This is a genomic window from Paraconexibacter sp., assembly GCF_059438195.1.
In genome coordinates this window covers 1-56,462 of sequence record NZ_JBLKKY010000024.1, presented here as the reverse complement: position 1 = coordinate 56,462, position 56,462 = coordinate 1, and the positions used below count along the sequence as shown (strand labels likewise).

At 73.8% G+C, this 56,462-nt stretch carries 46 protein-coding genes and 1 pseudogene; 21 read left to right on the top strand and 26 right to left on the bottom strand.

All coding sequences use genetic code 11. From position 1 onward, the window contains the following. The 3 genes and pseudogenes from ACME2J_RS10450 to ACME2J_RS10440 all read left to right on the top strand — a co-directional run. Window positions 1-785: pseudogene (locus ACME2J_RS10450) on the top strand (hypothetical protein); the annotation flags it as partial. Between the two features lie 82 nt (window positions 786-867). Then, a complete protein-coding gene (locus tag ACME2J_RS10445) occupies window positions 868-1,749 on the top strand; it encodes an SDR family oxidoreductase (RefSeq protein WP_495544850.1) in 882 nt (293 codons plus the stop codon). Window positions 1,750-1,832: 83 nt separating this feature from the next. Continuing rightward, window positions 1,833-3,614 carry a potassium/proton antiporter gene (locus tag ACME2J_RS10440; protein ID WP_495544849.1) on the top strand — a complete coding sequence of 594 codons (1,782 nt, stop codon included), beginning with the start codon at window positions 1,833-1,835 and terminating at the stop codon, window positions 3,612-3,614. Window positions 3,615-3,629: 15 nt separating this feature from the next. Here ACME2J_RS10440 and ACME2J_RS10435 read toward each other — a convergent pair whose 3' ends face one another. From ACME2J_RS10435 to ACME2J_RS10420, 4 genes are read right to left on the bottom strand one after another with little or no spacing between them, the layout of a single operon-like run. Further along, on the bottom strand, window positions 3,630-4,529 hold the full coding sequence (locus ACME2J_RS10435) for a haloalkane dehalogenase (protein WP_495544848.1): 900 nt from the start codon (window positions 4,527-4,529) through the stop codon (window positions 3,630-3,632). Continuing rightward, a complete protein-coding gene (locus ACME2J_RS10430; protein ID WP_495544847.1) occupies window positions 4,526-4,867 on the bottom strand; it encodes a CrcB family protein in 342 nt (113 codons plus the stop codon). Before ACME2J_RS10430 ends, ACME2J_RS10435 begins: the two co-directional genes overlap by 4 nt. After that, a complete protein-coding gene (locus ACME2J_RS10425; RefSeq protein ID WP_495544846.1) occupies window positions 4,864-5,292 on the bottom strand; it encodes a fluoride efflux transporter FluC in 429 nt (142 codons plus the stop codon). Before ACME2J_RS10425 ends, ACME2J_RS10430 begins: the two co-directional genes overlap by 4 nt. Window positions 5,293-5,308: 16 nt before the next feature. Beyond that, entirely contained in the window at window positions 5,309-5,836 is a 528-nt protein-coding gene (locus tag ACME2J_RS10420; RefSeq protein ID WP_495544845.1) for an inorganic diphosphatase, read from the bottom strand. 115 nt (window positions 5,837-5,951) lie between these two features. Between ACME2J_RS10420 and ACME2J_RS10415 the strand changes: the two genes are divergently transcribed. The 3 genes from ACME2J_RS10415 (at window position 5,952) to ACME2J_RS10405 (ending at window position 12,302) form a co-directional block, all read left to right on the top strand. Further along, window positions 5,952-9,014, top strand: coding sequence for a beta strand repeat-containing protein (locus tag ACME2J_RS10415; protein WP_495544844.1), 3,063 nt, complete (start codon window positions 5,952-5,954; stop codon window positions 9,012-9,014). Window positions 9,015-9,102: 88 nt separating this feature from the next. After that, a complete protein-coding gene (gene tkt, locus ACME2J_RS10410; protein WP_495544843.1) occupies window positions 9,103-11,121 on the top strand; it encodes a transketolase in 2,019 nt (672 codons plus the stop codon). 278 nt (window positions 11,122-11,399) lie between these two features. After that, complete coding sequence (locus tag ACME2J_RS10405; protein WP_495544842.1) at window positions 11,400-12,302, top strand: hypothetical protein; 903 nt, start codon at window positions 11,400-11,402, stop codon at window positions 12,300-12,302. A gap of 40 nt (window positions 12,303-12,342) precedes the next feature. On the opposite strand, the gene ACME2J_RS10400 is transcribed toward ACME2J_RS10405, so the two are convergent. Both ACME2J_RS10400 and ACME2J_RS10395 read right to left on the bottom strand, forming a co-directional pair. After that, window positions 12,343-13,860: an acetyl-CoA acetyltransferase gene (locus tag ACME2J_RS10400; protein WP_495544841.1), complete on the bottom strand. Its 1,518-nt coding sequence runs from the start codon at window positions 13,858-13,860 to the stop codon at window positions 12,343-12,345. A gap of 78 nt (window positions 13,861-13,938) precedes the next feature. Next, window positions 13,939-15,387, bottom strand: a complete 1,449-nt coding sequence (locus tag ACME2J_RS10395) for a DUF5715 family protein (RefSeq protein WP_495544840.1) — start codon at window positions 15,385-15,387, stop codon at window positions 13,939-13,941. A 20-nt stretch (window positions 15,388-15,407) separates the two neighbouring features. Between ACME2J_RS10395 and ACME2J_RS10390 the strand changes: the two genes are divergently transcribed. The 3 genes from ACME2J_RS10390 to ACME2J_RS10380 all read left to right on the top strand — a co-directional run bounded on the left by ACME2J_RS10390 (window position 15,408) and on the right by ACME2J_RS10380 (window position 18,724). Continuing rightward, the gene (locus ACME2J_RS10390) at window positions 15,408-15,827 is read left to right on the top strand and encodes a GNAT family N-acetyltransferase (RefSeq protein ID WP_495544839.1); all 420 of its coding nucleotides are present in this window, start codon (window positions 15,408-15,410) and stop codon (window positions 15,825-15,827) included. An 11-nt stretch (window positions 15,828-15,838) separates the two neighbouring features. Then, window positions 15,839-16,726 (top strand): alpha/beta fold hydrolase, encoded by an 888-nt coding sequence (locus ACME2J_RS10385; RefSeq protein ID WP_495544838.1) that lies wholly within the window; start codon window positions 15,839-15,841, stop codon window positions 16,724-16,726. A 72-nt stretch (window positions 16,727-16,798) separates the two neighbouring features. Beyond that, window positions 16,799-18,724: an acyl-CoA dehydrogenase family protein gene (locus tag ACME2J_RS10380; protein WP_495544837.1), complete on the top strand. Its 1,926-nt coding sequence runs from the start codon at window positions 16,799-16,801 to the stop codon at window positions 18,722-18,724. Window positions 18,725-18,757: 33 nt separating this feature from the next. Here the strand turns inward: ACME2J_RS10380 and ACME2J_RS10375 are convergent, their stop codons facing one another. Both ACME2J_RS10375 and ACME2J_RS10370 read right to left on the bottom strand, forming a co-directional pair. Continuing rightward, window positions 18,758-19,504 carry a hypothetical protein gene (locus ACME2J_RS10375; protein ID WP_495544836.1) on the bottom strand — a complete coding sequence of 249 codons (747 nt, stop codon included), beginning with the start codon at window positions 19,502-19,504 and terminating at the stop codon, window positions 18,758-18,760. 170 nt (window positions 19,505-19,674) lie between these two features. Then, window positions 19,675-19,878: a hypothetical protein gene (locus ACME2J_RS10370; RefSeq protein ID WP_495544835.1), complete on the bottom strand. Its 204-nt coding sequence runs from the start codon at window positions 19,876-19,878 to the stop codon at window positions 19,675-19,677. Window positions 19,879-20,091: 213 nt separating this feature from the next. Between ACME2J_RS10370 and ACME2J_RS10365 the strand changes: the two genes are divergently transcribed. The 5 genes from ACME2J_RS10365 to ACME2J_RS10345 all read left to right on the top strand — a co-directional run bounded on the left by ACME2J_RS10365 (window position 20,092) and on the right by ACME2J_RS10345 (window position 23,941). Continuing rightward, the gene (locus ACME2J_RS10365) at window positions 20,092-21,105 is read left to right on the top strand and encodes a phosphotriesterase family protein (protein ID WP_495544834.1); all 1,014 of its coding nucleotides are present in this window, start codon (window positions 20,092-20,094) and stop codon (window positions 21,103-21,105) included. A 242-nt stretch (window positions 21,106-21,347) separates the two neighbouring features. Next, window positions 21,348-21,767 carry a hypothetical protein gene (locus ACME2J_RS10360; RefSeq protein ID WP_495544833.1) on the top strand — a complete coding sequence of 140 codons (420 nt, stop codon included), beginning with the start codon at window positions 21,348-21,350 and terminating at the stop codon, window positions 21,765-21,767. A gap of 109 nt (window positions 21,768-21,876) precedes the next feature. Beyond that, window positions 21,877-22,302, top strand: a complete 426-nt coding sequence (locus ACME2J_RS10355; protein ID WP_495544832.1) for a hypothetical protein — start codon at window positions 21,877-21,879, stop codon at window positions 22,300-22,302. Between the two features lie 47 nt (window positions 22,303-22,349). Then, complete coding sequence (locus ACME2J_RS10350; RefSeq protein ID WP_495544831.1) at window positions 22,350-22,832, top strand: NUDIX hydrolase; 483 nt, start codon at window positions 22,350-22,352, stop codon at window positions 22,830-22,832. A 5-nt stretch (window positions 22,833-22,837) separates the two neighbouring features. Continuing rightward, window positions 22,838-23,941 carry an acetate/propionate family kinase gene (locus ACME2J_RS10345; protein ID WP_495544830.1) on the top strand — a complete coding sequence of 368 codons (1,104 nt, stop codon included), beginning with the start codon at window positions 22,838-22,840 and terminating at the stop codon, window positions 23,939-23,941. 10 nt (window positions 23,942-23,951) lie between these two features. Here ACME2J_RS10345 and ACME2J_RS10340 read toward each other — a convergent pair whose 3' ends face one another. Next, entirely contained in the window at window positions 23,952-26,321 is a 2,370-nt protein-coding gene (locus tag ACME2J_RS10340; protein ID WP_495544829.1) for a phosphoketolase family protein, read from the bottom strand. A gap of 95 nt (window positions 26,322-26,416) precedes the next feature. Between ACME2J_RS10340 and ACME2J_RS10335 the strand changes: the two genes are divergently transcribed. Beyond that, window positions 26,417-29,581, top strand: a complete 3,165-nt coding sequence (locus ACME2J_RS10335) for an HAD-IA family hydrolase (RefSeq protein ID WP_495544828.1) — start codon at window positions 26,417-26,419, stop codon at window positions 29,579-29,581. Window positions 29,582-29,626: 45 nt separating this feature from the next. Here the strand turns inward: ACME2J_RS10335 and ACME2J_RS10330 are convergent, their stop codons facing one another. From ACME2J_RS10330 to ACME2J_RS10300, 7 genes are all read right to left on the bottom strand, one after another. Next, window positions 29,627-29,815, bottom strand: coding sequence for a hypothetical protein (locus ACME2J_RS10330; RefSeq protein ID WP_495544851.1), 189 nt, complete (start codon window positions 29,813-29,815; stop codon window positions 29,627-29,629). Window positions 29,816-29,912: 97 nt separating this feature from the next. Further along, complete coding sequence (locus tag ACME2J_RS10325) at window positions 29,913-30,785, bottom strand: polysaccharide pyruvyl transferase family protein (protein ID WP_495544827.1); 873 nt, start codon at window positions 30,783-30,785, stop codon at window positions 29,913-29,915. Continuing rightward, window positions 30,782-32,005, bottom strand: coding sequence for a glycosyltransferase family 1 protein (locus tag ACME2J_RS10320; protein ID WP_495544826.1), 1,224 nt, complete (start codon window positions 32,003-32,005; stop codon window positions 30,782-30,784). Before ACME2J_RS10320 ends, ACME2J_RS10325 begins: the two co-directional genes overlap by 4 nt. Further along, window positions 32,002-32,853 (bottom strand): phosphotransferase, encoded by an 852-nt coding sequence (locus ACME2J_RS10315; RefSeq protein WP_495544825.1) that lies wholly within the window; start codon window positions 32,851-32,853, stop codon window positions 32,002-32,004. The genes ACME2J_RS10320 and ACME2J_RS10315 overlap by 4 nt, the downstream gene beginning before the upstream one ends. Window positions 32,854-32,947: 94 nt before the next feature. Further along, entirely contained in the window at window positions 32,948-34,687 is a 1,740-nt protein-coding gene (locus ACME2J_RS10310; RefSeq protein ID WP_495544824.1) for an ABC transporter ATP-binding protein, read from the bottom strand. Then, on the bottom strand, window positions 34,680-37,880 hold the full coding sequence (locus ACME2J_RS10305) for a glycosyltransferase (protein WP_495544823.1): 3,201 nt from the start codon (window positions 37,878-37,880) through the stop codon (window positions 34,680-34,682). Before ACME2J_RS10305 ends, ACME2J_RS10310 begins: the two co-directional genes overlap by 8 nt. Before the next feature lie 117 nt (window positions 37,881-37,997). Continuing rightward, window positions 37,998-38,642, bottom strand: a complete 645-nt coding sequence (locus tag ACME2J_RS10300) for an endonuclease (RefSeq protein WP_495544822.1) — start codon at window positions 38,640-38,642, stop codon at window positions 37,998-38,000. A 66-nt stretch (window positions 38,643-38,708) separates the two neighbouring features. Between ACME2J_RS10300 and ligD (ACME2J_RS10295) the strand changes: the two genes are divergently transcribed. From ligD (ACME2J_RS10295) to ACME2J_RS10285, 3 genes are read left to right on the top strand one after another with little or no spacing between them, the layout of a single operon-like run. Continuing rightward, complete coding sequence (ligD, locus tag ACME2J_RS10295; protein ID WP_495544821.1) at window positions 38,709-39,731, top strand: non-homologous end-joining DNA ligase; 1,023 nt, start codon at window positions 38,709-38,711, stop codon at window positions 39,729-39,731. Then, a complete protein-coding gene (ligD, locus tag ACME2J_RS10290) occupies window positions 39,728-40,660 on the top strand; it encodes a non-homologous end-joining DNA ligase (protein ID WP_495544820.1) in 933 nt (310 codons plus the stop codon). Before ligD (ACME2J_RS10295) ends, ligD (ACME2J_RS10290) begins: the two co-directional genes overlap by 4 nt. Before the next feature lie 12 nt (window positions 40,661-40,672). Then, a complete protein-coding gene (locus tag ACME2J_RS10285; protein ID WP_495544819.1) occupies window positions 40,673-41,581 on the top strand; it encodes a P1 family peptidase in 909 nt (302 codons plus the stop codon). Between the two features lie 29 nt (window positions 41,582-41,610). Here ACME2J_RS10285 and ACME2J_RS10280 read toward each other — a convergent pair whose 3' ends face one another. From ACME2J_RS10280 to ACME2J_RS10240, 9 genes are all read right to left on the bottom strand, one after another. Next, entirely contained in the window at window positions 41,611-42,897 is a 1,287-nt protein-coding gene (locus ACME2J_RS10280; protein WP_495544818.1) for a cytochrome P450, read from the bottom strand. A gap of 107 nt (window positions 42,898-43,004) precedes the next feature. Continuing rightward, a complete protein-coding gene (locus ACME2J_RS10275; protein WP_495544817.1) occupies window positions 43,005-44,078 on the bottom strand; it encodes an ABC transporter permease in 1,074 nt (357 codons plus the stop codon). Then, entirely contained in the window at window positions 44,075-45,640 is a 1,566-nt protein-coding gene (locus tag ACME2J_RS10270) for a sugar ABC transporter ATP-binding protein (protein WP_495544816.1), read from the bottom strand. Before ACME2J_RS10270 ends, ACME2J_RS10275 begins: the two co-directional genes overlap by 4 nt. Further along, a complete protein-coding gene (locus ACME2J_RS10265; protein ID WP_495544815.1) occupies window positions 45,640-46,833 on the bottom strand; it encodes a sugar ABC transporter substrate-binding protein in 1,194 nt (397 codons plus the stop codon). Before ACME2J_RS10265 ends, ACME2J_RS10270 begins: the two co-directional genes overlap by 1 nt. A 338-nt stretch (window positions 46,834-47,171) precedes the next feature. Beyond that, complete coding sequence (locus tag ACME2J_RS10260; protein WP_495544814.1) at window positions 47,172-47,783, bottom strand: hypothetical protein; 612 nt, start codon at window positions 47,781-47,783, stop codon at window positions 47,172-47,174. After that, entirely contained in the window at window positions 47,780-48,274 is a 495-nt protein-coding gene (locus ACME2J_RS10255; RefSeq protein ID WP_495544813.1) for a hypothetical protein, read from the bottom strand. Before ACME2J_RS10255 ends, ACME2J_RS10260 begins: the two co-directional genes overlap by 4 nt. Window positions 48,275-48,391: 117 nt before the next feature. Next, a complete protein-coding gene (locus ACME2J_RS10250) occupies window positions 48,392-48,757 on the bottom strand; it encodes a DsrE family protein (protein ID WP_495544812.1) in 366 nt (121 codons plus the stop codon). 5 nt (window positions 48,758-48,762) lie between these two features. Next, window positions 48,763-49,542: a methyltransferase domain-containing protein gene (locus ACME2J_RS10245; protein ID WP_495544811.1), complete on the bottom strand. Its 780-nt coding sequence runs from the start codon at window positions 49,540-49,542 to the stop codon at window positions 48,763-48,765. A 71-nt stretch (window positions 49,543-49,613) separates the two neighbouring features. After that, window positions 49,614-50,279: an ArsR/SmtB family transcription factor gene (locus ACME2J_RS10240; protein WP_495544810.1), complete on the bottom strand. Its 666-nt coding sequence runs from the start codon at window positions 50,277-50,279 to the stop codon at window positions 49,614-49,616. A gap of 55 nt (window positions 50,280-50,334) precedes the next feature. Between ACME2J_RS10240 and ACME2J_RS10235 the strand changes: the two genes are divergently transcribed. Both ACME2J_RS10235 and ACME2J_RS10230 read left to right on the top strand, forming a co-directional pair. Next, on the top strand, window positions 50,335-51,099 hold the full coding sequence (locus ACME2J_RS10235) for an MBL fold metallo-hydrolase (RefSeq protein ID WP_495544809.1): 765 nt from the start codon (window positions 50,335-50,337) through the stop codon (window positions 51,097-51,099). Then, entirely contained in the window at window positions 51,096-52,367 is a 1,272-nt protein-coding gene (locus ACME2J_RS10230; protein WP_495544808.1) for an MFS transporter, read from the top strand. Before ACME2J_RS10235 ends, ACME2J_RS10230 begins: the two co-directional genes overlap by 4 nt. Window positions 52,368-52,377: 10 nt before the next feature. Here the strand turns inward: ACME2J_RS10230 and ppsA are convergent, their stop codons facing one another. Further along, window positions 52,378-54,780, bottom strand: a complete 2,403-nt coding sequence (gene ppsA / locus ACME2J_RS10225) for a phosphoenolpyruvate synthase (protein WP_495544807.1) — start codon at window positions 54,778-54,780, stop codon at window positions 52,378-52,380. A gap of 260 nt (window positions 54,781-55,040) precedes the next feature. On the opposite strand from ppsA, the gene ACME2J_RS10220 reads away from it, so the two are divergent. Next, a partial coding sequence (locus ACME2J_RS10220) for a vWA domain-containing protein (RefSeq protein ID WP_495544806.1) occupies window positions 55,041-56,462 on the top strand: 1,422 nt, incomplete at its 3' end.

Below are 56,462 nucleotides of genomic sequence, written 5' to 3'. Positions count from 1 at the left end.
ACTGTCTGGGCTGCCTGGCCTGCGTGCCCGCCTGCCCCTCCGGGGTCGCCTACGCGCCGACGGCGGGTGCCGGCCGGGCGCAGGCCCGCACCGGGCCCTCGGTCGCCGCGGCCCGGACCGAGCCCGTGCTCGCTCCCGCGGCCCTCACCGGCACCCCGTCGCTCACGCTCGCCTTCGCGTCGTTCGAGGCCGCCCCGGACGTCGAGGCGCGCGGTCGCGATCGCGGTCGCGACGGCGCGGGCGCACGGGGCGAGGACGAGGCCGGCGAGAAGGCCCGCGAGGCGGGCGAGGCTCGCGGCAAGGGCGAAGGTCGCAGGAACGGCAAGGGCTCCGGAAAGGGCCGCAAGAGCGGCGAGAAGAGCCGTGGCCGCAAGGGCGGCAAGGCCGGACGGCGCGCACGCGGCGCGTCCGGCGAGCGTCGCGGCGGCACGGGTCGCGGCGGCGGCGGCGCTCAGTCGCCGCGCGCCCCCGTGGCGGTCGCCGCCTCCGCCGGCGGCGGGCCCGCGCCCGCCGGGCGCGGCCGGGGTGCCGGCGGGTCGTCCGGCGGCGGGCACGCGAAGAAGAGCGCGTCGTCGCCGAAGCGCGGCGGGCCGAAGCCCCGCGCGAGCACTCGCGCCACCCCGCCCGGCGGGCAGGCCACTGATCGCCGCGGTGGCGGCAAGCGCGACAAGTCGCGGGGCGATGCGCCCGGGAAGGCCGCGCCCGGCGGCAAGGGCGAGGGCGGCAAGGGTGGCCACGAGAAGGGCGGCGGCGACGGGAACGGCAAGGGCGGCGACCGCCGGTAGCGATCCGGGCGGCGGGCGGCGGGCCCACAGGCGCTAATGTGACGCCCCCGTCATCTTTCCCCGCTCAGGAGGAGTCCGTCCCATGGCCAAGCAGCCCCGCTCCCTCGCCGGCAAGGTCGTCGCGATCACTGGGGGCGCCCGCGGGATCGGCAAGGAGACCGCACGTCACCTCGTCCGCGAGGGGGCGAAGGTGTCCATCGGCGATCTCGACCACGACCTCGCGAAGCAGACGGCGGAGGAGCTCGGCCCGAACGTCGTCGCCTTCCCGCTCAACGTCACCGACCGCGCGTCGTTCAAGGCCTACCTCGACGGCACGGAGGAGGAGCTCGGACCGATCGACGTCCTCGTCAACAACGCCGGGATCATGCAGCTCGGTCGCTTCCTCGAGGAGGACGACGCGACGACCCAGCGCCAGATCGACATCAACGTCAACGGCGTGCTCTGGGGCATGAAGGAGGTCCTCCCGCGGTTCCTCGACCGCGGGACCGGCCACCTCGTCAACATCGCGTCGAGCGCCGGCAAGGGCGGCTTCCCGGGCGGCGCGACCTACTGCGGGACGAAGCACTTCGTCGTCGGCGCGAGCGAGGCGGTCCGCGCCGAGCTGAAGGACACTCCGATCGAGGTCTCGTGCGTCATGCCGGTGGTCGTGAAGACCGAGCTCGCGACCGGGCTCCAGCCGACCCGCGGCGTGAAGCACATCGAGGCCGGCGACGTGGCCGAGGCGATCGTCGACGCGCTCAAGTTCCCGCGCTTCGACGTCTTCGTGCCGAAGTCCGTCGGCGCGATCACCGCGGCGATGGGCGTCCTCCCGCGCCGTGGCCGCGAGGCGATCGCCTCCGCGCTCAAGGCCGACCGCGTCCTCCTCGAGGCGGACGCGAACACGCGTCGCGCCTACGAGCTGCGCGCGTCACGCTCGGAGCCGGGTCTCGAGCCCGGCGACGAGGCGAAGCAGCTCACCGAGTAGCGCCGCCACGCCCGTCGCGGCTCGTTGTCGGCACCGGGGCCGCCTACTAGGGTGGTTCCGGTGCCGGCGGCCACGACGCGACGATGAGCGACGGTCAGCTCCTCCTCGCGGGCGGCGCCCTCCTCGCCCTCGGCCTCCTCGCCTCGCTCCTCGCGGGCCGGCTCCGCATCCCCGGCCTCGTCCTCTTCCTCGCGCTGGGGATGATGCTCGGGTCCGACGGGGTCGGGGAGGTCGACTTCTCCGACTACGAGCTGGCGAAGACCGTCGGCATCATCGCGCTCACCCTCATCCTCTTCGAGGGTGGGCTCGCCGCCGGGTGGCCGGAGATCCGCCCCGTCCTGGGGCCGTCGATCTCGCTCGCGATCGTCGGGACGGCGACGACCGCGCTCGTCACGGGCCTCGCGGCCGCGTGGTTCCTCGGGCTCTCGCTGGAGGAGGGCCTCCTCCTCGGCGCGATCCTCTCCTCGACGGACGGCGCGGCGATCTTCGCCCTCCTGCGCGGGTCGACGCTGCGCCGCCGGCTCGCGCGGTCGCTCGAAGGCGAGGCGGGATTCAACGACCCGGTGGCCGTCCTGCTCGTGCTCGGCTTCGTCGAGGTCATCAGGGACCCCGGCCACGGGCCGATCGACTTCCTCGCGGACTTCGTCGTCGAGCTCGGGATCGGCGCGGTCGCCGGACTCCTCGTCGGATGGCTCGCCGTCGAGGCGTTCCGCCGTGCGCAGCTCGCGAGCGCGGGGCTCTTCCCGGTGGCGTCGCTCGCCGCGGCGGGGGTCGCCTACGGCGGCGCCGACGTCCTCCACGGCTCCGGCTTCCTCGCGGCGTACCTCGCCGGTCTCGCGCTCGGCGGGGCGTCGATCCCGGCCAAGCAGACGATCACCGCGTTCCACGAGGGGCTCGCGTGGGTCGCGCAGCTCGGCATGTTCTTCACGCTCGGCCTGCTCGTCTTCCCCTCGCGGCTCGGCGACGTGTGGCTGGAGGGCCTCGCGATCGCCCTCGTCCTCGTCGTCGTCGCCCGGCCCCTCGCGGCGTTCGTCGCGACGTCGTTCCAGGGCTTCTCCGGCCGCGAGCGCGTCGCGCTCGGCTGGGCGGGCCTGCGCGGCGCGGTGCCGGTCGTCCTCGCGACCTTCCCGGTCATCGAGGGCGTCCCGCGCAGCGAGGAGTTCTTCACGATCGTCTTCTTCGCGGTCGTCGCCTCGACGCTCCTCCAGGGAGCGACGTTCGAGACGGCGGCGAAGCGGCTCGGCGTGACGACGAACGAGCCGGCGCTCCCGCGCGTCCTGCAGGAGGCGGGGACGATCCGGCGGCTCGGGGCCGAGGTCGTCGAGTACGTCGTGCACTCGGACGACGCGGTCGTCGGCGTGAAGGTCCGCGATCTCGGCCTCCCGCGCGAGGCGCTCGTCAACGTCATCGTCCGCGGCGACGAGGCGATCCCGCCGCGCGGCGCGAACACGATCGAGGCGGGGGACAGCGTCCATCTCTTCGTGCGCTCCACGGTCTCGAACGAGATCCGCGATCTGCTCGAGCGCTGGCGGACCGGTCCGATCGGCCCGAAGCCGCGGCCGCGCCGGGCGCCGCGGGCCTACGCGTCGCCGTTCACGGTCGGGCCGTGGGACGCCGCGGACGGCGACCCCTCCGACCCGAAGACGGTCGCGGGCCGCGAGGTCGTCGACCGGCTGCGCCTCCGGCGCGACCGCCCCGGCGCCCTCGTCCTGCTCGACGACGGCGTCCTCGCCGTCACCGGGGAGACGGTCGCCCTCGGCCGCCGGGACCTCCTCGCCGGCTACGCCCGCCGCCGGCTCGCGCGGGCGACCGCCGACTCGGACCGCGCCTGGTGGGCGGAGGTCATCGGCGCCGTCGCCCGCTGACGGCCGGGCGGCCCCTCAGCGGCCCTCGCGCAGCCACTCCGCGATCCGGGCGCCGACGACCGGGCCGCGGTCCTCCTGCAGGAAGTGGGAGGCGCCCTCGATGACCTCCGGGGGCGGGGCGTGGATGATCTCCGCGAAGCGCTCGCCGTTCTTCAGCGGGAGGATCGGGTCGCCGTCCGCCCAGAGGAGGAGCCGGGGGCGCGTGTCGGACGGGTCGCCGAGAGCGTTGAGGACGCGCTGGCCGGCCTCGGCGCCCTCGCCGTCGGGCGTGAGCGGGATCATGAGCGGGAACGCGCGCGCCCCCGCCTTCGCCGCCGGCTCCGGGAACGGGGCGTCGTAGGCGGCGAGGACCTCGTCGGCGACCGGCTGGGCGCAGGCGCCCTTCACGAGCATCGAGATCGGGAGGTCCTCGGTGCGCTCGACGAACGCGCGGAAGTTCTCCCACGCCTCGCTCATCCGCTGCTTGCCGGTGAAGAGCCCGGTGTCGAGGACGACGATCCGCGAGAAGCGCTCCGGCATCTCGACGGCGAGACGGAGCCCGACCGGCCCGCCCCAGTCGTGGACGACGATCGTCGCGTCGCGCAGGTCGAGGTGCGTCATGAGCTCGCTCATGACCGCGACGTGGCGGTCGTAGGTGTACCAGGCGATGTCGGTCGGCTTGTCGGAGCGGCCGAAGCCCGCCATGTCGGGCAGGATGCAGCGGAAGCCCGCCTCCTCCACGGGCGGGTAGGTCGTCCGCCAGAGGAACGACCAGGTCGGCTCGCCGTGCAGGAAGACGACCGGCGTCCCGTCGCGAGGACCTTCGTCGACGTAGGCGATGCGCAGGCCCTCGCCGGTCTCGAAGTAGTGCGGCGGGGCGTCGAAGTCGGGGATGCCGGCGAAGCGCTCGTCGGGGGTGCGGACGATCTCGGTCATGCGAGCGACCCTATCGCCCACCCTGCGGCGAGAGCCGCCGCTCCTGTCGCGGTGGCGAGCGCGACGAGGCGGGCGGCCGGCGCGAGGTCGTGGTGGCGCGCGATGCGGTCGGCCTCGACCATCCAGGTCGAGAAGGTCGTGAACGAGCCGAGCGCCGCGGTGCCCCCGTAGAGGAGGACGTCGTCGCCGGCTCCCGCGCCGACGAGGAGGCCGAGCACCGCCGAGCCGGCGACGTTGACGGCGAGCGTCGCGCGGGCCCCGCCCCCGAGCCGACGCGTCGCGAGGACGCGGGCGAGCGCGCCCGCGGCGGAGAGCACGGCGATCGCGACGGCGGTCACGCCGGCCCCGCGGGCGTCCGGCCGCCCGCCGCGGCGAATCCGGTCCGCGCGGCGACGAGGCCGGCGGCGAGGGTCACCGCGAGGTAGGAGAGGCCGATGACGACGTCGCCGTCGCGGACGAGACGCACGACCTCGAGCTGGAGCGTCGAGAACGTCGTCAGGGCGCCGCAGAGGCCCGGGCCGAGGAACGCGCCCGCCCGGATGCCGAGCCGGCGCCGGGGGTGCGCGGGGTCCGCGTGGAGGAGCCGCGCGGCGACCGCCCCGAGGAGGAGCGCCCCGGCGACGTTGGCGAGGAGGGTCCCCCAGGGCCACGCGCCGTCATCGGCGCCGGCGCCGAGGCCCTCGGCGAGGCCCCACCTCGCGAGCCCGCCGAGCGCGCCGCCGCAGGCGACGGCGAGGAGCGCGGCGCGATGCTCGGATCGCATCGCCGCCGCGCGCGGGTCAGGCCGCCGCGTCCTTCTCGACGCTGCGGACGGGGCGCTGCAGCTCCTTCCAGCGCTCGCTCGCCTCTTCGATCGTCGTGATCGCGGCCTCGCGCGAGTGCCACCCGTCGACCATGACGTGCTTGCCCTCGGGCTGCTTGTAGATCGCGAAGAAGTGCGCGATCTCGTCCCGCAGCGGCTGGGGGAGGTCGTCGAGCGAGTTCATGTGGTTCCAGTTCGGATCCTCCAGCGGGACGCAGAGGACCTTGTCGTCGACGCCCTTGTCGTCGCGCATGCGGAAGAGCGCGATGACCTTGACGGGGATGACGCAGCCGGGGAACGTCGGCTCCGAGACGCACACCATCGCGTCGAGCGGGTCGCCGTCCTCGCCCATCGTGTCCGGGATGAAGCCGTAGTCGGTGGGGTAGACGACGCTCGAGAAGAGGAAGCGATCGAGCTTGATCGCCCCGAGCTCCTCGTCCCACTCGTACTTGTTCCGGCTCCCCTTCGGAATCTCGACGAGGCAGTGCAGTCGGTCGGGTGACATTGCCGAAAGGGTAGGGAGAAGGACGCGCAGGCGGCGGGTCGGGGCACGCGGCGGCCCCCTTCCGACGGGGGATCGATCACCCGGCGTGACCGCGGCCCGCTGATAGGTTCGCTCCGTGTTCCGGGGGATCGAAGGTCCGGGGCCGCGCGCCCGCGGATGGATCGGCGGCCTCGCGACGGCCGCCCTGCTCGCGTTCGCGCCGTCGGCGGGTGCCGCGACGTTCACGGTGACGACCAATGCCGACAGCGGGGCGGGATCGCTGCGGCAGGCGATCGACGACGCGAACGGCGCTCTCGGTGCCGACACGATCAACTTCAACGCCGGCATGGAGATCGCGCCCGCGACCGCCCTGCCGCAGATCACCGAGCAGGTGACGATCGCGGGGACCGCCGACGCGTGCGCCGACGCGGCCCTCGGCGTGGAGATCGACGGCGGAGGCGGGGCCTTCGCCGGCTTCGACATCGGACGCGATGCGACCGGCACGCGCATCTGCCGCCTGTCGATCGTCGGCTTCGCGGGGAACGGGATCGTCACCGCCGCGGACGACACGCTCATCACCGGCAACCTCATCGGCGTCGACGGGTCGGGGTCGGCGGACGCGAACGCCACCGGCGTCTACGTGCAGGACACGCTCGACGGGGTGGACGGCGTCACGATCGGCGGGACCGGCGTCGCCGGGAACGTCATCTCCGCGAACACGAACGCCGGCGTCGCCTTCCGCGGGGTCGGGAGCGGCCACCGCGTCATCGGGAACCGCATCGGCACCGACACGTCCGGCACCGCCTCCCTCGGGGCCCAGGCGTGGGGCGTCGACGTCGCCGACGGCATCGACGTCACGGTCGGCGGGACGGCCGACGCCGAGGGCAACCTCATCTCCGGCAACGGCAGCGCCGGCGTCTACATCGCCGAGGGCCGCGTCGAGGGCAACCTCATCGGGACGAACGCCGCCGGGACCGGCGCCGTCCCGAACGGGACGTCCGGGGTGTACGCCCGCGGGGACGGCGTCGTCGTCGGCGGCACGACGAGTCGCGCCGGCAACACGATCAGCGGCAACGGCTCCTACGGCGTCTTCGTCACCGAGCCGGCGACGATCCAGGGCAACCGCATCGGGACGGACGCGTCGGGGACGGCGGCGCTCGCGTCGCCCCAGGACCGCGGCATCTACCTCCTCTCGAACGCCGGCGGCTCGCTCATCGGCGGATCGGCGGCCGGCGCGGTGAACGTCATCTCGGGCAACGCCGACGAGGGCGTGTACGTCTCGGGGGTCGACGGCGTCGTCGTGCAGGGCAACCTCATCGGCACGGACGCGACCGGGACGTCCGCGGTCCCCAACGACACCGGCGTCGAGACGACGGGTGCGAACACCCTCGTCGGCGGTGCGGGCGCGGGCGAGGGCAACCTCATCGCCGGGAACACGAACGCGTCGGACATCGGCAACGGCGTCTACGACCTCGGCACCGGCACGACGATCCAGGGCAACCAGATCGGGCTCGCCGCGGACGACACGGCGCTGGCCAACGACCGCGGCATCCGGCTCGGATCCATCTCCGACCGCGCGCAGATCGGCGGGACGACGGCCGGGGCGGGGAACGTCATCAGCGGCAACGACATGAGCCAGACGACGAGCGCGGGGATCCTGGCGGGGCAGAACAGCGCGAACGCGACGATCCAGGGCAACGTCATCGGGCTCGCGCCCGACGGCGTCACCCCGCGGCCGAACGACAGCGGGATCCGCGTCGACAAGTCGATCGGCATCACGATCGGCGGCGGCTCCGCCGGTGCCGGCAACGTCATCGCGGGCAACTCGCGGGTGGGCCTCACGATCTCAGGCGGGACGACCGAGAACCCCGTCGTCCAGGGGAACATGATCGGCACCGACGCGGCCGGCTCCCTCGACCTCGGGAACGGCCAGCAGGGCGTCTTCCTCACCAACGCGACGAACGCGCTCATCGGCGGGACCGGCACGGGCGAGGGGAACGTCATCGCCCACAACGGCTTCGAGGGCATCGACGCCGGTCCCGGGAGCGGGACGCTGCTCGGCGCGCGCTTCCTCGGCAACCGCATCTTCGACAACGGCGAGGTCGCGGTCGACCTCGAGGGCGGCGTCGCCGGAGAGGGCCCCGACGCGAACGACCCGGGGGACGTCGACGACGACACGAACCCGAACCGCCTGCAGAACTTCCCCGTGCTCACCGCGGCGGTGACCGACGGCTCGCAGAGCGAGATCGCCGGCACGATCGACACGACGCCGGGCCACACGATCCGCGTCGAGCTCTTCTCGAGCGCGGCGTGCGACGCGTCGGGGTTCGGCGAGGCCGAGCAGCTCCTCGGGTTCGTCGACGTCATCGCGGGCTCGGGTCCGACGCCGTTCACCGCGAACGTCGCCGGCACGACCGCGGGCCACGCCGTCACCGCGACGGCGACGAACTTCACGACCGGCGACGGCTCCGAGCTCTCCCAGTGCCTCACCGCGCAGGCCGGGACCTTCGCGCCGCCCCCGGCTCCGCCCGCGCCGCCGGCCCCGCTCCCGCCGGTCGCGGCCCCGCCGCCCGCCGTCCCGGTCGCGCCCATCGCGGCCGCCGTGCCTGTCACGCCGAAGTTCCCGGCGAAGCTGCGCGTCCTGCGCGCCGGCATCGTCGACGGGAAGCTCGACATGCTCATCGAGATCACCGGCCGCGCGGAGACGCCCGGCGCCGAGCTCGAGCTCGAGTACGAGTCCAACGGCACGACGTCGACGTTCACGGTGCCGATCGAGGACCGTCAGGTGAAGGTCCTCGAGAAGCTGCCGTCGAAGCAGGCGAAGCTCGACACCGGGATCGTCGAGGTGACGTACGCGGGCAACGACGTCGTCGCGCCGGACGAGGTGCGGCTCCGCGCGGCGAGCGGCAAGTCGAAGCTCACGCGGGGCACGGTGAAGATCGAGAACGGGAAGCTCGTCGTCGACGGCACGATCGCGTCGCAGGCGAAGGGCGTCGTCCGCGTGCGGATGCAGTACGACGAACCCGACGGGAGCACAGGGTTCCTCTTCTGGAACGCGACGATCGCCAAGGGCGAGTGGGGCATCGAGGAGACGCTCCCCGCGCAGGCGGCGGCGGGAGGCCATCTCTCGATCCAGTTCACGGGCTACCTTCCCGAGGCGCTGCGCGGCGAGCAGACCTCGAAGCAGGTCCTGCCGTAGAACCGCTCGCGGAAACCGGATCTTCCCCTACGCAGGGGCTTCTCGGCGGGGCGGGGAGATCGCGCGCGGAGCGGTAGCTTTCCCGCCGATGTCCGACGAGATCATCAAGACGTCCATCGACACGGTCCGGACGCTCGCCATCGACGCGGTCGAGGCGGCGAACTCGGGGCACCCGGGGATGCCGATGGCGATGGCGCCCGTCGCCTACGTCCTCTTCGCCGAGGTGATGTCGCACGACCCGAAGGACCCCGCGTGGGTCGATCGCGACCGCTTCGTCCTCAGCGCCGGTCACGGCTCGATGCTGCAGTACGCCGCGCTGCACCTCTCGGGCTACGACCTCTCGCTCGACGATCTCAAGGCGTTCCGGCAGTGGGGGTCGAAGACGCCGGGCCACCCCGAGCGCGACTTCCACGGCGGGCAGCCCCTCACGCCGGGCATCGAGGTGACGACCGGCCCGCTCGGCCAGGGCTTCGCGAACGGCATCGGTCTCGCGATGGCCGAGCGCTTCCTCCGCGAGCGCTTCGGCTCCGAGGTGCAGGACCACCGCACGTACGCGATCTGCTCGGACGGCGACCTCCAGGAGGGGATCGCCTCCGAGGCCGCGTCGCTCGCCGGCCACCTCGGCCTCGGCCGCATCGTCTACGTCTACGACGACAACGACATCTCGCTCGACGGTCCGACCTCGCTGAGCTGGAGCGAGGACGTGACGAAGCGCTTCGAGGCCTACGGCTGGCACGTCCTCACGGTCGAGGACGCCGAGGACGTCGACGCGATCCGCGGGGCGCTCGCCGCCGGCCGGGCCGAGGAGGAGCGGCCGACGCTCATCCGCGTGCGGTCGGTCATCGGCTACCCGTCCCCGAACCGCAAGGGCACGTCGAAGGCCCACGGCGCGCCGCTCGGCGCCGACGAGGTGCGGGCGACGAAGGAGGCGATGGGCTGGGATCCCGACGCGGTCTTCCACGTGCCCGACGGCGTCTACGAGTGCTTCGGCGCGGCCGGCCGTCGCGGCGCCGAGGAGCACGCGGCGTGGACCGAGCGCTACGAGACGTGGCGGGGCGAGGACGCGGCGCGCGCCGCGGCGTGGGACGCGGGCTGGAAGGGCCGCCCGGTCGCCCCGCTGACGAGCGTCCTCCCGCGCGACGCCGAGGACTTCGGCAAGGACTCGATCGCGACCCGCGCCGCCGGCAAGGCGGTGATGGAGGCCTTCGCAGAGCACGTCCCGACGTTCGTCGGCGGGGCCGCGGACCTCTCCAGCTCGACGAGCACGATGGTGCCCGGCGGGGACGCGGAGACGTACTGCAGGGAGCACGCGGGCCGCAACGTCTTCTTCGGCGTCCGCGAGCACGGCATGGGCGGCGTCGTCAACGGCATGGCGGCGCACGGCGGCGTCGTGCGGCCCTACGGATCGACCTTCCTGCAGTTCTCCGACTACATGCGCGGCGCGATCCGCCTCAGCGCGCTCCAGCAGCTCGACGTCGCCTGGGTGTTCACGCACGACTCGGTCGGCCTCGGCGAGGACGGGCCGACCCACCAGCCGGTCGAGCACGTCGCCGCCCTGCGCGCGATCCCCGGCCTCACGGTCATCCGGCCCGCCGATGCCGGCGAGGTCTCCGAGGCGTGGCGGGTCGTCCTCGAGGACGTCGAGGGCCCCGCGGCCCTCGTCCTCACCCGTCAGGGTCTCCCTGTCCTCGACCGCGAGGAGCTCAACGCGGCCCGCGGTCTCGCCTCGGGCGCCTACGTGCTCCGCGAGCCGGAGGGCGAGGAGTCCGCGGTCATCATCGCGACGGGCTCCGAGGTCCACGTCGCGCTCGAGGCGGCGACGACGCTCGCCGGCGAGGGCGTCCACGCGCGCGTCGTCTCGATGCCGAGCTGGGAGCTCTTCGAGAAGCTCGACGCCGCCGCCCAGGACGACGTGCTGCCGCCCGACCTGCCCACGGTCTCGATCGAGGCGGGCGTGACCTTCGGCTGGGATCGGTTCGCGGACGTCCCGATCGGGATCGACCGCTTCGGCGCGAGCGCGCCGGGCCCCGAGGTCCTCGAGCGTCTCGGCATCACGCCGACCGCGGTCGTCGACGCGGTGAAGGAGCTCATCGCCGAGCAGTCGTAGCCCGCCCCCCCCTGACGAAACTCACGCCCAGCGTGAGGAACGTCAGGCGGGCGGAGGGTGTTGCCGAGACGTCGCGGATTCTGCGCGTGGTCTCCGCAGTCGCGTCTTGAGCCGTCGCAGCGTCCTGGCGGACGCTCCGTGGCATGCCGCGCCGTCGCCCTCATCCGCACGACCCTGACGAAACTCACGCTGGGCGTGAGGAACGTCAGTCGCGCGGGGCCTGGCGGCGTGCTGCGGCGATCGCCACCTCGTGCGAGGGCGCGATCGGCCTCGACGAGATGCGTGGCGCCGGCCTCACGGCGCCGCAGGTCTGGCGGGCGTGCCTCGCCGGTCGGCTGTTCCGCCGCTACCGCGCCGTCTATCTCCTCGGACACGAGTTCACGACCGAGCGCGCGCGCCTCTTTCTCGCGATGAAGGCGCTCGGGCGGGCCGCCGTCCTCTCGCACGCCTCCGCCGCGGCGTTCTGGGGTCTGCTCCGGCGCTGGGACGGAGCCGTCCACATCACCGTCCCGACGCAGCGGCGTCCGCGGCGGGGCATCGTCCTCCACGTCGCCGAGCTCGACCCCCGCCGAGACGTCGTCCACCGCCGCGGGTTCGCGGTCACCACGGTCGTGCAGACGCTCGCCGACTGCGCCGGCACGGTGGCACCGCCGGTGCTCGAGGCCATGATGAGCGAGGCCGAGCACCTCGGCATGCTCACGCCGCGGGCGGTCGAGCAGATCAGGGCGGCCGTGAAGGGCCGCCCCGGGGCGCGTGCCCTCACGCGACTCCTCGACGCCCGCGACCCCGGCCGGGGCCGGACCCGCGGCTGGCTCGAGCGCCGCTGGGCTCGCTTCGCCCGCGAGTGGGGGCTGCCGCGCTACCAGCGCGGGCGGCACATCGACATGGGCGCGGGTGAGATCCGGGAGATCGACGTCCTCTTCCCGGCGAACGGGACGCGCGGCCGGCGGATCGTCGAGCTCGACGTCTTCGCGACCCACGACGCGCGCCGGCAGCGGTTCGGCCGGGATCGACGCCGCGACAGGCGCCTCGTCGCCACCGGGGACCTCACGATGCGCGTCACCGAGGACGACTTCCTCCACCACGAGGTCGAGCTCGCCGAGGACGTATGGCGGTTCCTCGGGGACGAGGAGCGTGCCGACGCGATCCGCGACGGCGCACGGAAACCCCATCCCCACTGACGAAACTCACGCGCAGCGTGAGTTTCGTCAGGTTGGTGGGTCAGGCGAGCGTCATGCCGCCGGCGCCGTCGAAGCGGACGGCGCGGCCGATCGGGTCCTCGCCGTCGACGAACGCCACGACCGTCGAGGGGTCCTCGCTCTTGCCGACGGCGCGACGGCCGTCCTCCGTCACCCCGGTCGCGATCGCGAGCGTCGCGCGGCCGTCGCGGTCGTAGAGGGCGGTGTACGTCTCGACCGGCGCCGCGATCTCTTCGCCGACCACGACGTCGCGGCGCGGGAGGGCGTCGACCTGGGGCTGGGTGTCGAGGTTCGCGAAGGGCCGGGCCGGCCGCGTCAGCGGGCCGCCGAGGACGGCGATCCCGTGCTTCGTGAGGTACCAGCCGACCCCGGTCGCGACGCCGAGGCCCGCGGGGTCCCGCCGGAGCCGGTCGACGAGCGTGGCGAGCGAGTGGAGGACGTAGCCGTTCGCCGGGCCGCCCGCGAACGTGAGCCCGCCGGTCACGGTCGGCGCACGCTCCGGGTCCTCGAGGTCGACGCCCATCTCGCGGGCCGCGATCTGCACCGCGGACGGGAAGCACGAGTAGACGTCGAGGTGCGCGACCTCGTCGATCGTGACGCCCGCGTGGCCGAGCGCGGCCCGGCCGTTCGCCGCGATCGCGGGCGAGTGCGCGAGCGAGTCGCGCTCGGTCACGAACCAGTGGTCGGTCGACGTCGCGGTCGCGTGGACGGGGACCCAGCGCTCCTCCGGGATCCCGGCCGAGCGGGCGGCCCCGGCGCTCATGAGCAGGAGCGCCGCCGCCTGATCGACCGCGATGTTCGCGTTGAGGAGCTTCGGATACGGGTCGGAGACGAGGCGGTTCTCCGGCGACGGCGTGCCGAGGACCTCCGGGTCGACCGGCGGGTCGCGCGTCCACGCGTGCGGGTTCTCGCGCGCGACCTCCGCGAACCGCGCCCACAGGCGCGCGGCGCGGGCGCGCTGCTCCTCCCGCGTGCGTCCCTCGTCCGCGCGCAGCGCGTGCTCGAAGAGCGGGTAGTAGAAGATCGGCGCCATGAGGCCCGCCGCGGTCTCGGCCTCGTTCGACGGCTCGCGGTCGGACCCCACGCTCCACGTCGGCGCGGTGCCCTCGTCCTGCGTCGGCCAGCCGGTCGCCGGGCCGCCCTTCACCTCCGCCATGAACGCGGAGAACACCTCGGCGAACGAGATGAGCGCGGCGTCGGCCTCCCCCGCGGCGATCCGCGCCGCGAGGTCGCCGAGGAGCGCGACCGGCCCGGTCCCGCCCCGCGCCGTGCGGACGGTCGCCCGCGGCGAGATTCCGAGCTCCGCCGCCATCAGCGCCGCCGGGTCGGGCACCGGCCAGGAGAAGAGGTCGATCGACGCGGCGATCTCGACCTTCCCGAGGAGGACGCCGCTGCCGATCGACGCCTGCGCGTCGCGGACCGCCTCCCGGCCCACCTCGGCCATGAGGACGTGCGGCGCGGGGACCGGCCCGTCCTGCGGCCGCTGCGAGCGCTGCGCGGCGCCGACGAGGACGGGCGTACGGGGGTCGAGCTCGGTCATCGCTGCGGCAGAGTAGTGCGCCGCGCTCACCACCCGTCGGACGCCTCGCGGGGCGGTCGCGGCCGGGACGGTCCCGCGTCACTCCATCTCGGCGAGCACGATCCCGGCGTCCGCGCTGACGGTGACGTGGATCGCCGCGGGCTCCCGCACCCACGAGATGAGGTTGAGCGCGGTGAGCCGGTCGAGGAAGAACTGGAACGCCGCCGCCTGCGCACGCGACTCGTACTCCCGCAGCACGTCGAAGGAGTAGCCGGTCGTGTGGAGCGAGTAGTTGCGCGTCGCCTCGCGGTTGCGTCGCACGAGGACGCGCTGGTACTCGAGGTCGCGCGCCGTGCTCGTGACGACGAGCGGCTCCTCGGCGTCCGACAGCTCCTGCACGCCCGTCCCGATGTACTCGAGGACCGCGAGCGCCTCCGGCCGCAGCGCCCGGTAGAGGCGCTTGGACTGCTTCAGGCGCGGAGCGAGCTCGCCCATGTCGGGGTGGATCGCGAGCCCGTTGTCGGCCATCCGCTCGCGGTCGAGCCGGACGAGCGTCCCCGACGCCTGCGCGCGCCCGAGGTCGAAGGGGTCCTCGAAGATCTCCGTCGAGCCCTCGGGGTGGAGGACCTCCTCCGCGGAGTTCTTCGCGGTCATCAGGTCGGCGTGGCGTGCGAGGGCCTCGGGGTCCGCGCGCCAGCGCGCCATGAGGTCCCGCGCGGCGTAGACCCGCCAGAGGTACGTCGCCGAGTCGTCGCCGAGCGTCGCGAGGAAGCGGTGGGTCTCCGGGTGCCGCGCGGGCGTCGTGTCGAAGTACAGCTGCGCGTACGACGCCTCATCGTCGCCGAAGAGCTCGAGCGCGCGCTGCACGTTCCCGACCCCCATGTGGTAGCTGGCGAGCGCGAGATCGTCGCGGCCGAGCTGCTCCTTGGCGAACTTCAGGTAGCGGATCGTCCCCGCGAGCGCCTTCTCCGGGTCGAAGCGCTCGTCGACCCTCCGGCGGACGCGCCGCCGGGCCTCCGCCTTGCGCCCGCGCAGGATCCCGCGCGTCAGCCGCTCGCTCGCCTCGACGTCGACCTCCATCTCGAGGAGGTCCGTCGCGGTCCCCGCGAGGATCTGCGTGAGCCCCGCCGCCCCCTCGAGGTCGTCCGACGCCCGCGCGTTCGGCCGCCCTGCGCTCTCGAGGAGGACGAGCGCCTCGAGCGTGTCCGCGTCGATGATCCCGTCGGAGGTCGCCGCAGCCGCCTCGATCTCGTCGCGCCAGCGCGCGGTGCGCTCGGCGCTCGCGACGGCGCCGCCGGGGCTCTTCGCGTAGAGGACGTGCGCGAGGCCCTGCGTGGCGCGGGCCTCGAGGCTCTCCTCCGCCTCCGCCGAGAAGGCGAGGGGGTCGCGGCCCTCGTCGGGGTTCCCCGGCGTGAGCGGCTCGTCGCCGCCGAACGCGAGGACGCCGGCGGCGACGGGCGCGCCGATGATGAGGATCGCCGCGAGAGCGATGAGGAGGAGGCGGGGCCGGGAGAGGCGCCGCTCGGGCGGATGAGGCTCGGGGACCACTCCCTTTACGGTTCCACACGATGGAGATCAGCGCGCAGACGGAGCGGCTCGACCGCGACCTCATCCACCGGTTCCTCAGCGAGGAGGCGTACTGGTCGCGCGGCGTGAGCCGGGAGATGGTCGACCGCGCGATCGACAACTCCCTCTGCTTCGGCGCCTACGACGACGACGGCGCCCAGGTCGGCTTCTGCCGCGTCGTCACCGACCACGCGACCTTCGCGTGGGTCTGCGACGTCTTCGTCGTCCGCGAGGCGCGAGGTCGCGGGGCGGCGAAGGAGCTCATCGCGGCCGTCGTCGCGCACCCCTCCATGCAGGTCGTGCGCCGCATCGTCCTCGCGACCGAGGACGCCCACGGCCTCTACGAGAAGTTCGGGTTCCGGCCGCTCGACGACGTCTACAAGTGGCTCATGCGCCGGCCCGGTGAAGCTTCGGGCGCGTAGGATCACCGGCCATGGCCGGAACCTCCATCCCCGTCCCCCCGCCGGTCGAGGGCGCTCGCCGCTCATGGGTCGACGCCCGCGGCGTGCGCTTCCACGTCACGGAGTCCGGTCCGCAGGACGGCGTGCCCGTCCTCTGCCTCCACGGCTGGCCGCAGCACCACCTCGTCTGGCGGCCGCTCCTCGCCGACCCGCCCGCCGGCCTGCGGATCATCGCCCCCGACCTCCCCGGCTACGGGTGGTCGGGCCCGGCGCCGCACCGCTGGGCGAAGGAGGACGTCGCGACGGACCTCCTCGCCCTCATGGACGCGCTGGGCCTCTCCGGCCCCGTCGGTCTCGTCGGCCACGACTGGGGCGGCTGGATCGGGCACCTCCTCTGCCTGCGCGCCCCGGAGCGGTTCACCGCCTATCTCGCGGTGAACATCGCCCATGTGTGGAACGGTCCGCGCCAGACCCTCCCGCACCTCTGGCGCTTCGCGCAGTACCAGCCTCTCGTCGCGACGCTCGGCGTGCCCCTCCAGCGGCGCACCCCCGCCCTGCGCCTCCTCTTCCGCATGGCCCTGTCCGCCCCCGGCGCGATGAGCCCGCAGGACATCGCGCTCTACGCCGACCGCTTCCGCGACCCCATCTGCGCCCGGGCGGCGACCGACACGTACCGCACGTTCCTCCTGCGCGAGCTGCCGGCGCTCGCGCGGCGCCCCGAGGGCCGCCGCTCGCAGGTCCCGACCCGCGCGCTGTTCGGCACGGGCGACGTCGCGATCCACCCCTCGCTCGCCGACCCGGCGACCGCGAACGCCGACGACTACACCCTCGAGCGGGTCGAGGGCTGCGGGCACTTCCTCCCCGACGAGCGTCCGGATCTCCTCGTCGAACGGGTGGGCGCGCTCTTCGCGACGACGTAGGGTCGTCCGTGCGACCGCGCACATCCGCGGTTCCAAGGCATCCCTCAGCGGGAAAGAGCACGTAGATCTCATATGGCCTCTCCTTCCGTGCGCCCCGGCGGCGTCTCCCTCGATCCCGACGCCCTCGGGCGCTACCTCGACGGCCCCCACGGCGAGATCCGCCGGCAGGTCCGCGCGCTCCTCGCCGAGCACGAGCCGGTCGGCGAGATCTCGCGGACGGCCCACCGCGAGCTCGTCATGGAGCGCATGCGCGGGTTCGCCGAGGCGGGCCTCACCGGCATCGGCTTCCCCGAGGCGGTCGGCGGGGGCGCCGACGCCGGGGGCGCCGTCGCGGCGATCGAGTCGCTCGCCCACGGCGACGTCTCGCTCATGGTGAAGTGCGGCGTGCAGTTCGGCCTCTGGGGTGGCGCGATCACCCACCTCGGCACGGAGGAGCACCACCGGGCCTACCTCCCGGCGACGATCGCCGGCGAGCTGCCCGGATGCTTCGCGATGACGGAGTACGCGCACGGCTCCGACGTCCAGTCGCTCGCGACGACCGCCACCTTCGATCCCGACGCCGACGAGTTCGTCATCTCGACGCCGGACGACGACGCGCGCAAGGACTACATCGGCAACGCCGCGCGGGACGGCCGCATCGCCGCGGTCTTCGCCCAGCTCGTCACCGGGGGCGAGTCGCACGGCGTCCACGCCTTCGTCGTCCCGCTCCGCGACGAGCACGGCGTCCCCCTCCCGGGCATCCGCATCGAGGACTGCGGACCCAAGCTCGGCCTCAACGGCGTCGACAACGGCCGCATCTGGTTCGACGACGTCCGCGTCCCGCGCGGCGCCCTCCTCAACCGCTACGCGGACGTCGATCGGGACGGGACCTACTCGAGCCCGATCGAGAACCCCGACCGTCGCTTCTTCACGATGCTCGGCACGCTCGTCCAGGGCCGCGTCGCGGTCGGCGGCGCGGGTCTGGCGGCGACGAAGAACGCGATGACGATCGCGGTCCGCCACGGCCTGCGCCGGCGCCAGTTCGGCCCGGACGGCGGGCGCAGCGAGGCGCTCCTCCTCGACTACCGCACCCATCAGCGTCGCCTCCTCCCGCGGCTCGCGGCGACCTACGCGCTCCACTTCGCGCAGGCGCGGCTCCTCGAGGACTTCCACCGCGTCTTCACCGACCCCGACGCCGACGAGCGCGACCGTCGCCGGCTCGAGACCTCCGCGGCGGGCATCAAGGCGCTCGCGACGTGGCACGCGACCGACACGATCCAGGCGTGCCGCGAGGCGTGCGGGGGCCTCGGCTACCTCACCGAGAACCGCTTCGCCGCCCTCAAGGCGGACACCGACGTCTTCACGACGTTCGAGGGCGACAACACGGTGCTCCTCCAGCTCGTCGCGAAGTCGCTCCTCACCGACTACAAGGACCAGTTCGAGGTCCTCGACGCCGCCGGCATGGCGCGGTTCGTCGCCGAGCAGGCGATCGACACCGTCGTCGAGAAGAGCCTCGCCCGGCAGCTCGTCGGCGCGCTCGTCGACGTCATCCCAGGCGTCGACGACGAGCGCGACGTCCGCGACCGCGACTTCCAGCTCGAGCTGCTGCGCTGGCGCGAGGAGCACGTCATCGGCGGCGTCGCGCGGCGCCTCAAGCGGGGCATCGACGCCGGCCACGAGCCGTTCGACGTCTTCGGCGCCTGCCAGGACCACCTCGTCACCGCGGCGCGCGCACACGTCGAGCGCGTCGTCTTCGAGGCGTTCTGCGACGCGGTCGAGCGGTGCGAGGACAGCTCGCTGCGCGCGTCGCTCGACCGCCTCAGCGACCTCTACGCGCTCTCCGTCATCGAGTCCGAGCGCGGCTGGTTCCTCGAGCACGGACGTCTCAGCGCGCAGCGCTCGAAGCGCATCACGCGAGAGGTGAACGACCTCTGCGACGAGGTGCGGCAGGAGGCCGGCGCTCTCGTCGACGCGTTCGGCATCCCGGACGCCGTGCTCGCGGCCCCGATCGCGACCTGAGGGGTCGCGACCGGGGACCGCGGGGCGCGGGGATCAGGCCGGGTCGCCGGCCGCGCCGGTGGGCGGGGTGAAGCTCGCCCCGGAGTCGGAGCCCTCCTCCGCGGCCGGCGGCGGGCCGCCGAACGGGCCGCCCGGGCCGTGATGGCCCCCGCGCCCGAAGGCGCCGCGCGGAGGCCTCTCGCCCGAGGCGAAGCGGTCGAACATCTCGTCGAAGCGCTCGAGCATCTCGGTGCGCTGGTCGGCGGTGAGCTTGTCGTCCTCGACCGCCTGCGCGAGCTTCTCCTCGACCTCCTTGCGGACGGCCGACTTCACGGCCGCGAGGCTCTTGCCCTCGGCCTTCGCGATCTCCTCGAGCGTGTCGCCGCCGCGGAAGCGGTCGATGAGCTCGGAGCGCTCGAGCCCGAGCGCCGTCGCCGCGGCGTCGACGATCTCGCCGGGGCCGCCGGGGCCGCCGGGGTGATGGCCGGGGCCGCGGCCGTGCGGCCCGCCGGGGAGCCCGAGGACCGTGCCGTGCTCGGCGCGGCGCTCCTTCATGCGCTCGGCCTGCGCCTCCGTGAGCTTGCCGTCGGCGACGGCCTCGTCGATCTGGGCGTCCTGGGCCTTCGCGAGCGCATCGCGCAGCTCGTCGCTGGAGACGTCGAGTCGCTTCGCGGCATCCGCGAGGACGGCGCTCTCGGCCTGCTTGCGCTCGTCGGAGGCCGTGGCGGCGATGGCGCCGGCGGCACCGGCGCCGGCCGCGAGGACGGCGGCTCCGGTGATCAGGAACTTGCGGGGGATCATCGGATCTCCTGTCGGTGGGTCGAGCGGGTCATGGCGCCGAGTATCGGATCGGTGCCTGAAGACGCCGTCTGCGCTCCCTGAGAGGAGACTGAGAATCCCGCCCGGGAACGACGACGGCGCCGGTCGGGGACCGGCGCCGTCATCAGGGGGAGGAGAGAGAGAGGGAGGAGCTAGGCGGCGACGGCGATGCCGGCGTCGACCTCGAGGAGGTCGATCTCGTCCACGGCGCGCCAGGCGTCGCGGACGTCGGTGAAGCCGCCGATGCGGCGGGCGCTGCCGCCTGCGAGGGTGTGGAGGACGACGCCGTCGGCGTCGTGCGTCAGGACGAGGCCGTCGCCGACGACGGGCCGGGACTCGGGGGAGGTGGGGGACATGGCGCCTCGCTTGGGTTCGGTTCTGGGTGGGGGGACGACGGAGCCGCTCACGCGCCTTCCGTCGGCACCCCCAAGCGTCCGACACGCGGCGCCTTTCAGGTGTGTCGGTGGGCACACAGGAGTGTGGTCCTCGACACACGACGTCGTCGGCGGGCGCAGATGCGACGCCTGTAGGCTCGCCGCCGGAGAGAGCCACCACCGAGGAGGTCCGCTGTGCCCCGATCCCACGTCGAGACGACCGCCGGCGAGGTCCCGATCGCCGACCTCGGGAGGACGCTCGTCCACGAGCACCTCCTCACGGTGAGCGACGTCGTCCGCTGCGAGTGGCCGCACGTCATGGACCGCGCCTCCGAGGAGCAGGCCGCGCTCGACGCGGTCGCCGCCGTCCAGGCGCACGGCGTGAAGACGTGGGTCGACCCGTCGGTGATGAACCTCGGCCGCAACGCCGGCTTCTCGCAGCGCATCGCGCAGGACACGAAGATCACCATGGTCCTCGCGACCGGCGCGTACGTGTACGAGAGCCTGCCGCGCTACTTCCGCTTCCGCGACGTGGGCGCGCTCGCCGACTGCTTCGTCCACGATCACGAGCAGGGCATCCAGGGGACCGACGTGCGCCCCGGCTTCCTCAAGTGCGCCGTCGACGAGCACGGCATCACCGAGGACGTCGAGAAGGTGCTGCGCGCCGTCGGCGAGGCGCACACGCGGACCGGGCTCCCGGTGATGAGCCACTGCCGGCTCAGCGGCGTCTCGCTCGGGCCCGAGGGCCCGATCCCGCCGACGCCCGAGGAGCGGCAGGAGGCGATCGACCAGACGCTGCGGCAGATCGAGATCCTGCGCGAGTGCGGTGTCCCCGCGAAGGCGATCATGCTCGCCCACGTCGGCGACTCGAGCGACATCGACGCGATCGAGCGCGTCCTCGAGACGGGCGTGTGGATCGGCATGGACCGCTACGGCCTCGACATCTTCAACCCGTCGCCCGCCCGCAACGAGACGGTCGCCGAGCTCGCGAAGCGCGGCTACGCCGACCGCATGGTGCTCGGCCAGGACTCCTGCTCGACGATCGACTGGTACCCGCCCGAGGTGATCGGGATGCTCGCGCCGAGGTGGTCGCCGACGCTGATCTTCGAAGAGGAGATCCCGGCGATGCGCGAGCTCGGAGTCACCGACGAGCACGTCGCCCAGATGCTCGACGTCAACCCGGGGGCGTGGCTGGCGGAGGGCGTGTGAGCCTGGGGGTGGCGGTCCGCTGAGCGGTACGGCCCGCCGCGCGGGGCCGTGGCGATCTCGAGGGGCGGGGGGCGAATCCAACGCGCGTTCGATTCGCCCCCTATATGGGCGTCAATCCAACGCGCGTTCGATTCGACCCCCGCGGTGGCTGATGTCCCGCGGGCGACCATAGCCCCGGCCCATCGACCACAGGAGGCGGAGCTTCACAAACGTAGCTACACCTGCGTATCATTCCCATCGCCATGACGACCACGCTTCCTCTCCCCCGCCGCCTCGCCGCCGCGACCCTCGTCGCCGCCATGGCCCTCGCCTCGGCGGCCGCGTGGGTCGTCAACCCGATCGCCTGGCTCTGGATCGCGTCCCAGATGCAGGAGGCCGGGCAGCCGTCGATGGGGCTCTACCTGCTCGTCCTCGCCGGCATCGCGGTGACCGCCGTCGTCCTCGGCTGGGCCCTCGCGCACATGAACCGCGTCCACGCCGACCTCACCGGGCGCGACATCGGCTACCGCGAGCGCCTCCCCTGGCTGCGCAGCATGCGCGACACGCCGGGCGACGTCCGCGGGAGCGTCCTCGAGTCCGTCATGGTCTGCTCGGTCGGCGTCGCGGCGCTCGTCACGGGCGTGTGGTTCTTCTTCTTCGCGGGCTCCTCGCTCCCGAGCTGAGCCGGCGCGCCGCGAACCGGCGCGCACGGGGATTCGGGTTTGCCACCCTGGGAATCCGTAGTGATGACTCATCCGTTCGGCCGGATGGTCCGATACACCTGACGAGACGATGACGCTGCCCAGCCTGATCGACGTGACGACGGACTTCGACGGCCTGCCGGTCGTCTCGGTCGTCTTCGACCTCGACATGCCGCAGGCCGACGCGGCCCTCCACGCGCTGCGCACGATCCGCGACGCGCGCTACCGCCACACCGAGGTCTCCACCGACGACGCGCTCGCCCTGCGCGAGATGACCTCGCTCGTCGACGAGCTCGCCGACCGCGAGGGCGTCGAGGGCGTCGGCCGTCACGAGGCGTCCGTCGCGCGGCTCGGTGTCCTGCGCGACGCGCTCTCCGAGTTCTCGCGCGCCGATCACCTCGAGCGCGAAGGGGACCAGCAGGCCTATCCGGCCGCGATCGCGCTCCTCGACGAGGTCGAGGACCTCCACGCCGACGCGGTCCACGCCGCGCTCACCGGCGAGCCGGTCGCGCGCTGAGGGCCCGCGGCGGCCGTCCCGCCGCCGCGCGCTGCGACGATGTCCTCGTGCCCGAGGTCCGTCATCCCCGCAGCGCAGGCCTCCTGCTCCACCGGCGCGACCCCGACGCCCGGCGCGTCCTCATCGCGCACATGGGCGGCCCGCTGTGGGCGAAGAAGGACGAGCGCGCCTGGTCGATCCCCAAGGGGGAGCACCCGGAGGACGAGGAGCCCATCGCGGCCGCGCGACGCGAGTTCGCCGAGGAGCTCGGCCTGCCGGCGCCCGACGGCACGGCCGTCGACCTCGGCGAGGTCCGCCAGCGCAGCGGCAAGCGCGTCCGGTGCTGGGCGGTCGAGGCCGATCTCGACCCGGACGCGATCGTCCCCGGCACGTGCGAGATGACGTGGCCGCCGCGCAGCGGCCGGACGATCACGATCCCGGAGGTCGACCGCGTCGCCTGGATGACGATCGACGAGGCGCGCCCGCGCCTCGTCGCCGGGCAGGAGGCGTTCCTCGACCGCCTCGTCGAGGCGCTCGGCGAGGCGCGCTGAGACCCGTGCGGGTCCTCGTCGTCAACGCCGGCTCGTCGAGCCTCAAGCTCCGCGTCGTCGGCGCGGCGGACGACCTCCGCTGGAGCCGCGACCTCCCCGCCCTCACGGGCGAGCGCCTCGCCGGCGCGCTGCGCGAGGCGCTCGACGAGGCGCCGCCCGTCGACGCCTGCGGGCACCGCATCGTCCACGGCGGCGACCGCTTCCGCGACCCCGCCGTCCTCGACGGCCCCGTGCTCGACGCGCTCGACCGCGTCGCCTCGCTCGCCCCGCTCCACAACCGCCCCGCCCTCGCCGCGGCGCGCGCCCTCGGCGAGGTCCGCGGCGACCTCCCCGCGGTCGCCTGCTTCGACACGGCCTTCCACGCGACGCTCGGCGAGGCGGCGCGCACCTACGCCCTCCCGCGCGCGTGGTCGGACCGCTGGGCGCTCCCGCGCTACGGGTTCCACGGCCTCTCGCACGCGTGGAGCGCACGACGCGTCCCCGAGCTGCTCGGCCGCGACGCCGACGGGCTGCGACTCGTGAGCTGCCACCTCGGCGCGGGGGCGTCGCTCGCCGCGATCGCCGACGGCCGCTCGGTCGACACGACGATGGGCACGACCCCGCTCGACGGCCTCGTCATGGCGACGCGGTCCGGCGCCGTCGATCCCGGCCTGCTCCTCTGGGTCCAGCAGGAGGGCGGGCTCTCGGCCGCCGAGGCCGAGCACGCGCTCACCCACGAGGCCGGGCTCCTCGGCCTCTCGGGCCGCTCCGGCGACATGCGGGAGGTCCTCGCCGGGCGCGCGGAGGGCGACGAGCGCTGCCGGCTGGCGATCGCCGTCTACGTCCACCGGCTCGCCGCGGGGGTCGCCGCGATGGCGGCGTCCCTCGGCGGCCTCGACGCCGTCTCGTTCACCGGCGGCGTCGGCGAGCGGGCGCCCGCGATCCGCGCGGAGGCCGCGCGGCGCCTGCGGTTCCTCGGGCTCGACGTCGACGAGGCCCGTGACGCGGCGGTGAGCGGCCACCAGGACGCCGTCGTCTCGCCGCCGGGTGCCCGCGTCCCGGTCCTCGTCGTCGGCGCCCGCGAGGACCTCGAGATCGCGCGCGGGACGCGCGCGGCGCTCGCGACCTGACCGGCGAACCTCAGAAGGGCCACTCCCAGTGCCGGATCGACGGCGGGTCGTCGCCGGTGTCGCGCGTGTGCTGACGGTGGCGGATGCGCTCGGTCGCCATCCGCTGCCGGAGGTGCGCGGCGCCGGGGAGGACCCCGGGCACGCGGTCGACGACGTCCATGACGAGGTGGAAGCGGTCCATGTCGTTGAGCATCACCATGTCGAACGGCGTCGTGGTGGTGCCCTCCTCCTTGTAGCCGCGGACGTGGAGGTTGTCGTGGTTGTGCCGCCGGTACGTGAGCCGGTGGATGAGCCACGGATAGCCGTGGAACGCGAAGACGACCGGCCGGTCCCTCGTGAAGAGCGCGTCGAACTCCGCGTCGGAGAGGCCGTGCGGGTGCTCGTTCGGCGACTGCAGCCGCATGAGGTTGACGACGTTGACGACGCGCACCCGGAGCGACGGGAGGTGCTCGCGCAGGAGCGCGGCGGCGGCCAGGGTCTCGAGCGTCGGGATGTCCCCCGCGCAGGCGAGGACGACGTCGGGACCCTCGTCCCCGTCGTTCGACGCCCACTCCAGGATCCCGACGCCGCGCTCGCAGTGCGCGGCGGCCTCGTCCATCGGCAGGAGGTCGAGCGTCGGCTGCTTGCCCGCGACGATGACGTTGACGTAGTCGCGGCTGCGCAGGCAGTGGTCGGCGACCGAGAGCAGCGTGTTCGCGTCCGGAGGCAGGTAGACGCGGACGACCTCCGCCTTCTTGTTGACGACGTGGTCGATGAAGCCGGGGTCCTGGTGGGAGAACCCGTTGTGGTCCTGCCGCCACACGTGCGACGAGAGGAGGTAGTTGAGCGAGGCGACGGGTCGCCGCCAGGGGATGCCGCGCGCGACCTTCAGCCACTTCGCGTGCTGGTTGAACATCGAGTCGACGATGTGGACGAACGCCTCGTAGCAGTTGAAGAGCCCGTGGCGACCGGTGAGGAGGTAGCCCTCGAGCCAGCCCTGGCAGAGGTGCTCGGAGAGGACCTCCAGGACCCGGCCGTCGTGCGAGAGGTGCTCGTCGTCCGGCTCGATCTCGCCGGCGAACCCGCGGTCCGTCACCTCGAAGACCGCGCCGAGGCGGTTCGAGGCGGTCTCGTCGGGCCCGAAGATCCTGAAGTTCCGCGGGTTCGCGGCGATGACGTCGCGGAGGAACTCGCCGAGGGCGCGCGTCGGCTCGCTCGTCGACGTCGCGGGCGACGGGACGTCGACGGCGTAGTCGCGGAAGTCGGGGAGGTGGAGGTCGTGCAGGAGGACGCCGCCGTTCGCGTGCGGGTTCGCGCTCATGCGGCGCTCGCCCCGTGGCGCGAGCGCCGCGACGTCCTCGCGGAGCCGGCCGTCCTCGTCGAAGAGCTCCTGGGGCCGGTAGCTGCGCAGCCACTCCTCGAGCTGCGCGAGCTGGCCGGGATCGTCTCGGACGTCCTTCAGCGGCACCTGGTGCGACCGGAAGCTCCCCTCGGTCCGCTTCCCGCCGACGGTCTCCGGCCCCGTCCACCCCTTCGGCGTGACGAGGACGAGGGCAGGCCAGCGGGGACGCGTGCGATCGCCCTCCTCCCGCGCCCGGCGCTGGATCGCGTGGATGTCGTCGATCGCGCGGTCGAGCGCCGCCGCGAGCTCCCGGTGGACGAGCGCCGGGTCGTCGCCCTCCACGATGCGCGGGTCGTAGCCGTGCCCTTCGAGGAGCGCCCGCAGCTCCTCGCGCGGGATGCGCGCCAGCACGGTCGGGTTCGCGATCTTGTACCCGTTGAGGTGCAGGACGGGCAGGACCGCGCCGTCGCGCACGGGGTCGAGGAACTTGTTCGAGTCCCAGCTCGCCGCGAGCGGCCCGGTCTCGGCCTCCCCGTCGCCGATGACGCAGCACGCGAGGAGGTCCGGGTTGTCGAAGGCCGCCCCGTAGGCGTGGACGAGCGAGTAGCCGAGCTCGCCGCCCTCGTTGATCGAGCCGGGCACCTCGGGAGCGACGTGGCTCGGCACGCCGCCGGGGAACGAGAACTGGCGGAAGAGCCGGCGCAGCCCGGAGGTCCCGTCGCCGATCGGGTGCAGCTCGCCGTAGGTGCCCTCGAGGTACGTGCTCGCGACGAGCGCCGGGCCGCCGTGCCCCGGTCCCGTGACGAAGATCGCGTCGAGGTCGCGCTCGCCGATGACCCGGTTGAGGTGCGCGTAGAGGAGCGTGAGGCCGGGGACGGTGCCCCAGTGCCCGAGCAGGCGCGGCTTGATGTGCTCGCGGCGCAGCGGCTCGCGCAGGAGCGGGTTGTCGAGGAGGTAGATCTGGCCGACCGCGAGGTAGTTCGCCGCGCGCCACCACGCGTCGATGCGGGCGATCTCGTCGTCGGTCGGGGCGGTGCGGGCCGGCTCGGTCGAGGCCATGACGGGCTCCTTCTCTCACGGGCGACGCTCTCTTCACTACCCGTCGCCGCCCGAACGTCACGGACCCGCCACGGCGCCGGTCGGGCGCGGCTAGCATGGGACCCCTGAGCACCGTCGTCCTCGAGCCCGTCATCCACGCCGTCCTCTTCGACCTCGACGGCGTCATCACGGACACCGCGCGCGTCCACGCCGCCGCCTGGAAGGCGGTCTTCGACGACTACCTCGCCGAGCGCGCCCGGCGCACCGGCGAGGAGCAGCGGCCGTTCGACATCGACCGCGACTACTACCCGCACGTCGACGGCAAGCCGCGGATCGACGGCGTCGAGGCCTTCCTGCGCTCGCGCGGCATCGACGTCCCGCGCGGGACCGCCGACGACCCTCCCGGGACCGAGACGCTCCACGGCATCGGCCGGCGCAAGGACGACCGCTTCCTCGAGGCGATCACGACGGAGGGCGTCGAGGCGTTCCCCTCGACCATCGCGTTCGTCGAGGCGCTCGAGGCGGCCGGGATCCCGCGCGCCGTCTTCTCGGCGAGCCGCAACTGCTGCGACGTCCTGCGCGCGGCGGACGTCGAGCGCCTCTTCGACGTCGTCGTCGACGGCCGCGAAGCGGACCGCCTCCAGCTCCCCGGCAAGCCGGACCCCGCGACCCTCCTCGAGGCCGCACGCCGGCTCGGTGCCGATGCCGCCGCCTCGGTCGTCGTGGAGGACGCGACCGCTGGTGTCGCGGCGGGGCGGCGCGGCGGCTTCGGGACGATCATCGGGATCGACCGCGGCGCCGGCGTCGAGGAGCTGCGCGAGGCGGGGGCGCACCACGTCGTCGGCGACCTCGGCGAGGTCTCGCTCGAGCTCGGGGACGCGTGGCGCCTCGTCTACGAGGGCTACGACCCGGCGACCGAGAGGACCCGGGAGACGCTCTGCACGACCGGCAACGGCTACTTCGCGACGCGCGGCGCGGCCCCGGAGGCGCGCAGCGACGACGTCCACGCCCCCGGGACCTACATCTCGGGCCTCTTCGACCGGCGGACGGGCGAGATCGACGGGCACGAGGTCGAGAACGAGGATCTCGTCAACGTCCCGAACTGGCTCCCCCTCACCTTCCGCATCGAGGGCGGGGACTGGTTCGACCCCGGCCGCGTCGAGCTCCTCGAGTACACCCAGGAGCTCGACCTGCGCCGCGCGGTGCTCCACCGGCGGCTGCGCTTCCGCGACGAGGCGGGCCGGCACACGAGCGTCCGGCAGCGGCGGTTCGTGAGCATGGACGACCCGCACGTCGCGGCGCTCGAGACGACGATCGTCGCGGAGGACTGGTCGGGCCACCTCGTCGTCCGCTCCGGCCTCGACGGCAGCGTCGAGAACACCGGCGTCGAGCGCTACCGCGCCCTGCCGACGCGACACCTCTGCGGCGTCGAGACCGCGGAGACCGGCCGGGAGACGATCGAGCTGCGGGCGCGGACGATCAGCTCCCGGGTGGAGATCGTCGAGGGCGCGCGCACGACCGCGGTCGGCCGGGGCGCGACCGTCGAGCGGCGGCCGGTGGACCAGGTCGGCGACACGATCGCGCACGAGTTCGACGTCGCGGTCGAGCCGGGCGGCGAGGTCACCGTCGCGAAGACCGTCGCGATCTACACGTCACGCGACCGCGCGACCGCCGACCCCGTGACGGCGACGCGGGACACGCTCGCGCGTCTCCCGGGCTTCGAGGCGATGCTCGACCTCCACGTGATGCGCTGGCGTCAGCTCTGGCGCCGCGCGGAGTTCCGCGTCGAGGTGAGCGACGGAGCGACGCGGCCGCTCATGATGCTCAACCTCCACGTCTTCCACCTGCTGCAGACCGTGTCGCGTCACAGCATCGGCCGCGACGTCTCGATGCCGGCCCGCGGACTGCACGGCGAGGCCTACCGGGGCCACATCTTCTGGGACGAGCTCTTCGCGTTCCCGTTCCTCACGATGAACGTCCCCGAGGGCAGCCGCTCGCTCCTCATGTACCGCGTGCGGCGGCTCGGAGCGGCGCGCGAGGCCGCGCGGGGAGCGGGGTTCGCCGGGGCGATGTACCCGTGGCAGAGCGCGTCCGACGGGCGTGAGGAGACGCAGCGGATGCACCTCAACCCGCGGTCGGGTCGCTGGCTGCCGGACCGCTCGCACCGCCAGCGGCACGTCGGCATCGCGATCGCCTACAACCTCTGGCACTACGTCGACGCCACCGGCGACGACGAGTTCCTCGCGAACCACGGCGCCGAGGTGCTCCTCGAGATCGCGCGCTTCTGGGCGAGCATCGCGCGCGAGGACGTGGAGCGCGGCCGCTACGTCATCACCGGCGTCATGGGCCCCGACGAGTACCACGACGACGACCCGGCGACCGAGTCGGCGGGCCTGCGCAACAACGCCTACACGAACGTCATGGCCGCCTGGGTGCTCGAGCGCGCGCTCCAGGTCGTCGATCTCCTCCCGCGCGAGCGGTGGGCCGAGCTCCGGGAGAAGCTGGCGCTGACGACGAAGGAGCTGCGGCTGTGGGACGACGTGAGCCGCCGCCTCTACGTGCCCTTCCACGACGAGCGGATCATCAGCCAGTTCGAGGGCTACGAGGCCCTCGAGGAGCTCGACTGGGACGGCTACCGCGAGCGCTACGGGGACATCCACCGCCTCGACCGCATCCTCGAGGCCGAGGGCGACACGACGAACCGCTACAAGCTCTCGAAGCAGGCCGACGTCCTCATGCTCTTCTTCCTCCTCACCTCGGAGGAGCTCGTGAGGGTGCTCGGCCGGCTCGGCTACGACTTCGATCCGGCGTGGATCCCCGAGAACGTCGACTACTACATGCAGCGCACGTCGCACGGCTCGACCCTCAGCCGCATCGTGCACTCGTGGGTGCTCGCCCGCGCGGACCGGCCCGAGGCGTGGCCGCTCTTCGAGGAGGCGCTCGAGAGCGATCTCGCGGACATCCAGCACGGCACGACCGCGGAGGGCGTGCACCTCGGGGCGATGGCGGGCACGGTCGACCTCCTCCTGCGCGGCTTCACCGGGCTCTCCCGGAGCGGGAACACCCTCATCATCGAGCCGGAGCTGCCGGACCGCGTCGCGTCGCTCGAGTTCTCGCTGCGCCACCGGGGCCACTGGGGCGTGCGGATCCGCATCGAGCCGGGGCACCTGTGGATCACGGTCCCGCCCTCGGACGCGCCGCCGTTCACGGTCGTCTACGACCACGCCCGCGTCGAGCTGCATGCGGGGCAGACGTGGGAGACGGCCCTCGTGACGTCGTGAAGGCGGGCGGCGCTCGTCGCGCCGCCGCCCTCGACGCGTCGGGGACTACATGCGCTTGCGCAGCAGCTCCTTGCCCTGCTCGGCGCCCTTCTTGCTCTCGCCCTGCGCGCGGCGGAAGAAGTCCGCGAGCTCCTGGTCGCCGCTTCGCTCGGCGTCCTTCGCGTAGGTCTCCATCCGCAGTGCGTTGCTGAGGCAGGACTCCACGAACCAGAACAGGTCGTAGTCCTTGTCCATCGTGCCGGTGATGTCGCCGGCTTCCGTCGCGGTGGCCACGTGAGACCTCCTTGGGTTGGGATCACCTCGGAGGATTCCCGTGGTCGGGGGCGGCCAATCACCCGAGGACGGAGATGAACTCGTCGCGCACCTCGGCGACCCGTCGCCGCGCGTCGTGCCGGCAGCGCTCCGCCTCGCGGCGGGCGTCCTCGGTGAGGCAGTAGTCGAGCGCGTCGCCGAGCGCCTCGTCGTCGAGGTGATCGGCGCGCAGGATCGCCGGCCAGCCGAGGGTCTCCGCCTGGCGGGCGACCTTCGCGCCGCCGGCGATCGGGTCGACCGCGACCGCCGGGACGCCGGCGCGGAGAGCGAGGACGAGCCCGTGGAGGCGCGTCGTGACGACGACGTCCATCCGCGCGACGAGCGCGGCCACCTCGCGTGCCGTGCGCAGCCCGGTGCCGTTGACGTCGAGCCGCGTGTCGATCGGCACCGGCGCGGCCTCCCGGGAGGCGAGCAGGCGGTCGATCGCGGCGTGGACCTGCTCGTGCATCCCGTGGCGGTACTCCTTCTGCGGGTGGACGAGGACGACGCCGACGACGGGGACGGGCGGCGGGTCCGCGAGGAACACGATGTCCGGGCGCGAGGCGCGGTCGCTGTCGCGCTCCCACAGGAGGTCGAAGGGGTCCCAGTCGTCGAGAGGCGCGAGCATCGTGAGGTCGAGGCCGACGAGGCGCCGCTCGCGGAAGCGCTCGACGAACGCGTCGAGCGGCTTGCCGTTCCCCGCGGGGCCGCAGACGAAGACGACGTCCTCGACCGACGCGGGCTCGACCTGCCGCCAGTCGATGCCGCCCGTGAACGGCGGCGCGGTCGCGACGACGCACTCGCGGCCCGCCTCCTCGAGCCACCGGCAGGCGAGGTCGCGCGCGAGCAGGTCGCCGGCGGTCGCGCCCATCTGCTCGAAGCTGAACCACCCCGCGACGAGCGTGCGCGTCACGACGAGCTCCTGTGCGCGGGTGCTGCGGGCACCGCGGCGACGTCGTCGAGGAGGCGGCGGAGGACGCGGTCGCTCGCGAAGCGCTCGCGCGCGATCTCGCGCGCGGCGGCCGCGTGACGGCCGGGGTCGGCGGAGATCGCGTGGAGACCCGCGAGCGCCTCGGCCTCGTCGTCGAAGGCGAAGAGACCCTCGCCGGTGTCGATGACCTCGCTGAAGCCCGTGTCCTGGACGACGGCCGGCACCCCGAGCGCGAGATAGCAGGCGGTCCGGCACGAGAACCACCCGCTGCGGCTCGCGACGTACGCGTTCTTCGCGACGCTCCACTCGCCCGCCGAGCTCGCGAGGTGGTCGAGGTACTCCCACGGACCCTGCGAGACGCGGCTCGCGGGGGCGAGCCGCCATCCGCGCCGGCGCATCTCGTCGAACGGCGCCTTCCCGCTGATGGCGAGCTCGAGGGGCACCGGGCTCCGGGCCGCGAGGCCGAGGAAGCGCCGGAACTCCGTCGACTTCCCCGTGTAGGCGGTGCCGCCGACGACGGGGCCCGACTCCGCCGGCTCCCACGAGGCGACCGTCGTGACGGCCTCGCGTCGACGGTCGAGGGGGACGACGCGGCGCTCGAGGACGTCGAGCACGACCGGCTGGCGCGTCGGCCGCCACTCGAAGAGCTCGGCGGGGACCGCGCAGCCGGGGCGGCCCACGAGCTCTCCGAACGTGAGGAAGGCGTCGTGGGCGCGGAGCATGTCCACGCGCTCGCGCTCCGTCTCCGAGGCGGTGCCGTCGAGATAGGCGGGGACCGACGCCTGCGTGTACATCGGGTCGCTGTCGAGGAACGCGACGCGATCCGCGGCGAAGTACTCGTCGCGCATCCAGCAGGAGGCCGACACGTGGAGGAAGAGGTCCGCCGACGCGCAGAACCGGACGACCTCCTGCCACGCCCGGCCGTACGTCGCGCCGGTGCCGTCGCGGAAGAACCAGCGGCTCGCGAGCTCGGGCTCGAGCGCCTCGACGTTGCGGGCGAAGCGCGCCGCGTTGTCCGCGCCGCTCTCGACGAACGTCGCCTGCCCGGGGTCGTAGCACCACCGGCCCGTGTCCTCGAGGTAGAGGACGTCGTGGCCGAGCCGGTGGAAGCCGAGCGCATACTGGAGGTAGTCCCAGAAGACGCCGCCGAGCGGGTAGGTGACGGCGAGCCCGGTCACCACGATGCGGAGCCGATCGGTCACGCCGCGGTCTCCTCGAGGCTGAGCTCGTCGGCGAGCCGGCGGATCTCGCCGAGCCGCCAAGGCGGGTTGTCGCGCTTCTTGATGCGGCCGCCGAGCCATCGGAGGTGGAGGAGGATCTGCGACAGCCGCAGACGCTGGGCGAAGACGTCGTCGGCATCGGTGGCGTGTCGGGCCGTCCGGTACGCGGAGATCGCCTCGGCGGCGATCTCCGGCGGGCACCCCTCGATGATGGCGGCGAGGTCGGTCTCCGCGGCGCCGATCGCGGCCGACTCCCAATCGACCGGGCGGATGACGCCGCGCTGCACGAGGACGTTGCCCGGATAGAACTCGCCGTGGAGGACGACGGCCCCGTCGAGGAGGAGCGGATCGACCTGCTCGACCGCGCGACGCGCGACGTCAGCCAGCCACGGTGCGGCTTCTCCCATCTGCGCGACGGCCCGGGCGGCCCACGCCCGGTGGTACTCGACGTCGTGCACGGTGAGGAGCGAGGCCGCCGCGATCGCGACGGGTGCGGTCGCCAGGTGCAGCCTGCCCGCGCAGGCGGCGGCCGCGACGAACGCCTCCCACCCGAGATCGCGGACGCGGAGCGCGTCGCCGAGATGCTCGGTGAAGAGCCAGGTCCGGCCATCGCCGTCGACCGACGTGCCGAGAAGGCGCGGAGCCGGAGTGTCGACGTGGGCGAGGATCTCGCGATACACGCACGCCTCGTAGGCGACGCCACCGCGGTGACCGCCACGCGCGCCGTCGTCCGGGTCTCCGTACTTGCAGAACACCTCGAGCGGGGCCCCTTCGCCGACGTCGCACGACACGACATCGCTCGCGAACGTGCTCTCGCGGGCGTTCGCCACGCGTTCGATGGTGAGGACGTCGGCGCCGAGCGCTGCAGCGAGGGCCTCGCGGAGAGCGCTGGTGCCCGGCCGCGCGCCGCGCGGTGCCGCCCAGTCAGACATGCGCCACCCGGGCGACGTCGGCGATCCGGCCGTCCCGGATCGTGAGCTTGATGTCGCAGGTCTCCAGCGTCGAGAGGCGGTGGGCGATCATGAAGACGGTCCGGCCCTCCATGAGCCGCTCCATCGCGTCCATGATGAGCCGCTCGGTCTCCATGTCGACCGCGCTCGTCGGCTCGTCGAGGATGAGGATCGGCGCGTCCTTGAGGAACGCCCGCGCGAGGGACACCCTCTGACGCTCGCCGCCCGAGAGCCGCAGGCCGCGGTCGCCGACCTGCGTGTCGTAGCCGTCCGGGAGCCGGAGGATCGCCTCGTGCACGCCGGCCGCCCGCGCGGCCTGCTCGATCGCGTCGTCGTCGGCGTCCGGCCGCGCGTAGGCGATGTTCTCGGCGATCGTCGTCGAGAACAGCACGGGCTCCTGGAGGACGATCGCGAACTGCCCGCGCACGTCGGAGAGACGGATGTCGCGGATGTCGGTCCCGTCGAGGAGGATGCGCCCGGAGGTCGGGTCGTAGAAGCGGTTGAGGAGGCTGACGAGCGTCGTCTTCCCCGCCCCCGTCGCCCCGACGAGGCCGACGCGCGTGCCCGGCGGCATGGCGAAGGAGACGTCGTCGAGGACGGGCGGGCTGCTCCCGTACGCGAACGAGACGTGCTCGAACACGACGTCGCCGCGCGCGCGTTCGAGCGCGATCGCGTCCGGGCGCTCATCGACGTCGGGCTCCTCGTCGAGCGTCGCGAAGACGCGCTCGGCGCTCGCGAGCTGGAACTGGAGCGTGCCCGCGTTCTTGCTGAGCGTCTTCAGCGGGGTGTAGAGCTGCCCGAGGTAGGACATGACGAGGATGAGCTCGCCGAGCGTGACCGCTCCGGACTCGACGCGGCGCGTCCCGATGAAGAGCACGAGCGCCGTGCCGATCGCGGTGACCATCGCGATCGCCCCGCCGTAGCCGGTCGAGGCGAGCGCGTAGCGGACGCGGGCGCCCATCCCCTCGTGGAAGTGCGTCGCGAAGCGCTCGGCCTCGTGGTCCTCGCGGCCGAACGCCTTCACGACCCGGGCCGCGGCGAGGCTCTCCTGCGCGACCGTCATGCCGCTGCTCTCGAGCCGCTTCACGTCGCGCGCCCGTCGCTTGAGCCGGGGCCGCGAATACCAGGCGCCGAGGAGGAGGAACGGCGTGATCGCGAGCGCGACGGCGGCGAGCGCGACGTCGATCAGCGCGGTGACGACGAGCATCGCGACGACCGTGAACGACGCCGTCACCATGGCGATGAGCGTGTCGACCGCGATGTGCTGGATCGAGAGCGTGTCGTACTGCAGCCGGTAGAGCGAGTCCGAGGTCCCGCGGAGGTCGTGGTAGGCGACCGAGAGCCGCTGGAGGTGGCGGAAGAGCCGCGTCCGCAGGCCGAGGACGAGCCGCTCGCCGGTGATCGCGCGCAGCACCTCGCTCGCGAGCAGCTGCGCCTGCACGAGGAGGGCGACGAGGAGGGCGAGGACGACCGCCGCCACGAGGGCGGCGTCGTCACCCGACGGCACCGCCCATGCGATGAAGCCGGGGATCGGCTTGTCGTCGAGGACGCTGTCGACGACGATCTTCAGCGGGACGGGGGTGAGGAGCGCGAGCGGGGTCGCCAGGACGCTGAGGGCGAAGAGGACGGCGATCCGCGGAGCCTCGGGGCGCGCCTCGGTGGCGAGCCGCCGGTAGAGCGTCCGCTCGCGCGGGGGCGGTGCGTCGTCACTCACGGGCCGTCGCCTCCGCCTCGCCCGCGGCCGCGTCGCGCGCGTGCCGCCACCGCGGGAACGCGTCCCCGCCGCGCGCGTCGTCGCCCCTCGACGAGGGCAGGTCGACGAGCCCGAGGGCGCCGTCGCAGACGGCGAGGATGCAGTCCGCCCTCGCGGCCGTCGACGGGTTCGACGTCGTCACGACGATGCTGCGGCCGCTGCTGAGGCGGGCGATGATCTCGGGCAGCTCGGCGAGGTCGTCGCCATGCCCGTTGCCCGCGTCGGCGAGGACGACGACGTCCGGGTCGGCGAGGAAGGCGCGGATGTAGGCGAGCCGGCGCAGCAGATCCGCAGGGACGCCTTCCCCGTGGGGCCCGAGCGGGGTCGCGTATCGCGCGGGCAGCCGCTCGATGAGGTCGGAGGCGCCGCACGCGGCGACCGCCTCGAGGAGCTCCGCGGCCGTTGCGCCCGGGCGTGCCGCGCGGAGGTTGGCCTCGAGGGACCTGCTCAGCAGGAGGGGCTCCGGCGGGATGACGGCGATGCTCAGGTGACCGCCCCGCTCGGAGCCGCGGACGAGCGCGTCGAGGACCGAGGCGAGCGTCTCCCGCGGCGACGCGCTCTCGTCGAGGAGGGCGGCGACGCGGCCCTCCTCCAGCGGCGCCGGGACGCGGCGTCGGCTTTCCTCCGGCTCCTCCCGGCTCGCCTGCTCCGCGAGGCGCGGGACGTGCTTCGCGAGCCGGGAGATCGCTGCGGACCCCTCGAGGAGCCCGATGACCAGGACGGCGACGGCCGACGCCGCGAGGAGCGTCGCGAGGATCGGCCTCCCGTCCCCGACCGCGAGGACGGCGATGAGCGCGAGCACCGCGACGAGCGGCAGCACGACGGGCTGGACGCGCGGACGCAGGCGGACGCGCAGGAGCTGGCGACCGGCGCCGTGCTCCTCGGTCGCCATCCGCGCCCGGGCCGAGCCGAGGACACCTCCGCGCACCTCGAGGTCCCACCGGTCGTAGTCGCCCCCGCGCCGCACCGAGAGGCCGTCGTGGCGGAGCGCGCCTTCGAGCGCGGTGAGCCGGTCCTCCGGGGCCTGCCACTCCTCGCACCACAGGCGATGCGTCCGCGGCAGGGCGAGGCCGTCGTGCGGGGCGGGACGGCGCCGCCACGGGACGAGCCCTTCCGTCCAGCGCCCCCAGAGCCGCGCCATCGGCTGGAGGACGAAGAGCGCCGCCGTGAGGACGCGTCGGCCGAGGAGGCCTCGCCGGGTCGCCGGAGGCGTCGGGAACTCGGCGAGGGAGGCGCCGCGGACGGCGATGGCGGCGAGCGCCGCGCTCGCGGCGAGCAGGGCCGGCGCGGTCCACAGGAGCGGCGTCCACAGGGCGCTGAGCGAGGTGAGGAGGCCGAGGATGCCGATGACGCAGAGCCACTCGGGCATGAGCGCGTAGGTCGCGGCGCGCGGATGGTCGGCGGCGTAGAGCCGCTGGAAGAAGGCGCTCCCCCACGTGCCGTAGTACACGCGCCAGCGCTGCATGAGGGGCTGGCCGACGGGAAGGTAGATGCGTCCGGTCCAGCGCACGTGGCCGACGCCGTTGTACCGCTGCGGCCACTTGCGCTCGAGCATCGCCTCGGCCCTGCCGTAGGACCGCTGCTGGCGCCAGTACCGGCGCACGCTGTCCCGGCGGTGGTGCCACACCATCGCCGCTGGGCTCCATCCGATCGTCCAGCCCTGGTCCTGCAGCCTCCAGCAGAGGTCGACGTCGTCGCCGGCGACGTGGAACTGCTCGTCGAACCCGCCGATCTCGAGGAGCGCGTGCCAGCGGACCGCGAGGTTGCAGCCGGGCACGTGCTCGGCGACGGAGTCGGAGAGGAGGACCTCGACCGGGCCGCCGGGGGCGTTCGCGACGCAGTCGGCGACGGCGCTCGCGTCCTTCGGCGGCAGGTTCGGGCCCCCCACCGCGACGTGGTCGCTCGTCGTGAAGCTCGTCGCGAGGTACGTGAGCCAGTCCGGGTCCGGCCAGGCGTCGTCGTCGAGGTAGGCGATGATCTCGCCGCTGGCGGCGCGCGCGCCGGTGTTGCGGGCGCTGCTCAGCCCGCGGTTGGGGGTCGAGATGACCCGGGCGCCGTGCGCGGCGGCGATGCGCGCGGTGTCGTCGGTCGAGCCGTCGTCGACGACGATGACCTCGTAGTCGGGGTAGTGGAGCTCGCGCGTCGCCGCGAGCGTCGTCCCGATCGTCCGGGCGCCGTTGTGGGAGCAGACGACGACGCTCATCCGCGGCGGCGTCTCCTCGGGCCGGGGCAGCCGCCGCATCGTCTCGCTCACCGCGGCGAGCGCGGGCTTCGGCGTGCGGTCCCGGCGCGTGAGGCCGAAGTCCCAGTCCTCGATGTCGTGGCCGCCGCGGTGCCACTCGTCGGTCCAGGCGAAGACCATCGCGCCCGCGCAGCCGGCGCCGAACGTCGTGCGCAGCTGCCAGCGGAGCGCCTCGGCCTGGGCCGCGTCGCCGTTGCGGCGGCTGTCGAGCCCGATCTCCGCCATCACGAGGGGACGGCTGCCGGCGACGACCTGGAGCCGGTGGAGGTAGGCCGCGAGGCGGTCCTCGTCCTCGAGGTAGACGTTGAAGCAGCACAGATCGAGGAAGTCGAGCTCGAGGTACTCGGTCGTCGGGAAGTTGACGTAGGTGACCAGGCTGCCGGGGTCCTCCGCGCGCACGGCGCCGGTGAGGCGCTCGAGGAACCCCTCGACCCGGCGGCGGCCGTGCCAGCGGACGATCGGCGCGGGGATCTCGTTGCCGACGGCGTAGCAGAGGAGGGCCGGGTGGCCGGCGCAGCGCGCGACCCCCTCGCGGACCCGCCGCTCGATGTTCTTCGCGCGGCCGCGGTCGTCGAGGAAGGCGACGTGCTGCTCCCAGGGCAGGCCGACCATGACGCGGAGCCCGTGGCGGGCGGCGGCGTCGAGCACACGCAGCGGCGGCGGCGTGTACGTCCGCAGCGCGTTGAAGCCGGCCGCGGACATCGCGGCGAGGTCGTGCTCGAGGAGGTCGTCGACGGGGAAGTCGTCGCCGCCCTCCCGGTGCGCGAACGTCCCGTAGGTGACGCCGCGGACGTAGAGCTTCTCGTCCCCGACCCACAGGAACTTCCCGCGGACGGCCGGGCGATGGCCTGCGGGCGTCGGAGAAACGTCCTTGTGACCGTCGCGATTCGCGGCACTCGTCGGTGTCGCCATCGTCGGCTCCTGCTCCGTCCGGGGAACGAGAAGCCGAGCATAGGCCGGGTGCGGGGGGCGGCAGAGGGGGGATTCCTGTCTATCGGGTGTCGAGAATCACCCCCCAGCGCCCGTCGATCAGGCCGCGGCGCGCACCTCGTCGTGGTCGCCGGCGAGCTCCGTGCGCACGAGCGCGGCGACGAGCCGGGCGTACTCCTTCCGGCCGTCGGCGAGCCTCTCGAGGCCCTTCGCGTCGTCGGCGAGGTCGAGCTCACGGGCGGCGCTCAGCGCGCGGTCGTCGGCGAACGGCGCGACCTCCGGCCACGCGACCTGCACCTCGCGGAAGAAGATGTCGACGCCGACGTCGCCGACGCCCTTGGCCTCCTTGAGGAGCTCGCGTTCGGCGCCCGGGTCGCGGTCGGCCTCGTCACGGAGCTTGCGCAGGTCGCCGTCCCAGCGCTCGTCGACGAGCTCGGCGACGTCGCCGAGCATCGTCGCCGTCCGCTCCTGGTAGCGCGTGTAGCCAGCGTCGTTGAGCGCGGAGACGCGGTCCTCCCACGAGGACTCGCGCATCGACCCCGCGCTCCGCCATCCGCGACTCGAGAGGTTCCGGGCCGCCTCGGCGGCGATCCCCGCGTCGATGCGCGCGCTGAAGAGCTGCGCCGCGGTGAGGAGCCGGAAGAGCGCCGACGGCTTGGGGTCGTCGAGATCGATGTTGAGCTCCTCGGCGAACGTCCGGCCGCGGCGGTCGAGGAGCGCGTGGGCGATCGATGACTTCGACATGCCGACCGCTACCCGGACGCGGGTGCCGCATGCGTCCCGGATGCCCTTCCCGGGTATGCGCGCGGCATGGCGTCCTCGACGACGACGGCGGCGCCGGGGAGCCTCTTCGACGGCCTCCCGGCCCACGAGCGCGCACTGCTGCGGCGCGCGCCGGTCCCCGCACGGGTCGAGCCGATGAAGGCGGTGCTCACCGACGAGCGATTCACCGATCCCGCGTGGGTCTTCGAGCGCAAGCTCGACGGCATCCGCTGCATCGCGACGGTCGAGGCCGGGCAGGCCCGCCTCGTGTCGCGCAACGACCTCAGCCTCGACGCCCGCTTCCCCGAGGTCGTCCGCGGGATCCGGCGTGCCGCGCGGGCCGACGTCGTGCTCGACGGCGAGATCGTCGCCTTCGAGGGTCGGGTGACGAGCTTCGCGCGGCTGCAGCAACGCGGTGAGCGCCCCGTCGACATCTACCTGTACGCCTTCGACCTGCTCCATCTCGACGGGTGGGACACGACGGCGCTCCCCCTCAGGACGCGCAAGGCGCTCCTGCGGCGTGCGGTCGCCTTCGGCGACGACGGAGTCGTCCGCTTCACCCCCCATCGCAACCGCGACGGCGAGGCGCTCTACGCGGAGGCCTGCGAGAAGGGGTGGGAGGGGCTCATCGCCAAGCGCGCCGACGCGGCCTACACGCACGGCCGCTCGCGGGACTGGCTGAAGATGAAGTGCTCCGCCGAGCAGGAGCTCGTCGTCGGCGGCTACACCGCGCCACGCGGGAGTCGCGAGGAGCTCGGCGCGCTCCTCCTCGGCCACTACGAGGACGGGCGGCTCCGCTACGCCGGGAAGGTCGGGACGGGGTTCACCCGCGAGATCCTGGCCGACCTCGCCGCCCGTCTCGCGCCGCTGCGGCGCGAGGACTCGCCGTTCGCCGACGCCGTCCCCGGCCGCGACCTGCGGTGGGTCGAGCCGCGACTCGTCGCGCAGGTCGGCTTCACCGAGTGGACGCGCGACGGTCGCCTGCGCCACCCCCGCTTCCTCGGCCTGCGCGAGGACAAGCGCGCCGAGGAGGTCGTCCGCGAGCGACCGGCGGCGGGGGCGGCGTCGTGAGCGCGGAGGTGCGCGCGGGCCGGCGGCGGATCGCGATCAGCAGCGAGGACCGCGTGCTCTTCCCGCGCGTCGGCCTCACGAAGGCCGGGCTCGCCCGGTACTACGCCGACGTCGCGGAGGTGATGGTTCCGCACGTGCGCGACCGGCCGCTCGCCCTCCACACGTTCCCGCAGGGCATCGAGGGGGACGGGTTCTTCCTCAAGGAGGCGCCCCGTCACTTCCCGGACTGGATCGCGACGGTCGAGGTCCCGAAGCGCGAGGGCGGGACGATCCGGCAGGTCCTCGCCAACGAGCCGGCGACGCTCGTCTATCTCGCCGGGCAGAACGCCGTGACGCCGCACGTGTGGACGAGCCGCGCGGACCGCCTCGAGCGGCCCGACCGCCTCATCGTCGATCTCGACCCGTCGACCGCCGCGTTCGCCGAGGTCCGCGCGGCGGCGCGCGACACGCGCGACCTCCTCCGGGACCTCGGCCTCGAGCCCTTCGTCATGACGAGCGGCTCGCGTGGCCTCCACGTCGTCGTCCCCCTGCGTCGCACGGCGGACTTCGACGAGGTCCGCGGGTTCGGCCGCGACGTGGCCGCCGCCCTCGCCGAGGAGCACCCGGGCGCGCTCACGACCGAGCACCGCCGTGACCGGCGCGGCGACCGGATCTACCTCGACGTCGGGCGCACCGCCTACGGGCAGCACGCCGTCGCGCCGTACGGCGTGCGGGCGCTGCCGGGTGCCCCGGTCGCGACGCCCCTGCGCTGGGAGGAGGTCGACGACCGGCGCCTGGACCCGCAGGGCTGGAGCGTCGCGACGATCGGCGCCCGGCTCGCGGAGGCCGGGGACCCGTGGGCCGACATCGCGCGGCACGCCCGCGCGGTCGGTCCGGCGGCGCGCGCCCTCGCGCGGCGCGCGCCCGCGCCGGCGGCGCGCGCGTCGTAGCCTGTCGTCGCGATGACCCTCGCGCCGCCCGGCGGCTTCCTCGTCGGACACTGGACGGACCCCGTCGGCAGGACGGGCTGCACGGCGATCCTCGCGCCGGAGGGGGCGGTCGCCGGCGGAGAGGTCCGCGGGGGCGGGCCCGGGACGCGCGAGCTCGACGTCCTCGCGCCGTCGAGCGGACCGCGCCTCATCCAGGGACTCTGCTTCGCGGGCGGGTCCGCGTTCGGTCTCGCGGCCGCCGACGGCCTCGTCGGCTGGCTCGCGGACCGCGGCGACGGTCACGCGACGCGGCTCGGCGTCCGCGTCCCCCTCGTCCCCGCGGCCGTCGTCTTCGACCTCGCGCGGGGCAGCGCGGACGCGCGGCCCGGCGCCGCGGAAGGTCGCGCGGCGTGCGAGGCGGCGACGACGGGCGTGCCGGAGCGGGGACTCGTCGGCGCGGGGACGGGATGCGCCGCGGGCAAGCTCCTCGGCCCGGACGGGTGGACGCCGACCGGCGTCGGCTGGGCCGCCGAGGACGTCCTCGGCGCGCGCGTCTGCGCGCTCGCGGTCGTCAACCCCGTCGGCGAGGTCGTCGACGCCGACGGCACCGTCCTCGCGGGGTCGAGGAGGCCGGGCGGCGAAGTCGTGCGCACGGCCGATCTCCTGCGCAGCGGCGAGGTCGTCCCGCCGGCACGCGAGGCGACCGTGCTCGTCGCCGTCCTCACGGACGCGCGCATCGACCGCACCGAGGCGTGGATCGTCGCGCGCTCGGCGAGCGCCGGGGTCGCCCGGGCGGTGCACCCGGTCGCGACCCCGTTCGACGGCGACGTCGCGGTGTGCCTGAGCACGGCGACCGCCGACGTCGACCCGCTCGTCCTCACCGCGATCGTGCAGGACGTCGTCGCCGACGCCGTGCGCGACGGCGCCCGCTCGGCGCGCTGAGGGTCAGGCGCGGCGGGCGCCGCCGCCGGTCAGCCGGCGGGCGGCGTCCACTTCACCGGCATCGAGTGGATGCCGTTGAGGAAGTTGCTCACGACGAACGTCGGCTCGCCGGCGAGGTCGAGGTCCGGGAGGTTCTCGTAGAGATGGATGAGCGCGGCCTTGCCCATCTCGCGGCCGAGCGCCGAGCCGATGCAGAAGTGCGGGCCGCCGGCGCCGAACGCGAGGTGGTTGGTCGCGTCCCGCGTGATGTCGAACGTGCCGGCGTTCTCGTACTTGTCCTCGTCCCGGTTGCCCGAGACGTACCACATGACGATCTTCTCGCCCTCCTTGATCGGCACGCCGCGGATCTCGGTGTCGACGAGCGCGGTGCGGCGGAAGTGCTGGATCGGCCCGCAGTAGCGGAGCGTCTCCTCGACGACCTTCTCGGCCATCCCCTGGATGTCGCTCAGGAAGATCTCGCGCTGGTCGGGGTGCGTCGAGAGGAGGTGGACGGCGCGCGCGATCGTGTGCCGGGTCGTGTCGTTCGCCGCCGAGCCGAGCAGCGAGAAGAACGACGCGATCTCCCAGTCCTCGAGCTTGCGGCCCTCGAACTCGGCTTCGACGACCCACGTGACGAGGTCGTCACCGGGCTCGACGCGGCGCTTCTCGGCGACCTCGAGCGCGACGTCCTGGATGCGCATCGCCTCGTCGGCGTGCGTCGTGATGGCGTCGCGGCCCTGCGCCGCCTCCGGGTCGTCCCACGCGAGCATCTTCTCGGCGGCGTCCATGAGGATGTGCTGCTGCTCGGAGCCCTGCTCGACGCCGAAGAAGTGGGCGAAGATGCGGCCCGGCATCTCCTTGGCGAAGAGCTCGCAGAACTCGCCCCCGCCCTTGTCCTTCATCTCGTCCACGAGCTCGCGCGCGTGGTCGTGGATCCAGTGCTCGATCGTGCGGACGTTGCGCGGGGTGAAGGCGGTCGAGACGATGCCGCGCTGCTGGCGGTGCTCGGCGCCGTCCATCGCGAGGAACGAGTGGGCGGCGATCTGGACGATCTCGGGGAAGTCCTCCATGACGATGCCCTTGCCCGAGCAGAAGCGCTTCGGGTCGCGGGAGACCTCGCGGCAGTCCTCCCACTTCCACACGGACCAGAAGCCGGGCGTCTCGTCGTCGGGCGGCAGCAGCGTCGACTCGTACGGCCGGTGGTAGGACACCGGGCACTCCTCGCGCATCTTCGCGAAGACCTTCTCGCGCTCCTCGAAGGGCTTCGCCCAGAAGTCCCGGGCCGCGATGTCGTACTCGGCTCCGGGGATGTGGGGGCGATCGGCGATGTCGGTCATGCTCCGAGTCTGCCCGGCGCGCCACGCGCGGACATCATCCGGTCGGGGGGCGGGCGTCCCGAGGGAGGGGGACGGCGGCCGCGCCGACGACGGCCGCCGTCGATCCCTCAGCGCTGACCGGCGCGGAGCCGCTGGCGCGCGATGAGCGTCGAGATCGCGACGCCGGCGATGAGCGCGCCGCCGTTGAAGAGCTGCTCGACGAACGGGTCGGTCCCGCTGATGATGAGCCCCGACGTCGCGCTCGCGATGAAGAAGATCGCGACGAGCGTGCCCACGACGTTGAAGCGGCCGGGCTTGATGGCGGTCGCGCCGAGGAACGCCGCGGCGATCGCCGGGAGCGTGAAGTTGAACCCGAGCTGCGGGTCGCCGGCGCCCGAGCGCGCGAGCTGGAGGATGCCCGCCGCGCCCGCGATCGTCCCGGAGAGGACGAACGACCGCAGCACGATCCCGTCCACCTTCATCCCCACGAGCCGGGCCGCCTCGGGGCTCGAGCCGACGGAGTGCAGCGAGCGCCCGAACGGGGTCTGCTCGAGCACGTACCAGACGAGGAAGGCGGCGACGGCGAGGACGAAGAGGGTGTTCGGGAGGCCGAAGGACTTGTCGGTGCCGAAGTCGTTGATGCCCTGCGGGATCCCGGTGACGATCGGCGTCGAGTCGGAGATCCAGGCCGCGAGACCGCCCAGGACGGTCGACATCCCGAGCGTCGTGATGAGCGAGTTGATGCCCATCCGCGCGACGAGGAGCCCGTTCACGAGGCCGACGAGGGTGCCGGCGAGGACGCCGAGCGCGAGGCAGAGGCCCGTCGGCAGGGCGGTCTCCGAGAGGAGCGTCGCCGCGAGGACCGACGAGATCCCGACGACGGCGCCGACCGAGAGGTCGAACTGCCCGGCGACGAGCGGGACGACGGCGGCGAGCGCGACGATCGCGAGGACCGACTGGTTGCCGATGATGTTCTCGAGGTTCGCCGAGGTGAAGAAGATGTCGCTCGTCTGCGACCAGACGGAGAACCAGGCGACGACGAGGCCGAAGAGGAGGACGAGGCCGTAGCGCTCCCCGAAGGCGAGCGCCGAGTCGCGGTCGACGCGCGGACGATGCGCTCGCGGCGTCGGCGTCGGCGTGGGCGTGGGCGTCGACATCGACGCCGACATCTCGACATCCGGCAGACGGGACTCGGTGCTCATGAGACTGCTCCTTCAGGTGCTCCGTAGCTGAGTTCGGTGAGGCGGGCGGCGGTGAGCTCGTCGCCGGCCGCCTCTCCGGCGAAGCGGCCGCCGCCGAGGACGAGCACGCGGTCGCACATGTGCGCGAGCTCCTCGAAGTCGGACGAGACGACGACGGCGCCGGCGCCGGTCGCGACCGCGTCACCGACGAGCGCGTAGATCTCCGAGCGCGCGCCGACGTCGACCCCCTGGGTCGGCTCGTCGAGCAGCAGGACCCGCGGGTCGCGGCGAAGCCACCGCGCCAGCACGACCTTCTGCTGGTTGCCGCCGGAGAGGGCGGAGAGCGGGGCCGATGCCGACGGCGTCTTGATGAGGAACCGCTCGATCGACGTCCGGGCATCCGCGCGTTCGCGACGCGCGTCCATCCGCAGCCCCCTCCAGTACGAGGAGACCTGGCCCGCCGAGAGGTTCTCCCGGATCGAGAGGTCGGCGAAGGCCGCCATCCCGGCGCGGTCCTCGGGGACGTAGGCGATGCCGGCCGCCATCGCGTCGCGCGGATCGCGCAGCCGGACCTCGCGCCCGCCGACGGACACGGTGCCCGAGATGAGCGGGCGCGCCCCGAAGATCCCCTGCAGGAGCTCGGTGCGTCCCGAGCCGAGGAGCCCGGCGATCCCGAGGACCTCGCCCGGCCAGACCGCGAACGACACGTCGCGGACCGGGCCCGTCGAGAGCCCGAGGACCTCGAGCGTCGCGGCGCCCTCGTCCCCTGCGGCCGGGCGGGGCGCGCGCGCCGGGTAGACCCGGTCGAGCGACCGGCCGACGACGAGCTCGATGAGCCGGTCCTCCGTCAGTCCCTCGGCCGGGACCGTCGCGACGCGCTCGCCGTCCCGCAGCGCGGTCACGCGGTCGCCGAGGTCGAGGACCTCGTCGAGCCGATGGGAGACGTAGACGATGGTCTGGCCGGCAGCGGCGTAGCGCCGGATCGCCGTGACGAGGAGCTCGACCTCGTGGGCCGGCAGAGCCGCGGTCGGCTCGTCGAGGACGAGGACGCCGGAGCTGCCCGACTCGACGTCCTGGAGGGCGCGGGCGATCGCGACCATCATGCGCATCGCCGGGCCGAGGCTCGCAGCGGGGGTGCGCGGCGTCGCGTCGATCTCGAAGCGCTCGAGCACCTCGCGGGCGCGCCTGTCGAGCTCCCGCCAGCGGATCCGGCCGGCGGCCCCGGTCGGGTAGCCGCGGCCGGCGGCGAGGTTCTCGGCGACGGAGAGGTCCGCGAAGATCCCGGCGTCCTGATGGACGAAGCGCAGGCCGGCCGACCGGGATCGCGCGGGCCCCCACGACGAGAGGGCGTGGGTCTCGCCGTCGAGCTCGAGACGGGCGCCGGGGTCGGCGGTCTCGACGCCGGCGAGGATCTTGATGAGCGTGGACTTGCCGGAGCCGTTGCCGCCGACCAGGGCGTGCACCTCGCCCCGCGCGACGTCGAGGTCGACGTCGCGCAGAGCCCGTGTGCTGCCGAAGGTCTTCGACAGGCCCCGGAGGCGCAGGACGGCGTCGCCGCCCTGCGCGCCCGAGACCCCGGCCATCACCCCACGCCCCAGATCTTCTCGTAGGCCGCGCGGTGGTCGACCGGCTTGCCGTCCTTGACCGGCACCCACGGGCCGGAGGGCGGCAAGTTGTTGTCCTTGTCCCAGATCTGCCATCCGATCCCGGACTCGACGGGCTCCTCCCCGGCGAACAGGCGGTTGAGCGTGTCGACGGCGTGGTAGCCCGTCCAGTCGCTCGGGAACCCGTCGCCCGCCGTCTGCTCGCCCGTGCCGGCACGGACGAGATCGGCGTTGGGCGAGAAGCCCTCGCCGCCGACGACCTCGATCTCCCCGGCGCGCCCGGAGGCCTTCACGCCCGCGCCGACGCCCGCGAGGACGAGGCCGTCGTAGAGCGTGTAGACCGCGTTCGCGTCGGGGTTCTTGAGGAGGGCGGACTGCGTCTTCTGCTGCAGCTTCGGCCCGACGTCCGTCCCGGTGATCGGGACCACCTCGACGATCTCGCACGTCGGGCAGTCCTCCTTCATGCCTTCCTGGAAGCCCTCGCGGATGTACTTCACGACGAGCAGCTCGTCCTGCTCGAACATGACGACCTTCGCCTCGCCTTCGAGCTTCGCGGCGATCCACGCGGCCGAGTTGCGCGCCCAGTCCTTCACGGCGTCGCGATAGTTCTCGCTGCCCTGGATCATCGTCCCGGCGTCGAAGACGGGCTCGCCGCCCACGTTCGGGTCGTCGCAGTCGAACGCGTAGAAGCTCACGATCTTGATCCCCGCCTTCTTCGCCTGCTGGAGCGGGGAGCTCGCGGTCGCGCAGTCGATCGCGTCGAGGATGATGCCGTCGGCCTTCGCGGCGACCGCCTGGCCGACGCCATCGGCGAACTTCGCCGGGTTGAACTCGCCGTCGTACAGCTTCGCGTCCCAGCCCATCGCCTTCGCCGCGTCCATCGCGGCGGCGCTCCCGGCCTTGCAGGAGATCACCTGCTCGCCGCACGAGATGACCCAGACCGACTTGCCTTCCTGAGCCTTCGGACCGCTCGTGGGCGGGTCGCCGATGTTGCCTTCGTAGGCGGCTTCGAGACGGGCCTCGTAGCCGCTCGACCCGCTCGCGTCGGCGGGCGCCGCGGTGGGCGCGCCGGCGCGCTCGGACGTCGCGTCGTCGTCGTCGCCGCACGCGGCGACGCCCAGGGTCAGGACCGCGGCGACGGCTGTCGCGCGGATCCACGCTCCGATGTGCATGTGCTTCCTCTCCTGCTGCTGCGACGACTCCTCCCGTCGTCCATCGCGTCGGCCTCGCCACGCGGGCGGGTGCCGATGGTGGGTAGAGACGCCTGCAGCGGCCCCTGCCGCTGCCGCAGGGGAGGGCGGAGGGCCAGGTCCTGCACGTGTGTCTCCGTGGTGGCCATGGCTCTCCTCACTCCGCGGGCGAACGTACGCGCGCCACGCGCACCGGTGAGGGAGGTTTCGCCCCCATGGCCCCACAAGGGGACACGAGGATCCCCCCAGCGGGTGGTGGCGCGTCGCCGTCGCGACGCGCGTCGCACGCCGCGGCTCTCAGGAGCGTGAGGCTGCGGCGCTCAGGAGCCCGACTTGCGCTGCGCCTTCGCCTCGGCGGCGGCGGCGGCGAGGCGGTCGGCCTCATCGGCGGCCGCGAGGGCCTCCTCGCGCTCCTCGAGCGCCTCCGAGCGCTCCTCGAGCACCTCGAGGCGCTCGTCGCGCTCCTTCTGCTCGAGGGACGCCTCACGGCGGGCCTCCGCCGCGCGCGCCTCGCGCTTGCGGCGCTGCTCGACCTCCTTCGCGCGCTTGCGCTCGGCTTCGGCCTCGCCACGGGCCTGCTGCTTGCGCTGCGCAGCGCGGCGACGCGCGTTCTCGCGATCCTCGCGTGCCCGCTCACGGCGGACGTGGAGGTCGTCGTCGGCGGTCGCCGCGCGATCCTGCGCCTCCTCGTGGAGGCCGACGGCGCGGGAGCGCTCGTCGGCGGCGGCGCGGCGGCGCATCCCGTCGGCCGTGAGGGCCTCGTCGCCCAGTGCGGCGCCCGCGGTCCGGCGGATCCTCGCGTCGAGGCGGTCGACCAGGATCGCCGCCCGGTCGGATGCCGTCCCGGGCAGGAGCCGCGCGGCGGCCTTCGCGGGCAGGCGGGCGGCGGTGAGGGACGCGCCGAGGGCGGCGCGGGGGGCTGTGCGGATCATCGGTCCTCCTGGGGGTCGAGGATGTCGGCGCGCTCCTCGGCGCGCTCGGCGGCCGCTTCGGCCTCGGCGGATTCGACGGCCTCGTGCGCGCGGTCCTCCACGGCCCGGCGCTCCATGCGGTCCGCCACGCGCTCGCCGGCCTCCTCCTCGACGGCGGCGCGGCGCTCCTGGGCGGAGGCGTGCGCCTCGGCCGCTCGCTGCGCTTCGGCGCGGTCGGCCTCGGCCGCCTTCTCCTGCTCGGCCTCGGCGACCTCGCTGCGCAGCCGGCGCTGCTCGGCTTCCGCCTCGGCGCGCTCGGCCTCGAGACGGGCCTCCGCGTCGGCCTTCTCGGCGGCAGCCCGTCGTCGACGCGCGTCGATCTCCGCGTCGGCCTGGGTCTCCTGCAGCCGGCCCTCGCGGGCGAGGTCGTCGCGCCCGGTGAGGTTGCCGGTGATCTCCTTCGCCTTGCCCACGGCCCTGCCGAGCAGGCCGCCGGTCGTCTTCTCAGCCATGTGTCGCTGCTCCCGGATCGGGGTCGGACGTGGCGGCCTCGCTACCCGGTGCGCCGGAGCTTCATCCACGAGCAGCGCGCCGCCCGCCGGCGCGGGGCCGGCGGGCGGCGGCGCGGGTCAGTAGCTGAAGACCGTCGCCGGCTCGTCGCCGACCCACTCCCACAGCGGCGTCGCGCCGGCGACGCGCGCGTTGCCCACGAGCTCCGCGTCGTCGAGGCCGCGGGACGTGACGCAGATGGGGCAGACGAGGAGCTCGCCGCCGGCTTCGGCGTACTGCGCGAACAGACGCTCGAGCGGCGGGCACCCCTCGCACGCGACGCCTTCGGCCTTCCCGGGGAGGGCGAGGTGGACGGCGTCCTTGGTGAGGAACATCGCGACCTGCTTGCCCTGCGCGGCCGCGGCGCCCCCGACGAGGAACGCGATCATCACGCGCTCGGGGTCCTCGAGGCCCGTGGCGAGGTTGACGACGACCTTCGCGCTCATCGCCGTCACGCCTTCCTGGCGAGGAGGGAGATGCTCGTGACGCCGTACTTCCGGGTCGCTCCGTCCGCGCGCTCGGAGAGGAACCGGTACGCGTCGTTGGCGCGCCACTCCTCGACGACGAGCCCCGCGCGCTCGACCGCCGCGCGGTACGCGTCGCGCTGCATCGCGCCGCCGATGCACGCCGCCCACAGGGCGGCGTCGCACGTGACGCCCTCCGGGAGCTGGTGCTCGGTGACGATGTCGGCGAGCGCGAGGCGGCCGCCCGGCCGCAGGGCGCGTGCGGCCGCCGTGAACACCGCGTCCTTGTCGGGCGAGAGGTTGACGACGCCGTTGGAGATGACGCAGTCGACCGAGGCGTCCTCGACCGGCGGGGCCTCGATGTAGCCGTCGCGGAAGTCGCAGTGCGCGAGGCCCGCCGCGGCGGCGAGCTCGCGCGCCTTCGCGAGCTGGGCCGCCGTCATGTCGACGCCGATGACCCGTCCGTCCGCGCCGGTGGCGAGGGCGGCGAGGAAGCTGTCGGTCCCGGAGCCGCTGCCGAGGTCGAGGACGGTCTCGCCCGGGCGGACGGCGGCGAGGTCGAGGAAGTAGCCGACCCCGGCGAACGAGTCGATCGCCGCGGCGGGGATGCGGTCGAGGTCCTCGGCCGGGTAGCCCAGCCGCTCGCACAGGGCGCGGCCGGTCTCGAAGTGGAACTCCCGCTCGGGCTCGAGCGCGACCTCCTCGTACATCGTCTTCACGCGCTGCTCCAGCTCGGAGGTGTCGAGCCGGCGGACGTCGGTGGTCATGGGACCCTCTCCTCGTGTGGTGATGGTGTCGCTCGGCGCCGGCGGCGCTCGAGCCGGGGAACGTCTCTCCGTCAGGCGGCTCTCCGCCGCCGCGTCGTGGTCTCCGCCAGTCGCCACTCCGGCCAGCCCTCCTCGAGGCGCCGGGCGCGGCGGCCGGCTGCCTCGAGCCGCCGGACCGCGTCGTGCGCGTAGGCGCAGAAGGGCCCGCGGCAGTACGCGACGACCTCTCGGTCGACGGGGAGCTCGTCGAGGCGGTGCTCGAGCTCGTCGATCGGCACCGAGATGGCGCCGTCGATGTGCCCTGCCTCGTACTCCTCGCGCGGGCGCACGTCGATGAGCACGACGTCTCCGTCGCGGAGCCGGTCGAGGAGCTCGTCGCGGCCGAGCGCGTCGACCTCCTCGCCGAGGTAGTCGCGCGCCGCTCGCTCGACCTCCCCGAGCCGCGAGACGGCCGCGTCGCGCAGCGCGAGCCAGAGGCGGAGGGCGTCGTCGCCGGCGAGCGCGTAGCGGACGCTCGTCCCTTCCCGGGTGCGGGACACGAGCCCGGCGGCGTGGAGCGCCTGCAGGTGCTGGGAGGCGTTCGCGGTCGACTGCTCGCTCGCCCGCGCGAGCTCGTCGACGGTGCGGGGCGCCTGCGCGAGGAGGTCGAGGAGCTCGAGGCGGCGTGGGCTCGCGAACGCCTTGCCCATCACGGCGATCGAGTCGAAGAGCGTGTCCTTCTCGCGTCGTGAACCCATATATGCTATTCAATAGATCACTTGAAAGCTTGTCAAGCGACGATTGGAGGCCCTCGTGTACTTCCGCCAGCTCCTCAACGACGAGACCGCCTGCGCCTCGTATCTCCTGGGGTGCAAGTCCCGGCACGCCTTCGGCGTCGTCGACCCCCACGCCGGTCTCGTCGACGACTACGTCGCGCTCGCCGCCGCGCAGGGGGCGGAGATCGTGGCCGTGCTCGAGACGCACGTCCAGGCCGACCACGTCTCGGGCCTGCCCGAGCTCGTCGCGCGCACCGGGGCGACGGCGTACCTGCCGGAGGGGGCGGGCGTCGAGTTCGCGCACCATCCGCTCGCGGACGGCGAGACGGTGACGCTCGGCAACGTCGACCTCACCGCGCTCGCGACGCCGGGACATGCGGCGGCCCACCACGCCTACGTCATCACCGACCACACGCGAGGCGACGAGCCGTGGCTCGTCCTCACCGGCGACGCGCTGCTCGTCGGCGACGCCGGCCGGCCGGACCTCCACGCCGGCGGCTCGCACTCGGTCGAGGACATGGCGCGACTGCTCCACCGCTCGCTCGTCGACGGCATCCTCGCCCTGCCGGACCACCTCGCGCTCTTCCCGGCCCACTACTCCGGGTCGGTGTGCGGCCGAGGGCTCTCGGCGACCCCGGTCTCGACGGTCGGGTTCGAGCGCCGCCGCAACGCGGCGCTGCGCCACGACACGGAGGAGGCGTTCGTCGAGGCCCTCCTGCGCGACATCCCTCCGGCGCCGGAGCACCAGGCGGAGATCGTCGCGGCGAACCGCGCGGGCCGGCCGCGCGCCGGGACGGCGTGAGCGCGCCGGTCGTCCGCCTCGGCCTGCGCGAGAACGCCGCGCAGTTCGGGCTGCTCGTCGCGATCAACGCGTTCGTCGGGGCGATGGTCGGCCTCGAGCGCACGACCCTGCCGCTCGTCGGGCAGGAGGACTTCGGCCTCGCGTCGAGCACGGCGGTCCTCTCGTTCATCGTCGCGTTCGGCGCGGCGAAGGCCGTGACGAACCTCCTCGCGGGCAGCGGCGCCGAGCGGTTCGGCCGCCGGCGCCTCCTCGTGACCGGGTGGGCGATCGCGCTCCCCGTCCCGCTCCTCATCGCCGTCGCGCCCTCCTGGGGCTGGATCGTCGCCGCCAACGTCCTGCTCGGCGTCAACCAGGGGCTCGCCTGGTCCATGACCGTCGTCATGAAGATCGACCTCGTCGGACGCGCGCGCCGCGGTCTCGCCCTCGGCCTCAACGAGGCGGCCGGCTACGGCGGCGTCGCTCTCTCCGCGGGCGTCACCGGCTGGCTCGCGTCCGAGTTCGCGGCCCGCGACGTCCTCGTCGTCGCCGGCGCCGTCATCGCCGTCGTGGGGCTCGTCCTCTCCGTCCTCTTCGTGCGCGACACCGCCGGTCACGTCGCGCTCGAGCAGGCCGGTCACGCAGAGGGCGCGGACGGGCGCGCCCCCCGTCTGCGCGAGGCGTTCGCGCGGGCGACCTACCGGGAGCCCGCGCTGCGCTCGTGCTCGCAGGCGGGTCTCGTCAACAACCTCAACGACGCGCTCGCCTGGGGGCTCGTCCCCCTCTTCCTCGCGGCGCGCGGCGCCGCCGTCGACGAGATCGCGCTCGTCGCCTTCCTCTATCCGGCGGTGTGGGGCGTCGCGCAGATCGGCGCCGGGCACCTCTCCGACAGCGTGGGGCGCAAGCCGCTCATCGTCGCCGGGATGCTCGTCCAGTCGGTCGCCCTCGCGCTGCTGGCGGCGGGAGACGGCGACGTGCCGGTCTCGGCGGCGTCGGCCGTCCTCCTCGGCCTCGGCACGGCGCTCGTGTACCCGACGCTCATCGCGGCGATGTCGGACGCCGTCGCGCCCGTGGCGCGGGCCCCCGTCGTGGGCGTCTACCGGTTCTGGCGCGACAGCGGGTACGTGGCCGGGGCGCTCATCGCGGGCGGCGTCGCCGACGCGCTCGGGTACGGCGGGGCGGTCGGCGTCGTCGCGGGCCTCACCTTCGCCTCGGCGCTCTGGGTCCTCGTCGACATGCCGCGGCGGGCGACCGGGGCCGAGGCGGTCGTCCCCGCCGTCGCCGCCGAGTGAGCTCGCCGCTTCACGAGGAGTGCGCGTGCGCGCCGAGCTGCGCCTCGACCCGCGCCACCTCCTGCTTGACCCCGACGAAGCTGTCGGGCGTCACCGAGATCGAGTCGATGCCGGACTCGACGAGGAACCGCGCGAAGGCGGGGTCGTTGCTCGGCCGCTGGCCGCACAGGCCGACCTTGCGGCCGGCCTCGTGGGCGCCGGTGATGAGCTGCTCGATGAGCCGGGTGACCGCGGGGTTGCTCTCGTCGAACTGGTCGGCGAGGGCCTCGGAGTCGCGGTCGATGCCGAGCGTGAGCTGGGTGAGGTCGTTCGAGCCGATCGAGAAGCCGTCGAACCTCTGCGCGAACTCGTCGACGAGGATGATGTTCGACGGGATCTCGGCCATGACGTAGACCTCGAGGCCGCCGGCGCCGCGCTCGAGCCCGGCGTCGCGCATCGCGTCGAGCACGCGATCGGCCTCGTCGATCGTGCGGCAGAAGGGGATCATCACGACGACGTTCGTCAGGCCCATCTCCTCCCGCACGCGCCGCAGCGCCCGGCACTCGAGCGCGAAGCCCTCGCGATAGCCGGGGTGGCCGTAGCGGCTCGCGCCGCGCCAGCCGATCATCGGGTTCTCCTCGTGCGGCTCGAACCCGCCGCCGCCGATGAGCTTCGCGTACTCGTTCGTCTTGAAGTCGCTCATCCGCACGATCACCGGATCGGGGTGGCGCGAGGCGGCGATCTGCGCGATGCCCTCGGCGAGGCGCTCGACGAAGTACTCGCCCCGGTCCTCGTAGCCGGCGGTGAGCTCCTCGATCTGCCTGCGGGCGTCCTCGTCGCGGACCTCGTCGAAGCGCGCGAGCGCCATCGGATGCACCTTCACGTGGTTGTCGACGATGAACTCCATCCGGGCGAGCCCGACGCCGTCGGCCGGCAGCCGCCACCAGCGCGCGGCCGCCGAGGGGTCGGCGAGGTTGAGCATGACCCTGGTGCGGGTCTCCGGCAGGCCCTCGAGGTCGATCTCCTCCTCGTCCCACGCGAGCCGGCCGTCGTAGACGACCCCCTCGTCGCCGCCGGCGCACGAGACCGTGACCTCCTGGCCGTCGGCGACGAGGTCGGTGACGCCCTCGGCGCCGACGATGGCGGGGAGGCCGAGCTCGCGGCTCACGATCGCGGCGTGGGACGTGCGCCCGCCGTGCTCGGTGACGAGCGCGGAGGCGCGCTTCATGATCGGCACCCAGTCGGGGTCGGTGCGCTCGGTGACGAGCACCGCGCCGTCGATGAAGCGGTCGATCTCGTCCGGGCCGTGCAGGCGCAGGACGGGACCGGCGGCGATGGCGTCCCCGACGGCGAGCCCGGTCACGACCCGCTCGCCGCGCTCGCGCAGCCGGTAGTGCTTCAGCTCGCCGGACTCCCGGCGCGCCTGCACCGTCTCCGGGCGCGCCTGCAGGATGAACAGCTCGCCCGTCTCGCCGTCCCGCGCCCACTCGATGTCCATCGGCCGGCCGTAGTGCTCCTCGATCGCCGCGGCCCAGCGCGCGAGCGTGAGGACCTCGGCGTCGGCGAGCACCCAGGCCGCGCGCTCGGCCTCGCTCGTCCCGGCCTCGACGGTCGTCCCGCCGTCCTGCGCGTAGACGACCTTCACCTGCTTGCGGCCGCGCCGCCGCGAGATGATCGGCCGCAGGTCCTCGCGAGCGAGGAGCGGCTTGAAGACGACGTACGCGTCGGGGTCGACGCTGCCGCTCACGACGGCCTCCCCGAGGCCCCAGCTCGCGTCGATGATGACCGCGCGCGGGAAGCCCGTCTCGGTGTCGATCGAGAACATCGTCCCGGCGCCCGCGAGGTCGGAGCGGACCATGCGCTGCACGCCGACCGAGAGCGCGACGGCCATGTGGTCGAAGCCGTTGTTCTCGCGGTACGTGATCGCGCGGTCGGTGAAGAGCGAGGCGATGCAGCGGCGGCAGGCGTCGAGGAGCGCCTCGGGTCCCACGACGTTGAGGAACGTCTCCTGCTGGCCGGCGAAGCTCGCCTCCGGGAGGTCCTCCGCCGTCGCGCTCGAGCGCACGGCGACCCCCGGGTCGCGGCTGCCGACGCGCTCGGCGAGCTGCGCGTAGGCCGTGGTGATCGCGTCGCGCAGCTCCTCCGGGAACTCGGCGCCGACGATGAGCTCGCGGATCGCGCGCCCGGTCTCCGCGAGCGAGGCGTCGCCGCGGTGCAGGCGGTCGAGGTGCTCGGTGATCGGCCCGCGCAGGTCGTTCGCGTCGAGGAACGCCCAGTACGCGCCGGCCGTCGTCGCGAACCCCTCCGGCACGTGGATGCCGGCGCCCGCGAGGCGTCCGATCATCTCGCCGAGCGAGGCGTTCTTGCCGCCGACCCGGGGGGTGTCCCCGGAGCCGAGCTCGGAGAGGTCGACGCAGTAGCGGTGCTCGGACATGGGTGGTGCTCCTGGGGACGGGTGGGGACGACGCGCTCGTGAGCCGTCGTCCCGACGGTACGGCGAGCTGGTGGGGGCGGGGTCCGTGATGCCCCGCGGGCTTGCTGCAGGGGACTACGGTGGCCGCACCCCGCGGCGCCACGCGGGCCTCTTGACAACGCCACGCGCGCCGCGGATAGTCGCGCCGCGCGGAGCGTCTCCGCGCCGGCCGCGGAGCGGCCGTCTCGGGGCCGGGAGGGCCCGACGAGAAAGGTCCAGCAATGCACATCACCCCGGCAGGGGGCGTCGGCGCGCGAGCGCGCCGGCTCACCGCCCTCTCCGCATGGGTCGCGGCCGTCGTGGCCGCGCTCGTGTGGGGAGCGAGCACCGCGGGCGCCGCGGTGCAGAGCGCGACGACGTCCGTCGCCGATCCGACCATCGCCAAGGGAGCGTCGACGACGGTGACCCTCTCGCTCGAGGGCACGTCGACGACGGAGTCCACGCCGAGCGACCTCTTCCTCATCCTCGACGAATCGGGGAGCCAGACAGCGGCGAACTTCCTGCAGACCAAGCAGTTCGCACGCGACGTCGTCACGAGTCTCGCCGGGCGCGACTTCTTCGCGGACGGCGGACGGATCGGCATCGTGATGTTCTCGACCACCGCGCGCACGGTGCTCCCGCTCAGCGCCGATCCGGTGGTCGTCCAGAACGCGATCAACGGCGTCGTCCAGCAGGGCGGCTACACCTGCATCGGGTGCGGTCTCGACGTTGCGAGGCAGCACTTCACGACCTCGTCGCCGCCGGGCCGGAACCGGCTCGCGATCGTCCTGACCGACGGCGCGAACAACCGCGGCACCCTCTCGGCGTCCGTCGCCGCGTCGGACGCCGCGGGCGTCGAGCGCTTCGTCGTCGGCGTCGGCTCGACGCTCGACCAGGTCGAGCTGCGTCATGTCGCGAGCGACCCCGACAGCGAGCACCTCTTCCTCGCCGCGCAGTTCGAGGACCTCGAGCAGCAGGTGGGGAGCGTCGTGGGCGCGGTCGACCGGCCGGGCGCGACGAACGTCGTGATCACGCCGCAGGTGAGCAGCGTCTTCGGGGTCTCCTCGCCGGTGGCGTCGAAGGGCGCGGTCGTGCAGTCGGGGAACGGGCTCACGTGGACGATCCCCGAGGTCGGCAGCGAGACCGTCACGCTCACCTACACGGTGACGCACGATGCGACGGCCGGGTGCGGCACGACGGCGGTGCACGACAGCATCGGATACACGGACGACCAGTCGAGCGGCGCGGTCTTCGGTCTCGGCAGCGTCGAGGTGACCGGGTGCAACCTGCCGCCGGACTGCAGCGGCGTGAGCCCGGACGTCGACGACCTCGGTGCACCGAACCATCAGCTGCGGGCGGTGACGCTCTCGGGGGCGACCGACCCGGACGGCGACCCGGTCGCCATCACGGTGACCGGCGTGACGCAGGACGAGCCGGTGCGCGGGCTCGGTGACGGCGACACCGGCCCGGACGCGGTCCTCGGCTCGTCCTCCGACGAGGTGCAGCTGCGCGCCGAGCGCGCGGGCGCCGGTGACGGTCGCGTCTACCGGATCGCCTACACCGCGGCCGACGGTCGGGGCGGGACGTGCTCCGGCGTCGTCGCCGTCGGGGTCGCCCGGGACCGCTCGGGTCCTGCGGTCGACTCCGCGCCGGCGAGTTACGAC

Excerpts from the sequence above, each read along its gene's own strand:
- ACME2J_RS10445 (WP_495544850.1), top strand. The coding sequence starts at position 868 with ATGGCCAAGCAGCCCCGCTCCCTCGCCGGCAAGGTCGTCGCGATCACT.
- ACME2J_RS10440 (WP_495544849.1), top strand. The coding sequence starts at position 1,833 with ATGAGCGACGGTCAGCTCCTCCTCGCGGGCGGCGCCCTCCTCGCCCTC.
- ACME2J_RS10435 (WP_495544848.1), bottom strand. The coding sequence starts at position 4,529 with ATGACCGAGATCGTCCGCACCCCCGACGAGCGCTTCGCCGGCATCCCC.
- ACME2J_RS10425 (WP_495544846.1), bottom strand. The coding sequence starts at position 5,292 with ATGCGATCCGAGCATCGCGCCGCGCTCCTCGCCGTCGCCTGCGGCGGC.
- ACME2J_RS10420 (WP_495544845.1), bottom strand. The coding sequence starts at position 5,836 with ATGTCACCCGACCGACTGCACTGCCTCGTCGAGATTCCGAAGGGGAGC.
- tkt (WP_495544843.1), top strand. The coding sequence starts at position 9,103 with ATGTCCGACGAGATCATCAAGACGTCCATCGACACGGTCCGGACGCTC.
- ACME2J_RS10405 (WP_495544842.1), top strand. The coding sequence starts at position 11,400 with ATGCGTGGCGCCGGCCTCACGGCGCCGCAGGTCTGGCGGGCGTGCCTC.
- ACME2J_RS10400 (WP_495544841.1), bottom strand. The coding sequence starts at position 13,860 with ATGACCGAGCTCGACCCCCGTACGCCCGTCCTCGTCGGCGCCGCGCAG.
- ACME2J_RS10390 (WP_495544839.1), top strand. The coding sequence starts at position 15,408 with ATGGAGATCAGCGCGCAGACGGAGCGGCTCGACCGCGACCTCATCCAC.
- ACME2J_RS10385 (WP_495544838.1), top strand. The coding sequence starts at position 15,839 with ATGGCCGGAACCTCCATCCCCGTCCCCCCGCCGGTCGAGGGCGCTCGC.
- ACME2J_RS10380 (WP_495544837.1), top strand. The coding sequence starts at position 16,799 with ATGGCCTCTCCTTCCGTGCGCCCCGGCGGCGTCTCCCTCGATCCCGAC.
- ACME2J_RS10375 (WP_495544836.1), bottom strand. The coding sequence starts at position 19,504 with ATGATCCCCCGCAAGTTCCTGATCACCGGAGCCGCCGTCCTCGCGGCC.
- ACME2J_RS10370 (WP_495544835.1), bottom strand. The coding sequence starts at position 19,878 with ATGTCCCCCACCTCCCCCGAGTCCCGGCCCGTCGTCGGCGACGGCCTC.
- ACME2J_RS10360 (WP_495544833.1), top strand. The coding sequence starts at position 21,348 with ATGACGACCACGCTTCCTCTCCCCCGCCGCCTCGCCGCCGCGACCCTC.
- ACME2J_RS10355 (WP_495544832.1), top strand. The coding sequence starts at position 21,877 with ATGACGCTGCCCAGCCTGATCGACGTGACGACGGACTTCGACGGCCTG.
- ACME2J_RS10340 (WP_495544829.1), bottom strand. The coding sequence starts at position 26,321 with ATGGCCTCGACCGAGCCGGCCCGCACCGCCCCGACCGACGACGAGATC.
- ACME2J_RS10335 (WP_495544828.1), top strand. The coding sequence starts at position 26,417 with ATGGGACCCCTGAGCACCGTCGTCCTCGAGCCCGTCATCCACGCCGTC.
- ACME2J_RS10330 (WP_495544851.1), bottom strand. The coding sequence starts at position 29,815 with ATGGACAAGGACTACGACCTGTTCTGGTTCGTGGAGTCCTGCCTCAGC.
- ACME2J_RS10305 (WP_495544823.1), bottom strand. The coding sequence starts at position 37,880 with ATGGCGACACCGACGAGTGCCGCGAATCGCGACGGTCACAAGGACGTT.
- ACME2J_RS10300 (WP_495544822.1), bottom strand. The coding sequence starts at position 38,642 with ATGTCGAAGTCATCGATCGCCCACGCGCTCCTCGACCGCCGCGGCCGG.
- ligD (WP_495544821.1), top strand. The coding sequence starts at position 38,709 with ATGGCGTCCTCGACGACGACGGCGGCGCCGGGGAGCCTCTTCGACGGC.
- ACME2J_RS10285 (WP_495544819.1), top strand. The coding sequence starts at position 40,673 with ATGACCCTCGCGCCGCCCGGCGGCTTCCTCGTCGGACACTGGACGGAC.
- ACME2J_RS10280 (WP_495544818.1), bottom strand. The coding sequence starts at position 42,897 with ATGACCGACATCGCCGATCGCCCCCACATCCCCGGAGCCGAGTACGAC.
- ACME2J_RS10275 (WP_495544817.1), bottom strand. The coding sequence starts at position 44,078 with ATGAGCACCGAGTCCCGTCTGCCGGATGTCGAGATGTCGGCGTCGATG.
- ACME2J_RS10270 (WP_495544816.1), bottom strand. The coding sequence starts at position 45,640 with ATGGCCGGGGTCTCGGGCGCGCAGGGCGGCGACGCCGTCCTGCGCCTC.
- ACME2J_RS10265 (WP_495544815.1), bottom strand. The coding sequence starts at position 46,833 with ATGCACATCGGAGCGTGGATCCGCGCGACAGCCGTCGCCGCGGTCCTG.
- ACME2J_RS10260 (WP_495544814.1), bottom strand. The coding sequence starts at position 47,783 with ATGATCCGCACAGCCCCCCGCGCCGCCCTCGGCGCGTCCCTCACCGCC.
- ACME2J_RS10255 (WP_495544813.1), bottom strand. The coding sequence starts at position 48,274 with ATGGCTGAGAAGACGACCGGCGGCCTGCTCGGCAGGGCCGTGGGCAAG.
- ACME2J_RS10250 (WP_495544812.1), bottom strand. The coding sequence starts at position 48,757 with ATGAGCGCGAAGGTCGTCGTCAACCTCGCCACGGGCCTCGAGGACCCC.
- ACME2J_RS10245 (WP_495544811.1), bottom strand. The coding sequence starts at position 49,542 with ATGACCACCGACGTCCGCCGGCTCGACACCTCCGAGCTGGAGCAGCGC.
- ACME2J_RS10240 (WP_495544810.1), bottom strand. The coding sequence starts at position 50,279 with ATGGGTTCACGACGCGAGAAGGACACGCTCTTCGACTCGATCGCCGTG.
- ppsA (WP_495544807.1), bottom strand. The coding sequence starts at position 54,780 with ATGTCCGAGCACCGCTACTGCGTCGACCTCTCCGAGCTCGGCTCCGGG.